Here is a 57,149-nt window from a genome sequence, read left to right on the forward strand (position 1 = left end):
GATGGCCAGCACCAGGCAGATCCCATGGCCATCATCGGGCAGATCTCGTGACCGTCACCGGGCAGGTCTCACGGCCGCCGCTGGGCAGTTCCTACTGGCCCTTGACAGTGCGTTGCTGGATGGGGGCAGTGGTGCAGGTGGTGATCGCTGCGAGAAGTACCTGGCGTCGCCGCGGCAGCACCCGGGTGCGGCTCGGGCCGATCACTCGGCCGTGATCTTTCCGACAAGTGCGCCACTGTCGTCGTACCCGCGCCCAGGTGCTGGTCAGGTCGATCTTCGTGGACCGCGCCCGGCCGGTAGCGGTGATCACGGGTGGATGGTCGACTGGCCGCGATGTGGCCGTGATCGAGGTAGCGCTCGCGGTGCGGGCTTGACCGATTCGGCAACTGGCTCCTTGTGCAGCGCCTGTCCCGATCCCACCGTTGATGAGAGGTGGGCACGCCGCCGACCGACCGATGATCACGGGTAAGGGGTGGATCAGGACGACCGCAAGGTGCGCACGCGCCCAGCGGTGACGGGCTCGTCCGGAACGGGCCTGGGCCCGCGCCGGGGACGGCCGCCCACCCAGCCCCGATACTCGCCCCGATACTCGGCAGTTGTGCCAACCCGGCCACCTCGCCGACGGGCGGGGATCGGGGAACCCGGCCGACTGCGCGGAAGGCCAGGGCGGGGTGTGGGGCATGGTCGCGAGCCGGGGACGGCCCGCCCACAGGAGATTTCATGACCATATAGACGTGAGGGGGGTTGGATCTTTCCTCAAGCCCCACCAGGTCTATCTGATCATGAGACGGGTGCGTTCAGCGGAACGCGACGGCCATGATCAGCAGAAGTGGTGTGAGGGCGACAGATTTGACGCCCTCACACCACTCCTGGCGATCATGACGGCGAGCCGGCGCGCGAGACGTACGTGAGTGCGGTCGCGAGGGCCATGGCGTGCGACTCGCACGGCGCCGCGCGTGGATCGAGCCGGATGACGTATCTGATCAACGCGCTGCCGGCCTCGCAGGGCGTCGAGCCGCCGGATGGTGCCGTGGATCGCGACCTCCGGAAGGTGCCGGTGCCGCTACCGTCCTCCTGTGGGCGCGGTGCGGGCTGTGATGATGCTGGCCCTGCTCCTGCTCGTCACCGCATGCACGATCACCGGCGACGAGCCCTCGCCCGCCGACCCGGCGGCCCCGGCACCCACCTCGGCGCTCGCGCCCCGGCCCCGGGACGTGCGGATCGACGGGGTCGACCCCTGCTCGTTGCTGACCGAGGCGCAGCGGGCGGAGCTGGGGTTGGATGCGCGGCCGCGGCTCGATGTCGGACCGTTGCCGCCCTATCCTGGCCGCGAGATCCCCTTATGCCTGTTCGGAGGCTTCACGCCCCGGGCGGTGTCGGTGGCAGTCAGCGTCGTCTCCACTGCCGGAGTGGAGATCTTCACCTCCGGCGAGCTCGTCGCCGAGCTGCAGTCGGTTCGAGTGGCTGGCTTCCCGGCTGCAGAGGCGAGGCCGACCCGGAACGGGGACTTCTGCACGGTGATCGTTGATGTCGCGCCTGGACAGACATTGGATATCAACTTCCGGAGCAGCGACCCGCAGCCAGCCGCTTCGCAGCAGCAACTCTGTGCTGCGGCGGGCCGAGCAGCTGAGGCCGCCATGTCGACGCTCCTCCAGCTTCACTGAGGCGGAGTAACTCCGTTAGCGAACGCACACGAAATCGTGCGATCGCCCGTGAACGTGCACACGACCTCGTAGCGTCGCTGGTGTCGCGAATCGAGGGGGCGCAGATGCCTGGTTCTCATCCGCCTGTCCAGTTGCGGCTCGAGCCGCACGCCCTCCCCGTGATGCGAACGGCGTTCGAGGAGGCGATCAGTGAGGTTCAAGCCCACGTCACCCGTCTCGGAAGGATCGGTTTCATCCCCGACGCCTGGCTCGGCGACCCCGTGAGCGCCACGGTGCAGGAGCACTACAACGCAGCTGTCATGGAGGCCGCCGACGGCCCCTACGCCGCCCTGGTGGCGTACGAAGCCGAGCTGGTGCGCATCCGCGACAGCCTCCAACTGATGGAGGACCACTACCGCCGCACCGAAGGTGACAACGCGGCCCGGTGGGGTCGGATGTGAGCGACGTGCGGTGGGAGGGATTCGCTCACCAGGAGATCTACGACGCCGTGCACCGCGGTCCTGGCCGGGGGGTCTCGGAGGCGGCCGAGATCGCGTGGGCGGAGACCGAGTCGTTGATCACGCGGACGGATCAGCGGATCGCGGCGGCCATGGCGGGGTCGTCGGCCGGGTGGGAGGGCGCTGCCGCCGATGCCACCCGGGGGGCGATGACTCCCCTGGGTCGTTGGGCCCTCGACGCGGCCAACGACGCGAAGATCACGGCCCAGGCGGTGACGGCGCAGGGGGAGCAGGCGAGGGAGCTGCGGGTCACGATGCCGGAGCCGGTGACGGCGCAGCGTGACGCCGAGATGGCCAAGGCGCAGACCGACCCCCTGTACCTCTTCCACGGGCTCGACGACCTGCACGCGGTCGAGCAGGACGCCGCCAACCGGTCGGCGCGGGCGGTCGAGCTGATGAACACCTACACCCAGAACTCCTACGAGAACCGTCGCAACATGGACTACTGGACCTTTCCGCCGCAGGTCACGGTGGTCACCGGGGTGGCGGCCGCGGCCGGTGCCACCGCGGGACCGGGTCTCCCGGGTGCCGCCGGTGAGGCCACCGGGCCCAGCGGACTCGTTCCTGCGCAGCAGGCTCCCGGTGCGCTCGATCCGGGTGCCGGTCCCGCTCCCGTGCCGGGCCCACCGCCCGCACCCGCGCCGCTTGCCGGAGCTGGTGGGAGCGTTCCCGTGGTGGCCCCGGGTGGCAGCCCGGCCGGTGGCCCCGCGGCGGGGCAGGGGGCGCCGGCCGGGGGTGTGGTGCCACCGGTGCCGGTGGGAGCGGCGCCGGGCACCGCTCCGACCCGCGGCGGGCCCCCGCCGGGCTCGCGTCCATCCGCACCACCACGGCCGGGTGGGGCAACACGGGGAAGCGAGCCCGGGCGTCCGGGTGCGAACCCCGCGCCGGGACACCCACGCCCGGGACAGCCACGCCCGGTGGTGCCTGCCCCTCCACCCCGTGCCACGCCGTCGCCGGGCTGGCGGGACCTCGTGCCCGGAGGTGCTCGGCCGGGGGAGCACGCCGGCCGGCCGGCCCTCTCCGGTGCTTCCTCCGAGCGCGCGCTGCTGCCGGGCGGCGGCCGTCCCGTGGCCGAGACCGGCCCGCCGCCCGGCGGTGCCAGGAGCGCGCCCGAGCCGCCCGCGCGCGGCGGGGCGGCGCCGTCCACGGCTGCCGCCGAGCAGGCGCCGCGTGGCCCCTCACCCCGCTCGTCGCCCACGGGCCACCCGGGCGGCCTCTACCCCCCGATGGCGCCGGGAATGGCCGGCGGGCAGGAACGCGAGCGCCGAAGGCCCGACTACCTGCTCGACGACTCCGATGCCTTCGCCGACGACCGCTGGTTCCCACCCGCGGTGATCACGCCCGCCGACGACGAGCCGCCGCTCCGGTCCTGAGCCCGCAGCGCTGCGACGGGTCCCAGCGCAAGGGCACCGGCGGCACCACCCCTGTGAGGACGAAAGCGCTAGCGTCGGCACCGTGCAGACCGAGATCAGCTTCCCCGCGGACGACGGGACGTCGTTGCCCGGCGTGCTGACCGTGCCGGATGCCGTGGAGATGCCGGGGCCCGCGCTGGTGATGATCTACGAGGCGTACGGGATGACCGACGAGATGCGCCGTGTCGCCCGCGACCTCGCCGCAGAGGGGTACACGGTGCTGATCCCCGACCTCTTCGCGCGCGGCCGGATCACCGCCCTGTGCGTCGCGCGCGCCGTGCGCACCGTGCGGCGGGGCGCCGGCCGCGAACTGGACGACATCGAGGCGGGCCGTCGCTGGCTGGCGCGGCGGTCCGAGGTCGCCGCCGACCGGATCGGCACGATCGGGTTCTGCATGGGCGGCGGCTTCGCGCTCCTGCTCGCGGGCACCGGCCGGTACAAGGTGAGCGCCCCGTTCTACAACCTCCCGATCGAGGTCGAGCGCGCCTGCCCGGTGGTGGCGAGCTACGGCGGGCGGGACGCGTCCACGCGCGGCTTCCCCGAGCGGCTCGTGGCCCGCTTGGACGAGCTCGGCGTGCCGCACGACGTCGCCACCTACCCCGAGGCGGGGCATTCGTTCGTCACCCGTCCGCCGGGGCTCATGGGCGCGATCGCGGCGCGCTCGCCGATCCACGCGGAGTACCACGCCCCGAGCGCCGCGGACGCACACCGCCGGATCGTGGCCTTCTTCCGCGCGCACCTCTGAGGAGCTCGCGCAGGCGAGGGGGCAGGATGGGGGCATGAGCGAGCAGGACCGGAGCTGGGGTTTCCGCACCCGTGCCGTGCACGCGGGCCACGTGCCCGACGCGGCCACCGGCGCCCGAGCGGTGCCGATCTACCAGTCCACGAGCTTCGTGTTCGAGGACACCACCGACGCGGCGAGCCTGTTCGCCCTGCAGAAGTACGGGCTGATCTACAGCCGGATCGCGAACCCCACGGTGGCCATCCTCGAGGAGCGGCTGGCGAGCCTCGAGGGTGGGCTGGGCGCCGTCGCGACCGCCACCGGGCAGGCCGCGGAGTTCCTCACCTTCGCCTCCCTGGCCGGTGCGGGCGACCACATCGTCGCGGCGGCGGGGCTGTACGGCGGCACGATCACCCAGCTCGACGTGACGTTGCGCCGTTTCGGCGTGGAGACGACGTTCGTGTCGGGCGGCGAGGCCGAGTCGTTCGCGGCGGCGATCACGCCCCGCACGAAGCTGCTGTTCACCGAGGTGGTGTCCAACCCGGGCGGGGAGGTCGCCGACATCGCCGCGCTCGCCGAGGTCGCCCACGACGCGGGCGTGCCGCTCGTCGTCGACGCCACGCTCGCCACGCCCTACCTGTGCCGCCCGCTCGAGCACGGCGCCGACATCGTGATCCACTCGGCCACCAAGTTCATCGGCGGGCACGGCACCACGCTCGGCGGGGTCGTGATCGAGTCGGGCCGCTTCCCGTGGGGCAACGGCAACTTCCCGCAGATGACCGAGCCCGTCGCGTCCTACGGCGGCCTGACGTGGTGGGGCAACTTCCAGGAGTTCGGCTTCCTCACCAAGCTGCGCGCGGAGCAGTTGCGCGACGTCGGGCCCTCGCTGTCGCCGCACAGCGCGTTCCTGCTGATACAGGGCGTGGAGACGCTGCCGCAGCGGATGGAGGCGCACGTGGCGAACGCGCGGGCGGTCGCGGAGTGGCTGGACGCCGACCCGCGCGTGTCGTACGTGCGGTGGGCGGGCCTGCCCGACCACCCGCACCACGACCGCGCCGCGCGCTACCTGCCGCTGGGGCCCGGCGCCGTCTTCGCGTTCGGGGTGCGGGGCGGGCGCGAGGCGGGGCAGCGGTTCATCGAGTCGGTGCGCCTGTGCAGCCACCTGGCCAACGTCGGCGACGCGCGCACGCTGGTGATCCACCCCGGTTCCACCACCCACCAGCAGCTCACCGACGAGCAGCTGCGTGACGCCAACCTGCCACCGGACCTGATCCGGATCAGCGTCGGCCTGGAGGACGTCGAGGACATCCTCTGGGACCTCGACCAGGCGCTGGCGGCCGCCGAGAAGGGAGCATCGGTATGACCTGGGAGAACCCGTCCGCCACGCGGCGCCAGCAGATCCTGCACGAGACCCGGACCGTCGCGGTGGTCGGCGCGTCGCCGAACCCGGCGCGGGCGAGCAACTTCGTGGCCACCTACCTGCTCGCCAGCACCGACTACGACGTCCACTTCGTCAATCCGAACGCCACCGAGATCCTCGGCCGGCCGGTGTACAAGAGCCTGGCCGACCTGCCGGTGGTGCCCGACCTCGTCGACGTGTTCCGCCGCCGCGAGGACCTTCCGGCCGTGCTCGACGACGTGCTGGCGCTCGAGGGGGTGCACGTCTTCTGGACGCAGTTCGGCCTGCTCGACGAGGAGGTGGCGCGCCGCGCGGAGGCCGCGGGGCTGGAGGTCGTGATGGACCGCTGCCTCAAGGTGGAGCACGCGCGGTTCCACGGCGGGCTGCACATCGCCGGGTTCGACACCGGTGTGATCAGCTCGCGGCGCCGCGCCCGCTGACCGACGTCTCGGCGAGGAAGCCGCGGATCGTGGACGTGAGCGCCGCGGGCTGGTCCTCGGGCACGAGCGTGTAGCTGTCGCTGATCGTCACGAGCCGGCCCTGCGGGTAGAGCGCCGCGAGGCGGCCCCCGTGTGCGCCGGGCATGACGCGGTCCTCCGCGGCCCACACCACCAGCACCGGCCCGGTGAAGGCACGGTTGCGCTCGGCCCACTCCAGCAGTACCTCGCGGGACGGGATGCTCAGCCCGTACGCGGCGAGGTCGCGCCGCACCGCGGGCTGCTCACGGGCGGACCGGAACCACTCGTCCATGATCTCGTCGGGAACCGGGCGCTTGCTCATCCAGCCCCATCCGCCGGGGGCGCGCCGGACCGCGCGCAGGCGCAGCAGGTGCGCCAGCGCCGCGAGCCCACCCGGCACGCGAGCGGTGAGCGTGAGCAGGCGCCCGGGCAGTCCCGGCGGGTAGTTGTCGAAGGCCTCGCACGGGGTGAGCACCATGCGGGCGACCCGTTCGGCGCCACCGTGGGCGACCAGGACCTGGGCGCCACCCCAGTCGTTCTGCACGAGGGTGACCTCGCGCAGGTCGAGCCGCTCCAGGAACTCGCCGATCAGCCCGGCCATCGCGGGCAATGACAGGTCCGCGTCGGGGCGCATGGGACGGCGGTGCGATCCGAGCGGCAGGTGGGGCAGGACGCAGCGGTACTCGTCGCTCAGCCCGGCGACGACGTGCCGCCACACCGACGGCGCCACGGTGACGCCGTGCAGGAAGACGAGGACGGGCCCGTCCCCGCCGGTGTCGGTGTACTCGACGGTGCCGGCCGACAGCTCGATCTCCGCCATGACGCCTCCTCTTGATAGATCGCTCTACTGAGAGGGTAGGGTCGGGGCCGGTCGACCGGCAAGGAGGAAACGGGTGGCGGACACGAAGGCGCGGATACTGGACGCCACGGGCGAGCTGTTCCGGCGGCAGGGCTACACGGGCACCGGGCTGAAGCAGATCGTCGCGGAGGCGGGGGCCCCGTTCGGGTCGATCTACCACTTCTTCCCGGGCGGGAAGCAGCAGCTCGCCGCGGAGGTGATCCGCTCCTCCGGGCGGGCCTACCAGGACCTGGTGATGGCGCTGCTCGACGCGGCCCCGGGCGCGGTGGCCGCGGTCGAGACGTCGTACGCGGGGGCTGCGGAACTGCTCGAGGCCACCGGCTACGCGGACGCGTGCCCGATCGCGACGGTCGCGCTGGAGGTCGCCAGCACGGACGAGACGTTGCGCGCGGCCACCGCCGCGGTGTTCGAGGAGTGGACGGTGGCGGGCACCGAGCGGTTCGTCCGCTGGGGCTTCGACGCGGCGGCGGCCCGGCGGCTCGCGATCGTGCTCATCACCAGCCTGGAAGGTGCGTTCGTCATCTGCCGGGCGGCGCGCAGCACCGAGGCGCTCGATGCCGCCGCGAGCGCGGTCGTCGCCGCCGTCCGGGCCGCAGAACGGCCCTAGCGCCGCCTCAGGCCGCCGGCATCGGCAGGACGACTCGCAGGAACCAGAACACCGGCGCCGCCACGACGACGAGCAGCCAGAACGGCCAGCCGCGGCGCCGAGCGACCGCCCAGACGGCCGCTGCGGCCAGCAGTGTGGGCACGCCCAGCGCCCCGACGAAGCGCCCCAGCGACTCTGCGCTCCCCGGCGCTCCGGAGACGGCCAGGACCAGGGCCAGGTTCACCGAAGCCCAGGTGACGGCCGCGCCCAGTGCGGCCCGGAACCTGGTGCGCGGCCGTGGCTGCCCGACGGGCGGCGCGCCCGGCTCGGGTGCCGCCGGGTAGGGCGGCGCGCCGGGCATCGGGGCGTGCGGCGGTAGGTCGTCGGAGTAGGAGGTGTAGCCGGGAGCGCCCGCCCAGGAGGGCGGGCGCTCGTCGTCGGGCCGCGGGTCCGGAGGCGATGCGGTCACCGGTCGACCGTAACCCGCGGGTCGGGGACGGGGGCGGCGATGTCAGGCGGGCTGGGCGGAGCGGCGGCTCGGTCCGTAGGTCAGGCGCCGCAGGAGCACCTCGGCCGGGCCCCGGTAGCCGGATCGCGCAGAAGCCGCGGCCACGAGCAGGATCACCGACCAGGTGCCGATGGCGTACAACGCCGTCTGCCAGAGGTGCGCACCGGAGCCCAGCCCGAACGTCCAGGCCGGCAGCAGTACCGCGAACGCGACGGATTGCGCGAGGTAGCTCGACAGCGACCGCTGCCCGCCCGCCTGGAGCGCTGAGGTGACGGGCCCGGTAGCGCCCGCGAGCCGGATCGCGAGCAGGCCGAACAGCGCCGCGTAGCCCAGGCCCCCGGCGTAGCCGCCGATCGCGTGGAGCGACCCGCCGAGCATCCGGACGACGACCGGCGCCGACGTCCACAGCTCTGCGCTCATCAGCGCCATCGGCAGCCCGAGCAGCACAGCCGCGGCGAGGCCGGCGCCGGCCGTGCGTGCCAGAAGCGGCCGGTGCTTCGCCGGTTCGTCGAGCAGGCCGCGCCGCGCCGCCCACGCGCCCAGCGCGACGGCCGCGAATACACCGATGGCCTGGGTGACGAGCCCGATGAAGACCCACTCGAACGCCCGCACCGGGAGTGCGGCGATGGGGCTCTCGATGGCCATGGACGGCAACAACGACTGCGTGCCGTCCGCCGTCGGCAGGGCGGAGAGGGCGTAGAGCAGCGCGGACAGCAGGGCGCCGACGGCGCCGGTGACCAGCAGCGTCCGGTCGCCGCCGCGCACCAGCAGCCCGGCCAGCGCGACGGCGATCAGGCCGTACGCGCCGACGATGTCACCCGACCACAGCAGCACCCCGTGCACGAGGCCGATGAGGATCATCCACCCGCCGCGGCGCCGGACCAGCCGCGTCACCGCCTCGACCGGCATCCCGACCGTGCCCCGCCGCCGGGCGAGCTGGACGATCCCGTAGCCGAACAGGAACCCGAAGAGCGGGTACGCGCGCCCGTCCACCAGCAGCATCTGCAGCAGGGCGACCGACTGGTCCACCGGATCCAGGTCCTGCGGGTAACCACGCGTGCCCAGGGCGTGCCCGTAGGACCAGAGGTGCACGTTCGCCAGCGCGATCAGCAGCAGCATGCCGCCGCGGGCGAGGTCGGGCGCGAGAGCGCGGGCAGCGGTCGGCGTGGCGCCCGGGTCGAGGGGCGGCGGCGCGGTCATACCCGACAAACTAGGCGTCCGCCGGCGTACGCGAGTCCACCCTTCGATCGATCTCTGCTCCTTCGCGGTGTGGTCCCCGTCGCGGCGCGAATCGGCGACGAGGGCTAGCCTGCCCGCGTGCCTGCGTCGACCTCGTCCCCCGTCACCGTCACCGTCACCGGAGCTGCCGGCCAGATCGGCTACGCGCTGCTGTTCCGGATCGCCTCCGGGCAGCTGCTCGGGCCGGACACCCCGGTCCGCCTGCGCCTGCTGGAGATCCCGCAGGCGGTGAAGGCAGCCGAAGGCACCGCGATGGAGCTCGACGACTGCGCGTTCCCGCTGCTGAGCGGCATCGACATCACCGACGACGCGAACGTTGCGTTCGACGGCACGAACATCGCGCTGCTCGTCGGCGCCCGCCCGCGCACCAAGGGCATGGAGCGCGGCGACCTGCTCGAGGCCAACGGCGGCATCTTCGCGCCGCAGGGCAAGGCCATCAACGACCACGCCGCCGACGACGTGCGCGTCCTCGTCGTGGGCAACCCGGCCAACACCAACTCCCTGATCGCCCAGGCCGCGGCCCCGGACGTGCCGGCGCAGCGGTTCACGGCGATGACCCGCCTCGACCACAACCGCGCGGTCGCCCAGCTGGCGAAGAAGCTGTCGGTGCCGGTCACCGAGATCAAGAAGCTCACGATCTGGGGCAACCACTCGGCCACCCAGTACCCCGACCTCTACCACGCCGAGGTCGGCGGCAAGATCGCTGCCGAGCAGGTCGACGACGCGTGGCTGCGCGACGAGTTCATCCCCACCGTCGCCAAGCGCGGTGCCGCCATCATCGAGGCCCGTGGCGCGTCGTCGGCGGCCTCGGCGGCCAACGCCGCCATCGACCACGTGTACGACTGGGTGAACGGCACCCCCGAGGGCGACTGGACCTCCGCCGCGATCCCGTCCGACGGCTCCTACGGCGTGGCCGAGGGCATCATCTCCTCCTTCCCGGTCACCTCGAAGAACGGCGAGTGGGAGATCGTGCAGGGCCTGGAGATCGACGAGTTCTCCCGCGGCAGGATCGACGCCTCGGTGAACGAGCTGGTCGAGGAGCGCGAGGCCGTGAAGGGTCTCGGCCTGCTCTGACCCCCCGCATTGCAGCAGAGCCACTTTCCCGCAGCCACGTTGCAGGAAGGTGGCTCTGCTGCGATCAGGGCTCAGGCGAGTAGCACCACCGCGAACGACTCCGGGCGGAGCGTGATCGCCGACTCCTCACCCTCCACCTGCTCCGACGCCAGCAGGATGCGCTCGACCGGGCCCTGCATGTGGAGGGTGGCGGGCTCGCTCCCGAGGTTGCAGGCCACCCGCAGCTCGCCGCGGTGCAGCACGACCGTGCGGGCCACGTCGTCGACCCCGACCTCGACCTCGTCCAGCCACGGGTCGGACAGCTGCGGCCACGCCCTGCGCAGCGCGATCAACTCGCGGTGCAGGCGCAGGAGGGTCGCGTGCGGTTCCTGGGCAGGCTCGTCCCAGTCGAGCTTCGAGTCGAGGAAGGTGCTCTCCGCGTTCGGGTCGGGGACCTCCGCGTCCCCCCAGCCGTGCTCGGCGAACTCGGCGGTCCGGCCCGTGCGCACGGCCTCGCGCAAGGCCTCGTCCGGGAAGTGGGAGAAGAACTGCCACGGGGTGCGCGCGCCCCACTCCTCACCCATGAACAGCATCGGGGTGAACGGTGAGCCGAGGACCAGCGCGGCGCCGCAGGCCAGCAGGCCGGGGGAGAGGCTCTGGGTGAGCCGGTCGCCGGTGGCGCGGTTGCCGATCTGGTCGTGGTTCTGCAGGTAGGCGAGGAAGCGGTGGCCGGGGACGCGGTGCGTGTCGACCGGCGCGCCGTGGCTGCGCTGCCGGAAGCTCGACCAGGTTCCCTCGTGCAGGAACGCGCGGGTGAACACGTGCGCGAGCCCGGTGAGGCCGGCGGCCGCGAAGTCGGCGTAGTAGCCCTGGGACTCCCCGGTGAGCACGGTGTGCAGCGTGTGGTGGATGTCGTCGGCCCACTGCGCGTGCAGCCCGTACCCGCCCGCCTCCCGCGCCGTGATCAGCCGGGGGTCGTTGAGGTCGGACTCGGCGATCAGCGAGAGCGGTCGCCCCACGTGCGTGGAGAGCGCCTCGACTTCGACGGCCATCTGCTCCAGCAGGTGCGTGGCGCGGCTGTCGCGCAGCGCGTGCACGGCGTCGAGCCGCAGGGCGTCGACGTGGAAGTCGCGCAGCCACATCAGCGCGTTGTCGATCGCGTAGCGGCGCACCTGGTCCGAGTGCGCGCCGTCCAGGTTCAGAGACGGCCCCCAGATGTTGCTGCCGGCGAAGTACGGGCCGAAGCGGTCCAGGTAGGCGCCCGAGGGCCCCAGGTGGTTGTGCACGACGTCGAGCGCCACGCCGATGCCGTGCGCGTGGCAGGCGTCGACGAACCGCTTGAACGCGTCCGGGCCGCCGTAGTTCTCGGTGACGGCGTACCAGCCGACCCCGTCGTAGCCCCAGTTGCGGGGCCCGTCGACCGCGTTGACCGGCAGCACCTCCACCATGTCGACGCCGAGGCCGGCGAGGTGGTCGAGGCGCGCGATCGCCGCGTCGAACGTGCCCTCGGGTGTGAACGTGCCGATGTGGAGCTCGTAGAGCACGCTGCCGGGCAGCTGCCGGCCGGTCCAGTGCTGGTCGGTCCAGAAGAACGCGGTGTCGTCGTAGACGCGCGAGGCGCCGTGCACGCCGGTGGGCTGCCACCGCGAACGCGGGTCGGGGAGGGGCTCTTCGTCCTCACCGAGGAGGAAGGCGTAGGCGGTGCCGGGCGCCGCGTCCGGGACGGCGGCGCGCCACCACCCCGCGGCACCCGCGGTCATCTCGTGGGGAGTGCCGTCCACGAGCACCCGGACGCGGTCGTGCTGCGGCGCCCACACGGCGAAATCGGTCACGCCCGACGATCCTGCCCGCCCCGGCTGCGACACGCCCGCCGCAATGGTGTGACGCCGCCCATCCCACGGACCTGCGGTCTTCGCCGGGCTACGACCGGCTACGCCGGGCGGACCAGCAGGGCTACCGGGTAGCGGTGCAGCAGCTGCCCCAGGCTCGGCGCCGCGCCGTCTAGCGGGGTGTCGGTGATGACGTCGTGCCAGTCGGTCGTGCCCTCGGGCAACGGGAGCACCGTGTCGGCCCAGCCGCCGCGCTCCGCGAGGCCCACCGGCAGGCGGGTGGCCACGGCCACCAGCGACGCCGAGCGCGCGAAGGCGACCGCATGGCTCGCGGCCGGGCCCTGGGCCGGCAGCGGCCGGTAGCCGGTGAACACCTCGGGCCGGTAGCGACGCAGCCGCAGCGCGCTGGCCGTGACCAGGAGCTTCGCGGCGCCCTCGGCATCGACGTCGGGCAGCCAGCCGTCGTCGAGGCGGGCGAGCAGCTCCCGACGGGCTGCCCAGTCGACCGGCCGGCGGTTGTCCGGGTCGACCAGCGAGTACTCGAACAGCTCGGTGCCCTGGTAGACGTCGGGCACGCCGGGGCCGGCGATCTGCAGCAGCTTCTGGCCCAGCGAGTTGGCCCGGCCCGGGCCCGCGATGCGGGTGACGAAATCCTCGATCTCCGCGACGAGCTCGGCGTCGGCCAGCACCTGTTCCGGCCACGCGGCGATGGCCTCGTCGACCTCGGGCACGGCCTCGACGTGGCTGGTGACGAGCTTGGCCTCCTTGGCCGCCTTCGTCAGGTAGCCCGACATCCGCTCCGCAGGGATCGGCCAGGCGCCCACGAGGTTCTGCCAGGCCAGCAGCTCCAGCGACCGGTCGGGGAGCGGGTGCGCGGCGGCCCAGCGGCGCATCCGGCCGGCCCACTCGTCCGGGATCTCGGCGAGGACGGCCAGGCGTGCGCGGACGTCCTCGGAGCGCTTGGTGTCGTGGGTGGACAGTGTGGTCATCGTGGCCGGCCAGGACGCCTCGCGCGCGGCGAGCCCGCGGTGGAACTCCGGCGGAGCCACCCCGAACCGGGACGGGTCGCCGCCGACCTCGTTGAGTGCGACGAACCGGTTCCAGCGGTAGAACGCGGTGTCCTCCACACCCTTGGCCATCACCATCCCCGACGTCTGCTGCACGCGGGTGGCCAGCAGGCCCGTGGGGTCGGCGAGCATGGCGGCCCGGATGGCCTCCAGCACGTCGGCGAGGTCGGGCCGGTGGGTGCGCGCGACGGTGACCGCCGTGTCCAGCGATTCCCGGCCCTCGGGCAGGTAGCTGCGGTAGACCGGGAAGCCGCAGAGCAGCTCCGCGACGGCAGTGCGGACGCGGTCGGCGGCCTCGCCCGGCTCCTCCTCGGTGCTCGGCGGGGCCTCCGGCACGGGTACCAGCGCGGCGATGCGACGCACCTCGGCGGCCAGGATCGTGTCGGCCACCTCCCGGCGTGCGGCGTGCTCCGCCGCGTGCGCCGACTCCTTGCGCCCGGTGTGCTCGGCCGCCAGCTGCGTGAGCACGCCGGCACCGTCGGGATCGACGAAGACGCCCTGGATCTCGCGCAGCGCCTCGTAGCCCGACGTGCCGTTCACCGGCCAGGAGGCCGGCAGGTCCTCACCGACTCCGAGGATCTTCTCCACGAGCAGCCAGCGCTGCGGCCCGAGGGCGGCACGCAGCATGCGGACGTACGCGCCGGGGTCGGACAGGCCGTCCGGGTGGTCCACGCGGATGCCGTCGACGTCACCCGCCTCGACCCAGCGCAGTACCTCGCGGTGGGTCTTCTCGAAGATCTCCGGCAGCTCCACGCGCACCGCGGCGAGCGTGGAGACGTCGAAGAAGCGGCGGTAGGTCAGCTCGGCCGCGCCGCGCTTCCAGGACACGAGCCGGTAGTGCTGGCGCTCGTGCACCTCCTGCGCCGTGCCGGTGTCGCCGGTGCCGGGCGCGACCGGGAACGCGCGCTCGTAGTAGCGCAGCTGCGTGCGGTCGTCGGAGACGCTGAGCTCCGAGAGCGCCTTCTCCTCGTCGGCGTCCAGGACGGGCAGCAGGACCGGGCCCGCGTCCCAGTCGATGTCGAACGTGCCCGCGTGCTCCGAGGAGCGGCCGTGCGCGAGCACGTCCCACCACCAGGGGTTCGCCTGCGGCACGTCGACGCCGACGTGGTTGGGCACGATGTCCAGAACGAAACCCAGCCCGCGCTCGCGCACCGCGGCCACCAGGGCGCGCCTGCCCTCCTCGCCGCCCCGCTCCTGCGACACCCGCGTGGGGTCGACCACGTCGTAGCCGTGGTTGGAGCCGGCGCCGGACTCCAGCAGCGGTGACGCGTAGAGCGCGCCGGCACCCAGCGCGTCGAGGTAGGGCAGCAGTGCGCGCGCATCGGTGAACGTCGTGTCCTGCGAGAACTGCAGACGGTAGGTGGAGCTCGGCGCGGGCCCGGGGTTCACGATCCCGCCGCCTCCACCCGTTGCAGGACCAGCACGGCCCGCGCCGGCACCGGGTGCACGGCGCCGCCGGCCACCGTGTGCGGCTCGGCCGCCGTGACGCCCGGCACGGAGGACAGCGTGGTGACCTCGCCGGCCGCGGTGTCGACCACGACGGCCCACTGCGCGCCGTACTCCGCGGCGGGCAGCGTGACGTCGATGTCCTCGTAGTGGGCGTTGAGGCAGATCAGGAACGAATCGTCGGTGACGCGTTCACCGCGGGTGTCGGCCTCGTCGATGCCCTGCCCGTTGAGGAATACGGTGACGCACTTGCTGAAGCCCGAATCCCAGTCCTGCTCGGTCATCTCCTGCCCCGAGGGCTGGAACCAGGCGATGTCGGCGAGCGCTCCCGGCTTCCGCCTGCCCAGCGGCCGGCCCGCGAAGAACTTGCGCCTGCGGAACACCGGGTGGGAGTGGCGCAGCGCGGTGACGCCGGCGGTGAAATGCACCAGCGACGTGTTCTTCGTGGCCAGCGACCAGTCGACCCAGGACGTCTCGTTGTCCTGGCAGTAGACGTTGTTGTTGCCGCCCTGGGTGCGGCCCAGCTCGTCGCCGTGCAGCAGCATCGGCACGCCCTGCGACAGCATCAGCGTGGTGAGGAAGTTGCGCTGCTGGCGGGCCCGCAGCGCGAGCACCGGCGCGTCGTCGGTGGGGCCCTCGACGCCGCAGTTCCACGAGCGGTTGTGGCTCTCGCCGTCGTCGCCGCCCTCCTGGTTGGCCTCGTTGTGCTTGTCGTTGTACGAGACGAGGTCGGCGAGGGTGAACCCGTCGTGCGCCGTGACGAAGTTGATCGACGCGTACGGGCGGCGGCCGTCGTCCTTGTAGAGGTCGGAGCTGCCGGTGAGGCGCGAGGCGAACTCGCCGATCGTGCCCGGCTCGCCGCGCCAGAAGTCGCGGACGGTGTCGCGGTACTTGCCGTTCCACTCGGTCCACAGCGGCGGGAAGTTGCCGACCTGGTAGCCGCCGGGCCCGACGTCCCACGGCTCGGCGATCAGCTTGGCCTGGCTGATGACCGGGTCCTGCTGCACGAGGTCGAAGAACACCGACAGCCGGTCGACGTCGTAGAACTCGCGGGCCAGAGTGGAGGCGAGGTCGAAGCGGAAGCCGTCGACGTGCATCTCGGTGACCCAGTACCGCAGCGAATCCATGATCAGCTGCAGCGTGTGCGGGTTGCGCACGTTCAGCGAGTTGCCGGTGCCGGTGTAGTCCATGTAGTACCGCGGGTCGTCCTCGACGAGGCGGTAGTAGGCGGAGTTGTCGATGCCGCGCAGCGAGAGCGTGGGGCCCATGTGGTTGCCCTCGGCGGTGTGGTTGTAGACCACGTCGAGGATCACCTCGATGCCCGCGTCGTGCAGGTCGCGGACCATCGCCTTGAACTCCTGCACCTGGTTGCCCGCGCGCCCGGAATCGCGCGCGTAGGCGTGGTGCGGGGCCAGGTACGCGATGGTGTTGTAGCCCCAGTAGTTGGAGAGGCCCTTCTCCTGCAGGTGGTGGTCGTTGAGGAACTCGTGCACCGGCATGAGCTCGACCGCGGTGACGCCGAGCGTCTTGAGGTGCTCGATCATCACCGGGTGCGCGAGCCCGGTGTAGGTGCCGCGCAGCTCCCGCGGAATCTCCGGGTGGGCGATGGTGAGGCCCCGCACGTGCGCCTCGTAGATCACCGACTCGTGGTACGGGGTGCGCGGGGCGCGGTCGGTTCCCCAGTCGAAGAACGGGTTGACCACCACCGACTTCGGTACGTACGGCGCGGAGTCGACGTCGTTGCGCGCCTCCGCCTGACCGAACGGGTAGCCGAACACGGCCTCGTCCCAGCGCACCGGGCCGTCGACGGCCTTCGCATACGGGTCGATGAGCAGCTTCTGCGGGTTGCACCGCAGACCCTGCGCGGGGTCGTAGGGCCCGTGGACCCGGTAGCCGTAGCGCTGGCCGGGCTCGACGCTCGGGAGGTAGCCGTGGTGGACGAACCCGTCGACCTCGCTGAGCGGGACGCGCGTCTCCTTGCCCCGGGCGCTGAACAGGCAGAGCTCGACCTTCTCGGCGACCTCGGAGAAGAGTGCGAAGTTGGTGCCAGATCCGTCGTAGGTGGCGCCCAGGGGGTAGGCGTGGCCCGGCCACGGCCGCATGGTTCCTCCGCGTCTCGTGAGTGACTGCCCGGCCGCGGCCGTTCGTACTCGTTGTCTTCCCGGCGAGGAACCGGTGGCTCCGGATCCTCCTGACGCGCAGAGGTTACCGGGGTCCCCCGACGGGGCGCCGGGTCGCGGGCACCGCTCAGCCGAGCCGAGCGGGGAAACCCCCTGTGGCCACCGGGCTCCACCGGGTGGGCGTGATGCGGATCAGCGCCTTGCCCTGGTCGTGCATCGCACGGCGGTACTCGTCCCAGTCCGGGTGCTCGCCGGAGATGCAGCGGAAGTACTCGACCAGCGGCTCGACCGACTCGGGCAGGGTGAGCAACTCCGCATCACCGTCGACCTGCACCCACGCCCCGCCGAAGTCGTCGGAGAGCACGATCACCGACGCCTTCCCGTGGCGGGCGACGTTGGCCGCCTTCGCCCGCTCCGGGTAGGTGGAGACGACGATCCGGCCCTCGGGGTCGACGCCCGCCGTGACCGGGGAGCCCTGCCAACCGCCGTCCGCGCGCGGAGTGAGCAGGACCATCTTGTGCCGGCAGCGGATGAACTCGAGGAGGCCGTCGCGGTCGACGGAGGTGTTCGTGGCGAGGGTCCGGGCCATGGTCGCCGAGCCTAGTGCGGGCCGGGCTAGGCTTCGTGGTGATGAGCACCCTGTTCACCCGGATCATCGATGGCGAGCTGCCCGGACGCTTCGTCTGGAGCGACGAGCGCGCCGTCGGCTTCCTCTCGATCAACCCGCTCGGTCCCGGGCACACCCTGGTGGTGCCCCGCGCCGAGGTCGACCACTGGGTCGACGCCGAGCCCGAGCTGCTCGCGCACCTCACCACGGTCTCCCATGCCGTGGGCGCGGCCGTGCGCGAGGTGTGGCAGCCGCCGCGCGTCGGGCTGCTCGTCGCCGGGTTCGAGGTGCCGCACCTGCACGTGCACGTGTTCCCGGCCTGGGACATGGCCGCCTTCGACTTCGCGAACGCCGCCCCGTCGGTGGAGGCGCAGGAGCAGGAGGGGCACGCGGAGAAGCTGCGCGCGGCGCTGCGGGCGGCGGGCCACGGGAACTTCGTCCCGGACTGACGCCTGCCTACTGCGTCCATCCGGCGTTGATCATGTGGCGGCGCGGTGAGCCGTACACGAGGGTCCTCGCGACCGCGCTCACGAAGGGGGGCGCGGGCGGGGCGGTCGCGGCTGGCTCGTGGTCCGGAACCGCATCGTGGCACTGCGGGCCGCCGGTTGGCGGCGCGCTGCCCCCACTCGCTGACCGTCCTGCGGGCATCCACACCGAGGAACGCGCCGGTGGCGACACCGACCCACAGGGTACTGCGCCGGCCCGCCCTGCGGCCGCGCGCTGACCTGTTGCGCGGCTTGCCGCTCTTGCGGCCGGGCACGGTGAGTTGCCGCATACGAGATCGACGTGATGGGTCTGGATCCGGCGCGTGACACTCACCACGTCGATCTCGCGCGTGCCAGCCTGTGGATGGAGCCTTTCAGTGGAGGTATGACAGTGCAGCTCGTCCTCGTCCGGCACGCGCTGCCGGAGCGCATCCACCCGTCCGACGCGGCCGTTGCGGACCGCCCCGGGGGTCCGGCCGACCCGTCGCTCACCCCGCTCGGCGAGCGGCAGGCGCAGCGGCTCGTCGACGCCCTGGCGCGGGACGAGATCGCCGGGATCTACACCAGCCCGCTGGCCAGGGCGCGGGAGACGGCGGCGCCCCTCGCGGCCGCGCTCGGGGTGGAGCCGGTGGTCGTCGACGAGCTGCGGGAGTACGACGCCGACTCCTCCCACTACGTGCCCGTCCACGAGATGCCGCGGCTGGACCCGGCCGCGTGGCAGCGGATGCTCGCCGGACTGCTGCCCGAGAGCGTCGACCTGCCGGCGTTCACGCGGCGGATCGCCGGCGGGTTCGAGCGCGTCGTCGCCGCGCACCCGGGCCGGGAGACCGCCGTTGTCGTGGCCCACGCCGGTGTCGTGAACACCTGGCTCGCGCACCTGCTCGGGCTGGACCGGCCGCTGGTGTTCCCGCTCGACTACACGGGCGTCACGCGCGTGCTCGCGGGGCGCGACGGGCGCCGCGTCGTCCGGACGGTCAACGAGACCGCCCACGTGGCTGACCTGCTCACGATGACGGCTGACGCGGCGTAGGGCAGGATCGACGGGATGCTGGTGGGCGTCCCGCGCGAGGTCAAGAACCACGAGTACCGCGTGGCGATCACGCCGGCGGGGGTGCGGGAGCTGACCGGTCGCGGCCACCAGGTGCTGCTCGAGCGCGACGCCGGTGCCGGTGCCGGGCTGCCCGACGACGAGTTCGTCGCGGCCGGACGGCTGGTCCAGCCCGAGGTCGCGGCGGCCCACGGCCTACCCGTCGTTGCGCTGCGTGACGTCGTCGACGATCTGCCCGCCCCTCGGTGAGCAAGCGGGTGATCGAACATCTCGTTTGTTGCAGAGGAGAGGCAGCACCGGGCAGCATCTCCCGCGTGCTGACGCGCTGCGCATGATCATTTACGCTCGGTGCATCGAGCGGCGCAGCCGGCTGAGGCCGAGGGGGGAACGACCGGATGGCGGGTAGCGGGCTCGGCGCGGTCTTCCGCGTGCCCGAGTTCCGGATCATCTGGGGTGCGGAGCTGTTCTCGATCGCGGGGGACCAGCTCGCGCGCGTCGCCCTCGCGGTCCTCGTCTACGGCCGCACCGGCTCCGCCCTGTGGGCCACCGTGGCCTACGCCCTCACGTTCCTGCCCGCCCTGCTCGGCGGGGTGCTGCTGTCCGGCTTCGCCGACCGGTACCGGCGCCGCGAGGTCATGATCGCGTCGGATGTGGCGCGGGCGGTGCTCGTGGCGGCGATGGCGATCCCGGGCCTCCCGCTGTGGGCGCTCTGCGGGCTCCTGGTCGTCGTCGTCCTGCTCGGATCCCCGCACACCGCCGCCCAGGGCGCGCTCTACCCGGAGATCCTGCGCGGCGAGCTCTACGAGCGCGGCCTCGCCGTCCGGCAGATCACCAGCCAGACGGCACAGCTGGTGGGTTTCGCGAGCGGTGGCCTCCTCGTCGCGGCCGTCAGCCCGGCCGTCGCGCTGCTGGGCAACGCCGTGTCGTTCGCCCTGTCGGCGGTCGTCGTCCGGGTCGGAGTGGCTGACCGGCCCCGACCCGGCAGCGCCGACGACGCCCCTGCGCCAGGATCGGTCGGCGGGCTGCGCGGGGTGCTCGCCGGCCTCGTCGAGATCGCGACCGATCCGCGGCGGCGCGCGCTCGTCGTCCTCGCCTGGCTCGTCGGCTGGTACGTCGTGCCGGAGGCGCTCGCCGCCCCGTACGCCGACCAGCTGGGTGCCGGGCCTGCCGTGGTCGGCCTGCTCATGGCCGCCGATCCGCTCGGCAGCGTGCTCGGCGCCTGGTTGTTCGTGCGCTTCGTCCCCGCCGCGACGAGGCCGCGGCTGATCGGGGTGATGGCGGTGGCGGCCGGGATCCCGCTGGTCCTGTGCGCGCTGCGCCCCGGCCTGCCGCTCACCCTGGTGCTGTGGGGCGTGTCGGGGATGCTCTCGACCGCCTACCTGCTGCAGACCCAGGCGAGCTTCGTGCGAGCGACCCCGGACGCCGGCCGTGGTCGGGCGATCGGCGTGGCGGCGTCCGGGATCATCGCTGCGCAGGGTGGTGCGGTCCTCATCGGCGGGTTGTTCGCCGACGCGTGGGATCCGGCCACCGCGGTGGCCGTGGCCGGGGTGATCGGGGCGGTGTTGTCGCTGGGCGGCGCCATCGCCTGGCACTGCGCCAACGCCACCACCTTGCCGGCGACGCAACGTCCGACCCCCGCTCGGTAGCGCTGACCGGAGGGAACGTCGTCGACGGGGTTCGCGAGCGGCTCGCTCGCAGGTGGGTCACCAGCTGCGGTTGCGCACGGGGGGTTCCTTTCGTGGTGGGTGGTCGGGTGGTGGGTGGGTCACCAGCTGCGGTTGCGCACGGGGGGTTCCTTTCGTGGTGGGTGGTCGGGTGGTGGGTGGGTCACCAGCTGCGGTTGCGCACGGGGCGTTCCCTTCCTGGTAGATGGCCGGGCGACGGGCGCGCCCTCCGGTTCCGGATGGAAGGGCCTCTCGCCCGAGAGCCGCAGGTGGGAGCGCCGCACCGGAGACTCGGCAGGGGCGGCAGAGCCACCTCCTTCGTCAGCGAGGGCCGCTCGTGTTCGTGGCCTAGGTCACGGCCATCCCCCCTTGGGGTGCGTGGCCCGTGACAGCCCTGGGCAGGCCCAGTAGCCTTACTTCCCTCGATAGGGGAGATGGCTGAGAGTATGAATGTCTAGGGGTGCGCGCCAGGACGCTGCCTCGGCCGCCCCGGTGCCAGACACCGAGGTCAGCTCCATATGGCGACCTTCGTCATGGGCCATCTGGTCCATGCCGCGTCGGCTGCTCGGCCCAATCCTCGTCGTTGAGCTCACGGCGGCTCTGCTCACGGTCCTGAGCATCTCGCCAGGTGATTTCGACCACCAATCGATCATGATGAGCCTTCTGGTGTGCGGGCTCGGCGTCGTGCACTCCGAGATCGCGTTGCGCGTCGAGCGCATTCGTCGCCGGATCATCGATACGCTGCACGTGGACCTGAGTTCCGTGTGGACGTTCGCAGCCGCCCTTCTGGTACCGCCTGCTCTCGCCGTGACGGTGGCGATTGTCGTTTTCACTCACCTCTGGTGGCGCTCCTGGCGCCCGCGGGTGGCGGTTTATCGACACGTCTTCAGCACGGCGACGATCGTTCTCTCCTGCCTCGCCGCGGCAGGGGTGGCGGGCGTGCATCGCGACGGCGGGAGCGGGCTGGGCGGCGAAGCCACCGGAGTGCTCCTGCTCGCCGGAGCGATCCTGACCTACACCACTGTGAACACGGCATTGGTCGCCGGCGCGGTTGCGATGAGCAATCCGCAACCCGACATCAGCAAGGCGCTCGGGCGCTGGGACGACATTCTTCTCGAGTTCGCCACGCTGTCACTCGGAGCGATCACCGCAGTCGCTTTGTCGATCAATCCGATGCTCGTCGTCCTCGTGCTGCCGCCGCTTCTGGTGTTGCACCGCGCGGTCCTGGTCAAGCACCTCGAGGAAGCCGCGAACACCGACGGCAAGACCGGGTTGCTCAACGCCGCGGCGTGGCACGTGCAGGCCGAGCGCGTCCTGCAGCGTCGACGGCGGGGCGACGGCATGCGCGGCGTGCTGGTGCTCGACCTGGACCACTTCAAGGCGGTCAACGACACCCATGGCCACCTCGCAGGGGACCACGTGCTCGCTGCGGTGGCCGGGGTTCTGCGCTCGGAGGTCAGGGAACGCGATCTCGTCGGCCGCTTCGGCGGCGAGGAGTTCGTCGTGATGCTGGCAGGGCTGGAGGGCAGTGGGTCGACGGAGCTGGAGGCGGTCGCCGATCGGATCCGGCGGCGCGTGGCCGATCTGAGCGTCGAGATCCCGACCCCGGACGGGCCGCTGAGCGTGATGGGCCTGTCCGTGTCCATCGGCTGCGCGCTCTCCCCGGACACCGACGTGGACCTGCGCGATCTGTTGCAGGTGGCGGACAAGGCGCTGTACGTGGCGAAGGGCGCAGGGCGCAACACCGTGCGAATGGGCAGCGTGCTGGTCGGACGGGCCCCCTTGCGGTCGATGACCAAGAGCGCGGGCACCACGAGCGTCGGCCCGGATCTCGGCGTGTGAGCGTGCCGCACCGAGAGCGCAGAGGGCTGTCGTGAGGCCGTCGGTGCGTCGTTCGAATCGATCGTTGTCGGGGGTCTCGCGGTCGCTCTGATTCCATGGTCATCGCGCCGCTTGCTGCACTACTCTGCAACGGCCGACTCGATCGAGGACACGGACAGGACCGGTGGAGCGCGTGCCGTGAGCGTGGAGGCTTGCGAACCGCAGCGGCCCGGCGTGCGCGGCTGGGCGGTCTGGGCGCTCCCGCGCCGTGTGCTCGTCACGGTCCTGCTCGTGGAGGTCGTCGCGGCGGTGCTCGTGATCGGCGACCTCGCTCGCCGTCCGCCGCCGCCGCCGGAGGAGCTCGCGGCGGCGGGTGCGCTCGTGCTGCTGGGCGTCACGTACACCGAGCTGTCGGTCGGTGTGGAGCGGATGCGCCGGCGGCTCGTCGACGCCAATCACGTCGATCTCAACTCGGTGTGGACGTTCGCGAGCGTCGTCGTCCTCGCCGGTCCGCACGCCGCGGTCGTCGCGGTGATCATGTTGACGCACCTGTGGTGGCGGGCGTGGCGCCCGTCGGTTCCGCTGTACCGCCACCTGTTCAGCGTCGCCACCGTGGTGCTGGCCTGCCTCGTCACCGGGGCCTTCCTCGAGCAGGTCGGCCCGCCGGAGCACCGGTTGTGGGTGCTCCTCGTCGCCATGGGCCTTTACGCGGCGATCAACACCGGTCTCATCGCAGCGGTCGTCCGGGTGAGCACGCCGCGCGCCGCCCCGTCCGCGCTCTTCGGACCGTGGGACGAGAACGTCCTCGAGATCGGCATGCTCTGCATGGGCGCGTTGACCGCGATCGCGCTCGCGCTGAACCCGTGGCTCGTCCTGTTCGTGCTGACGCCACTGTTCGCCGTGCTCCGGGCCGTGCTGGTGCGCCCGCTGGAGGTCGCGGCCAGCACGGACGGCAAGACCGGCCTTCTCAACGCAGCCGCCTGGCTGGCCGAGGCGGAGCGTGTCCTGGTCCGTCCGGGCGCCGCGGAGCGCTGCGGTGGCGTGCTGGTGCTCGACCTCGATCACTTCAAGTCGGTCAACGACACGCACGGCCACATGGTCGGAGACCGTGTCCTGGCGGCCGTGGCGGATGCGCTGCGCCGGGTCGTCCGGGCGCACGACCTCGTGGGCCGCCTCGGCGGCGAGGAGTTCGTCGTGATGCCACGGCGTGTGGCCTACGGTGCCCGGTCGGTGGAGCTCGAGTCCGTGGAGCTCGAGGTGGTTGCGGAGCGGATCCGGGCACGGATCGCCCACCTGCGCCTTCCCCTTCCGTCGGCGGACGGTGCGCGGACGGTGGAGGGCCTGAGCGTCTCGATCGGCGGCGCGGTGCTCCCGGCGAACGGCGGCGATCTCGCTTCGCTCCTGCAGACGGCCGACACCGCGCTCTACGCGGCCAAGCGAGCCGGCCGCAACACCGTGCGCATCGAGGTCGCGCCGGTGCGGCGCTGATCGCCGGGCGTGGTGAGAGGGCGGCAGATCCTCGCAGATCCGGCGCCCTGTCGTCACCACTTCCGGCGATCAGCAGCGGGACGAATGATCATTGGAATCCCTTGATCAGTTCCAGTCCTTGTTGCGCATCTGATCCCTCCTCCCCGACTCGATCTTTTCGGCACTCCGAGGCGCAGCGGGAGCTGTTCCGACCGCGCCAGCGGCGGACGTGCATTCGGTCGTCACCCGACGTCGATTCGGTGTAACCATGTGTTCTGCGCAGTCGGCCCATCTCACTGTGTCACGACCCTCCCTCTCGTGCGGGGCGTTCAAATGACGCCGCGAGTGAAGTGCACTATCCTCATCGGGCCGCCGAAGCGATCGAGAGCGCAGATGTCCACACATCACGAGGGAGTTCGCGCCGCGGCTCGCCCGGTCCACGTGTGGAGGGTCCGCGGCTGGCCCCTGTGGGAGATGCCGCATCGGCTCGCGACCTCGGTGCTCGCCGTCGAGGCCACGGCGCTCGGGCTCGTCGTCGTTGTCGCAACCCGCACGCCGTTCCCGGACGGGCCGCAGATCCTGCACACCGTGCTGCTCGCCGGACTGGGCGTCGTGCACACCGAGACCGCGATCGGCGTCGAGCGGATCCGTCGCCGGGTCACGGCGGGCGGCAACCACGCGAACCTCAGCTCTGTCTGGACGTTCGCCGGGGCGCTCGTGCTGCCGCCCGCGTGCGCCGTGGCCGTCGCCGTCGTGGTGCACCTGCACGTGTGGGCGCGCACCGGGCGACCTCGCGTGCCGTTGTACCGCGGCGTCTACAGCACCGCCACGATCGTGCTGGCCTGCCTCGCCGCGTCCGCGGTGGTCACGCTCGTCGGGCGCGGGCCGGCAGCGCTTCCCGCTGACGGGGTGCCGGGGATCGTGCTCGCGCTGCTCGCCTACACCACGGTCAACAACGGCCTCGTCGCCGGCGCCGTCGCCATGAGCGCGCCGCAGCCGGACCTCGTGCGCGTCCTGGGCCACTGGGACGACAACCTGCTCGAGACAGCCACCCTCTCGCTCGGGGCGCTCACCGCGGTCGCGCTGATCGTCAACCCGTGGCTGGTGCTCCTCGCGCTGCCGCCGCTGCTGGTCCTGCACCGCGCTGTGCTGGTCAGGCACCTGGAGGAGGCCGCAAGCATCGACGGCAAGACCGGGCTGCTCAACGCCGCGGCGTGGCACGCGCAGGCCGAGAAGGTGCTGCGCCGGGGTGGCCGCGGACAGGGGCCGGGTGCGGTGCTCGTGCTGGATCTCGACCACTTCAAGAACGTCAACGACACGCACGGCCACCTCGTGGGCGACCGGGTGCTCGCCGCCGTGGCCGGCGCTCTGCGCGCCGAGGTCCGCGACCGGGATCTCGTGGGCCGCTTCGGAGGGGAGGAGTTCGTCGTGATGCTCGCAGGGGGCGACGGCGGGTCCGCCGAGGCCGAGGCGGTGGCGGAGCGGATCCGCAGGCGGGTGGCCGACCTGCGGGTCGAGATGCCCACGCCGGACGGCCCGCTCACCGTCTGTGGGCTCACCGTCTCCATCGGTGGAGCCCTGTCTCCGGACGAGGGGGCCGACCTGCGCACGCTGCTGCAGATCGCCGACACGGCGTTGTACGCAGGCAAGCGCGCGGGTCGCAACATCGTGCGCATGGGCGTGCCGGTGTCCGCCCGGCCCCCGGTGGCGCCGCTGCGTCACAGCAGCGAACTGCCTCCCGGTCCTGCCTCAATTGATGACTCTGCGTGACTGCACGGTCGCGCAGTCCACCCCGATGAGCGATCGTCGTCCTCCTGACACACGCCTCGGCCCTCACTAATCTCGCCGACAGGCGCAAGCCGGTCGCGGGGGAGGAGGAGGCGGACGTGGATGAGCCGTCACCGCCCGCCGGCTGGGACCCGGCGAGCTGGGAGCTCTGGCGACTGCCCGCGAGGGCCGTCGGGCTGGTGCTCGGGGTCGAGGTCGCGGCCGTGGGGCTCGTCGTCGCCCACCTCGCCCCGCCCACCGAGGCGGCCGTCGCGCTCGCCGCGTTCCTGACCCTGCTGAGCGTCGTTCACACGGAGCTCGCCACGGGGATCGAGCGGATCCGCAGGCGGGCGGCGCAGACCTCCTACTTCGACCTGAGCTCGGTCTGGACGTTCGCGGCCGCGCTGCTGCTGCCGCCCGCGCTCGCCGCCGCCGTCATCGTCGCGGTGTACCTGCACCTGTGGCAGCGGGTGTGGCGGCCGGCGAGGGTGCCGGTGCACCGGCACCTCTACACCACGGCCACCGTGATCCTCGCCGCCGGCGCCGCCCACGGCATGGTCGTCGCCGCGGGCGGGCTGCCCGGCGGACCGGACGACGTCGTGGGCGTCGCCGGCATCGCGGCGGCCGTGCTGGTCTACGTGGTGGTCAACACGCTCCTCGTCGCCGGCGCGATCGCCCTGACCCACGACTGGCCGGGGGTGCGCGAGCTCGTCGGGCGCTGGGACGACAACGCGCTCGAGGTCGCCACGCTCTGCATGGGTGGCCTCGCGGCGGTCACCATCGGATCGACGCCGTGGTTGGTGGCGCTGGTCCTGCCGCCGATCCTCGTGCTGCACCGCGCCGTGCTGGTGCGCCACCTCGAGGAGGTGGCGAGCACCGACGCCAAGACGGGGCTGCTGAACTCGGCGGGCTGGCAGGAAGAGGCGGCGCGGACGCTGCGCCGCGGCCAGCGTGCCCGCGCCGTCGCGGCCGTGCTCATCCTGGACCTCGACCACTTCAAGCTCGTCAACGACGCCCACGGCCACCTCGCAGGCGACGACGTGCTGGCCGCGGTCGCGGCGGAACTGCGGGGCGGGGTGCGTGAGCAGGACCTCGTGGGCCGCTTCGGCGGCGAGGAGTTCGTCGTGCTGCTGCGCGAGTTGCCGCCCGGCCCGTTGGGGCAGGCCGAGATGCGGGCGGTGGCGGAGCGGCTGCGGCGGCTGGTCGCCGAGCTCGCCGTGCCCGTCTGCACGCCCGACGGCAACCTGACGATCACCGGGCTGAGCGTGTCGATCGGCGGTGCCGCCATCCCGGTCGACGGGGCCACCCTCGAGCAGGCGTTGAAGGCTGCCGACGCGTCGCTGTACGCCGCCAAGCGCAGCGGGCGCAACCTGGTGCGGATCGCGGGTCCCGTGCAGATCCCGGCCCCACGTACCGCGGGCTGATCGAGCACGCCGGGTGGCCGCATTCCCGGGCTTCCGTAAGCTGGCCCGGTGACCGTGTTGCGATCCGTCCGTGGCCCGGCCGATCTGAAACGGCTCGAGGCGCACGAGCTGCCTGTGCTGGCCGCTGAGATCCGCCGTGAGCTGGTGGCGTCGGTCTCGCGCACCGGTGGGCACCTCGGGCCCAACCTCGGTGTCGTGGAGCTGACCATCGCGCTGCACCGCGTGTTCGACTCACCCCACGACACCCTGATCTGGGACACCGGCCACCAGGCCTACGTGCACAAGATGCTCACCGGCCGGCAGGACGGCTGGGAGGCGCTGAAGAAGACCGGCGGGCTGTCGGGCTACCCGAGCCGCGCCGAGAGCGAGCACGACCACGTCGAGAACAGCCACGCGTCCACCTCGCTGTCCTGGGCCGACGGGGTGGCGCGGGCGTACGCGCTCACCGAGCAGCAGCGCCACGTCGTCGCGGTGATCGGGGACGGCGCGCTCACCGGCGGGATGGCGTGGGAAGCGCTGAACAACATCGCCTCCGGCAAGGACCGCAACGTCGTCATCGTGGTCAACGACAACGGCCGCTCCTACTCGCCCACGATCGGCGGGCTCGCCGACCGGCTCGCCTCGCTGCGGCTGCAGCCCGGCTACGAGCGCGTGCTGGAGGCCGGCAAGCAGGCCCTGGCCCGCACGCCCCTCGTCGGCGGGCCGCTCTACTCGGGCCTGCACGCGCTGAAGGCGGGTCTGAAGGACGCGCTGAGCCCGCAGGAGCTGTTCTCCGACCTCGGCCTGAAGTACTTCGGCCCGGTGGACGGGCACGACGTCGTGGCGATGGAGTCCGCGCTGCGCCGGGCCCGGCACTTCGGCGGCCCGGTGATCGTCCACGCCGTCACGCGCAAGGGCAACGGCTACTCGCCCGCGGAGAACGACGAGGCCGAGCAGATGCACAGCCCGTCGGCGTTCGACCCGGAGACCGGCCGGCCCACCGCACCGCCGTCCGTGGGCTGGACCAGCGTGTTCTCCGACGAGCTGCTGGCCATCGGGGCGCGTCGGCCCGACGTCGTGGCGATCACCGCGGCGATGCTCGGGCCCACCGGGCTCGCGCCGTTCGCGCGGGCGTTCCCGGAGCGCTGCATCGACGTCGGGATCGCCGAGCAGCACGCGCTCACCTCGGCCGCCGGGCTCGCCGCGGGTGGGTTGCACCCGGTCGTGGCGCTCTACTCGACGTTCCTCAACCGGGCCTTCGACCAGCTCCTGATGGATGTGGCCCTGCACGACAAGGGCGTCACGCTCGTGCTGGACCGGGCCGGCGTCACCGGCAACGACGGGCCCTCGCACAACGGCATGTGGGACCTGTCATTGCTGGGCATCGTGCCCGGCATGCGGGTCGCGGCGCCCCGTGACGCCGCCACGCTGCGCGAGGAGCTCGGCGAGGCCGTCGCGGTCGACGACGGGCCCACCGCGATCCGGTTCCCCAAGGGGTCGGTGATCGAGTCGGTGCCCGCGGTGCGCCGCGCCGGCGGGCCCGCGGGCGTCGACGTGCTGCACGAGTCGGGCGCGCCCGAGGTGCTGCTGGCGTGCGCCGGTGCCTTCGGCGAGCTGGGCGTGGCCGCGGCGCAGCGGCTGGAGCGCCAGGGCGTGGCCGTCACGGTCGTCGACCCGCGGTGGGTGCTGCCGGTGCCGGAAGCGCTCGTCGGCCTCGCGCGGGCCCACCGGCTCGTCGTCACGGTCACCGACTGCGGGCGTCACGGCGGGTTCGGCTCGGCGCTGGCGCAGGTGCTGCGCGACGCGGAGTGCGACGTCCCGCTGCGCGACCTCGCCATCCCGCAACGCTTCCTCGACCACGGCAGCCGCGCCGACGTGCTGGCCGAGGCCGGGCTCACCGCGCAGGACGTGGCGCGCCGCGTCACCGAGTGGGCGGCCGCGCTGCCCCCCGAGCCCGGCGTGGTGGAGCAGGCCCCGTCACAGGAGGAGGCCCGCTGATGCGGGTGCTGATCGTCGAGGACGAGCGGCCGCTGGCCGACGCCGTGGCCCGCGGCCTGCGGCGCGAGGGGATGGCCGTCGACGTCGCCTACGACGGCGACACCGGCCACGAGAAGGCCGTTGTCACCCGCTACGACGTGGTGGTGCTCGACCGCGACCTGCCCGGCATGTCCGGCGACCGGCTGTGCGCGGAGATCGTCGCCACCGCGTCCACCACGCGGGTGATCATGTTGACGGCCAGCGGCACCCTGGCCGACAAGGTCGACGGCCTGTCCCGCGGCGCCGACGACTACCTCGCCAAGCCGTTCGACTTCCCCGAGCTCGTCGCGCGCTGCCGGGCGCTGGGGCGCCGCGCCACCCCGGCGGTGCCCCCGATGCTGGAGGCGGGCGACGTCGCGCTCGACCCGGCACGACGCACGGTGCACCGCAGCGAGCGCCCCGTCGAGCTCACCCGCAAGGAGTTCGGGGTGCTCGAGGTGCTGCTGGCCGCGGGCGGCGCCGTGGTGAGCAGCGAGGAGCTGCTCGAGCGGGTCTGGGACGAGAACGCCGACCCGTTCACCACCACCGTGCGCGTCACGGTGATGACGCTGCGCAAGAAGCTGGGCGAGCCAGGGGTGATCGAGACCGTGGTGGGCGCCGGGTACCGGGTGCCTTCCGCCGGCTGAGCCGAGGGGGCCCCGTGGCCGAGCCTGCGCCATCAACGGTCCGCGACGCGGGCCGGCAACAGGAATGGGCCCCGGCGCCGCCACCGGAGCCCGCGCGGGTCCGTCGCGGATCGCGGGGAGTCGGGCTGCGCCCCCGGCTCACCCTGGTCTGCACGGTGGTGGTCGCGCTCGTCAGCGCGCTGCTGCTCTGGCTGGGGTGGCTGCTCGTGGGGGGCGTGGCGCGCAGCGTTCCGTCGCTCCCGGCGGGCACAACCGTCCGCGTGGGCGGCGTCGCGATCCCGGCGGAGCGGCTCAACGAGGCCATCGGTGCCGCCGCCCGCGCCGACGTGCTGCGGGCGGGACTGATCGCGTTCCCACTCGTCGTCGCCGCGGCCGCGGTCGTGTCGTGGGTGCTCGTCGGGCGGGTGCTCGGCCCGTTGCACGCGGTCACGGCCACCGCGCGCCGGCTCACCGTCGAGTCGCTGGACACCCGCACCGGGCTGAAGGACGCCCGCGGCGAGGTCGCCGAGCTGGCGGCGGGCTTCGACGCGATGCTGGACCGCCTGCAAGCGGCGTTCGACGCGCAGCGCCGGTTCGTCGCCAACGCGAGCCACGAGCTGCGCACGCCGCTGTCGGTACTGCGCACGGAGGTGGACGTCACGCTCGCCGACCCCACCGCCGACGTCGAGGAGCTGCGGCGCATGGCGTCCGTGGTGCGCGACGCCACCCGCCGCGCCGACGACCTCATCTCCGGGCTCCTGCTGCTCGCCCACACGGAGGGGGCCGAGCTCGCCGATGTGCGTGCGGTCGACCTGGCCGACGTCGTGGTGCCCGCGCTGGCCGCCGTCCGGGCCGAGGCGGGCAGGCGCGGGCTGCGCACGCAGCTGCGGGCCGAGCCGGCCCCGACGCGGGGCGATCCGGTCCTGCTCGAGCGGGTGGCCGGCAACCTGGTGGAGAACGCCGTGCGGCACAACGTGGCCGGCGGGTGGCTGGAGGTGAGCACGGGCACCACCGAGGACGGGGTGCGCCTGCAGGTCGGCTCCAGTGGCCCGGAGATCCCGGGGGACCGGGTGGCGGAGCTGTTCGAGCCGTTCCGCCGCGGGCCCGTGGCGCGCACGGCCAACACCCCCGGCTCGGGGCTGGGCCTGTCGATCGTCCGGGCCGTCGTGCAGGCCCACCACGGCACCGTGCGGGCCGATCCGGTGCCGGGCGGCGGCCTCATGGTGACGGTGCAGCTCCCGGCCGGCTGACGGGCGGGATCAGGAGGCGGCGCGGGTGGTCAGTGCCTTCTCCAGATCGGGGGCGAGCAGGTCGATCTGCCACTGGCGCGCGCCACCGGTGTGCATCGCCGCCCGCACGTCGCCGTCCGACGGTGGGTTCCAGCACAGCCGCCGCAACAGGTCGGGCAGCAGCAGGTTCTCCACCGGGACCTTCCACTGCTCGCTGATCACGGCCACGGCGGCGCGGGCGGCCGTCAGGCGGGCGGCCGCGTCGGGGTCGCGGTCGGCCCAGCGCGACACCGGAGGCGGACCGTCGACGGACGGGGACGCGCGGGGGTACTCGGCGGGGTCGAGCGCCGCCGCCTTGGCCAGCGCGGCGAACCAGTAGGAGGTGAGCCGGCGTTGGGCGCGGCCCCGGAACGTCGGCATGGCGGCCAGCGCCTGCGGTGACTCGGGCGGCGCGGAGGCGGCTGCGACGATCGCGGCGTCGGGGAGCACGCGGCCCGGCGCGATGTCGCGTTCGGCGGCGAGCCGGTCGCGTGCCTCCCACAGGGCCCGGGCAGCGGCGAGCAGCTTCGGCTTGCGCAGCTTGTGGACCCCGGACAGGCGCCGCCACGGCTCCGCACGCGGTGCGGGCGGCGGCGCGGTGCGTACGGCCTCGAACTCTTGCACGGCCCAGTCGAGCTTGCCCTGCTCGGCGAGCAGCCCGGCGAGCACGTCCCGCAGCTCGACGAGCACCTCCACGTCGAGTGCGGCGTAGACGAGCCAGTCCTCGGGCAGCGGGCGGCGCGACCAGTCCGCGGCCCCGTGCCCCTTCTCCAGCGTGAGCCCCAGCAGCTGCTCCACGAGCGGACCGAGGCCGACGCGGGGGAGCCCCGCCAGCCGGCCGGCGAGCTCGGTGTCGAACAGGGCCGAGGGGGTCAGACCCACCTCGGCCAGGCAGGCGAGGTCCTGGTTCGCCGCGTGCAGCACCCACTCCGGCCCGGTGAGAGCGGGAGCGAGCGCGGACAGGTCGCTGCCCAGCGGGATGGGGTCGATCAGCGCTGAACCCGCCCCGGCCCGGCGCAACTGGACCAGGTAGGCCCGCTGCGAATAGCGGAATCCGGAGGCGCGTTCGGCGTCGACGGCGATGGGCCCGCTGCCGGCCGCCACCGCCTCCGCGGTGCGCGACAGCGCCGCGACATCCGCGACGACGGGCGGCAGCCCGTCGGCGGGCCGCAGCAGCGGCACCGCCGGCGGTCCCTGATGGTCTTCTTCGAGTGGTTCTCCTGTCAGCGGATGACTCCGGCTCGCATCGCCAGCGCGACCATCTGCGCGCGGTCACCCGTGCCGAGCTTGCGCCCGATGCGCGACAGGTGGCTCTTCACCGTGAGCGCGGAGAGGCTCAGCGCCTCACCGATCTCCTTGTTCGACTGCCCGTCCGCCACGAGCTGCAGCACCTCGACCTCGCGCGCCGAGAGCTCGCGCGGGGTGTTGTCGGTGCCGGGTACCCGGGTGCCGGTGGCGAGCAGCGGTGCGACCGTCGGGTCGGCGTAGACGCCGCCGTCCAGCACACGCTTCACGCCGTCGGTGACGATCGCCGCCGACGCCGACTTGAGCAGGTACGCCTGCGCTCCCGCCTGGAACGCCGAGCGCACCGCGTACGGGTCGTCGGAGGAGGCGAGCACGACGAGGCGGTTCCAGCCCAGCGACCGGAGTTCGGTCACCAGGTCCAGTCCGCTGCCGTCGGGCAGACCGAGGTCGAGGATCGCGAGGTCGCACGGCCCGTTGGCATGGGCACGTGCCCGCGCCTCGGCCACCGATGCGGCCTCGTAGACCGTACCGGCGCCCATGGAGCGCAACCGCGCGGCTATCGCCTCACGTAGGAGCGGGTGGTCGTCGACCACCAGCACCGAGAACAGCTCTTCCCGCGGGTGCGGGACCATCGCGGGCGACAGCACAGCATGGGCGGGTGAATGACCCGCAGTGCCGCGCACTGGTGCGCCCTGGCCCACAACGGCCACGTCGTTACCTCCTGGAGTCGGTCGTTGCCCCCCGACCGGCACCAGATCCCCGGTCGGATGGAACTACTCGCCCGACCGCCCGAGGAGGTGTCGTGGAGGAAGCGTAGCCCCCCAAGCGGTCTAACGTCGTGTATCGGATCGAACTTCTCCGGGTGAAAGTTACAGCGTTGTCGAGGACCGACCACTCGTCCGAGTGATGTTGGTGATCACTGCGGGCATCGAACATGCTGGTGAACCCCCCGATCGGGCTCCTGCGAGCGATCTCGCGTCAGACCGTCCGATGGGCGAGCGGGAGGACTCCGACGGGTGGAAGACCGGCCGCCGATGCGATCAGGTTGCAGAACGCCTCGGCGTGTCGGGACAGATCCGTGCCCAGGGGGGTCCAGGACGCCCGCAGCTCGACGTCGTCGTCGCGGCGGGGACCGGCGATGTCGCCGAAGCGCACGGACGAGGTCTGCGTGACGGTGCCTCCCAGCGCGACGTGCTCGGCGTCGGCGTTCTCGAGGGCCTCGGTCAGCCAGGACCAGCCCACGACCGGCAACATCTCGTCGCCGAGCTGTTCGGGCTCGAGGCGGGCCTGTACGAAACAGACGAGCCGGAACGTGCCCTCCCATGCGTCCTGGCCTGCCGGGTCGTGCAGCAGGATCAGGCGCCCGGAGGTGTCCGGCTCGTCCGACTCGTCGCCGTGCTCGCGGGCAGGATCTGCCTCCACGCTGAACGCCCACGTCCACGGCGCGAGCCGGGGCGGCGCCTGCAAGGGCGCGAGGGCGAGTTCGGGGCGCGGCCGCACTGTGCGCATCGAGGTGACGGCCTGCTGGAAATCCAGTGGTGGGGCGGGCGCGTCGGACACGAGCGAGGACTCTAGGTCGCTCTGGGTGATCCGCAGGCGAGGCGCGCCGCGCACGAGGCAACCCGTCCGAGGGACATCGGGCGCCCGGCGGTGACCGCCTGGTGGCGCGTGGGAGGATGGGGGAGCCATGACGCTCTCGCCCGCCTCCGCCGTCCACCCCCGCCGCCGGCTGCCCGACGCGCCGCTCCTCGTGGCCGCGCGCGGGGAACGCCCGTCGCGGGTGCCGGTGTGGTTCATGCGCCAGGCCGGGCGCTCGCTGCCGGAGTACCGGGCCCTGCGCGCCGGCACCGGGATGATCCAGGCCTGCCTCACGCCCGACCTCACGTGCGAGATCACGCTGCAGCCGGTGCGCCGCCACGGCGTCGACGCCGCGATCCTGTTCAGCGACATCGTCGTGCCCCTCTACGTGGCGGGCGTCGGCGTCGACATCGTGGCCGGCACCGGGCCGGTGGTCGCCCACCCCGTGCGCACCATGGCCGACGTCGAGCGGATCCCGGCGCTGCACGTCGAGCAGGTCGCACCGGTCACCGACGCGATCGGTCTGCTCCTGCCCGAGCTGGGCGACACCCCGCTCATCGGCTTCGCGGGCGCCCCCTTCACCCTCGCCTCCTACCTCGTCGAGGGCGGGCCGAGCCGCAACCACGAGCGCACCAAGGCCTTGATGCGCTCGGCGCCGCAGGTCTGGCACGCGCTGATGGAGCGTCTCGCAGCCGTCACGAGCACGTTCCTGCACGCCCAGGTGGCCGCCGGGGTAGACGCGGTGCAGCTGTTCGACTCCTGGGCGGGCGCACTCTCGGAGCGCGACTACCGCGAGTACGTCCTGCCGCACTCCACCCGCGTCCTCGCCGGTCTCGCCGACGCGGGCGTGCCCCGCATCCACTTCGGGGTCGGCACCGGTGAGCTGCTCGGCGCGATGACCGAGGCCGGCGCCGACGTCGTGGGCGCCGACTGGCGGGTGCCGTTGGACGAGGCCGCGCGTCGCACCGGCGGCGGCGTCGCGATCCAGGGCAACCTCGACCCGGCCGTGCTGTTCGCCGACACCGGATCGATCGCGGCCGAGGCGCGGCGCATCGTCGACGAGGGCCGCCACGCACCCGGCCACGTGTTCAACCTCGGCCACGGCGTGCTGCCCGACACCGACCCGGACGCCCTCACCCGGCTCGTCGAGCTGGTGCACACGCTGCGCCCGTGAGCGCCCGTCGCGTCGCCGTCGTGGGCGGCGGGGTCTCCGGGCTCGCCGCGGCGCACCGGCTGCGCACCCTGCTCGGGCCGTCGGCCGCGATCACCGTGCTCGAGCAGCGCGACCGCATCGGCGGCGTGCTGCACACCGTCGACCTGGCCGGCACGGCGTTCGACGTCGGGGCGGAGGCGTTCCTGGCCCGCCGCCCGGAGGTCCCGGCCCTGCTCGCCGAGCTCGGCCTCACCGCCGAGTTGGTGCACCCGACGCGCGCGACGGCGTCGGTGCGGGCGGGTGGGCGCACGGGGCCGCTCCCGGGCGGCACGCTGCTCGGTGTCCCGACGAGCGCGGCGCAGCTGGACGGGCTGCTGTCCGAGGCCGGGCTCGCCGCCGTCGCCGCGGAGCGGCACCGCCCCCTGACGTGGCGGGCGGGTGACGACGTCGCGCTGGGCGGGCTGCTGCGCTCCCGCTTCGGCGACGAGGTCGCCGACCGGCTCGCCGACCCGCTGCTGGGCGGGGTCTACGCGGGCCGTGTCGACGCCCTCGGCCTGCGCGCCACCGTGCCCGCCCTGGCCGCGGCCCTCGACACCGGCGCCCCGAACCTGACGGCCGCCGCCGACACCGCCACCAGCCCTCGCGACACACGCGCACCCAGGCCCCGACTCGCGGGGGGTGGGCCACCCACCCCCCGCGAGTCGGGCTCTGAGAGCGCGCGAGTCGGGGGCTCGGAGCATGTGAGTCGCGACGTGGGGGGCCAGGCGCCGCAGCCGGGCGCGCCGGTGTTCGGCGCCGTGCGGGGCGGCTACCGGCGGCTGCTGGACGCGCTCGTCGCCGCGGCAGGCGCGGACGTGCGGCTGCGGACCACCGTGCGGGAGCTGCAGCGCCGCGAGCAGGGCTGGCGGCTCGTGCTCGGGCCCACCACGGCGCCCGAGGCCCTCGACGTCGACGCGGTCGTGCTCGCCGTGCCCGCGCCGGCGGTGGCCCGGCTGCTCGCCGACGCCGCACCGGACGCGGCGCGGGCGGCGGGGGAGATCGAGCTGGCGTCCTCCGCGGTCGTGGCGCTGGCCTACCGGGCCGCGGACGCCGCGACGCTGCCACCGACGTCGGGCGTGCTCGTGGCCGCGGACGAGCCGCTCCCCGTCAAGGCGATGACCCACTCCTCGAACAAGTGGGCGCACCTGGGCGCGGACGGCCTCGTGCGGCTGCGGGCCTCGCTCGGCCGCTTCGGGGAGGCCGCAACGTTGCAGGTGGACGACGCGGAGCTGGTGGCCCGCGCCCGGGACGGGCTGTCCGCGCTCGCCGGGATCACGGCGCCGCCCGTGGCCGTGCACGTCCAGCGGTGGGGCGGCGGGCTCCCGCAGTACGCGGTCGGGCACCTGGACCGGGTCCGCACGATCGAGCAGGGTCTTCCGCCGGGCGTGGCGGTGGCGGGGTCGGCGCTGCACGGTGTCGGCGTGCCGGCGTGCGTGGCGACGGGCCGGCAGGCCGCCGAGCGGGTCGCGCCCGCAACGAACGGCACTCCCGTCGGCTAGGTGACGACGGAAGTGCCGTTCGTCGGCCTCGTGGCGCTACTGCGTGGCGCTACTGCACGTCCGCGTCCGGCGGGGGGAGCTGCACCGTTCGCTGCGGTTCCACGGACGCCACTCCCGTCACCGCGCCGAGGGCCTGCACGCGTTGCGTGTCCTCGACCGAGCCGGTGATCACGCCGAGCGGGCGCAGCACCTGCTCGACGTTCAGGCCGCCGGCTTCGAGGGCGGCGACGACCTCGTCGATCCGGTCGAGCGCGTCGTCGGCGACGGAGATCGTGATCTTCTCGGGCACGGTGGCGCCTCCTCAGGCTCCGGGCGCGCGGACCAGGCCGGCTCCGACGTCGGTGGCGGGCAGCGGCAGCCGCTGCGCCGCCTGCACGAGCTGGGTCCACAGCTGCTGCCCCGTTGCCCCCGTGCGCTGGGACCACAGCGCGGCGATGCCGGCGACGTGCGGCGTGGCCATGCTCGTGCCGGAGATCGTGTTCGTGTTCTGGGGCGCGGGCCACGACGAGTAGACGTCGACGCCGGGCGCGGCGATGTCGACCTGCCCGCCGTCCACCGACGAGCTCGCGGCGGAGAAGTCGGCGATCGCCAGCGCGACGTCCACCGCGCCGACCGCCATGATCGACGGGCTGTTGGCGGGGACCCCCACGAAGCCGGGGTTGCCCGCACCGCGTTCGGCGTTGTTGCCCGCCGCGGCCACGACGAGGGTGCCTGCCTCGAGCGCGCGGCGCCCGGCGGTCTCGTAGGCCGTGGAGACCTCCTGCAGGTCTGCACCCAGCGACATCGAGATCACCCGGGCGCCCGCGGAGATCGCCCAGCTCATGCCGGCCAGGATGTCGGCGTCGGTGCCCGACCCGTCGTCCCCGAGGACCTTGCCCACGAGGATGCGCGCCTCGTGCGCGACCCCGTAGCGGCGCCCCGTACCCGGCGTCAGCGCGCCGCACGCCGTGCCGGTGGTGTGCGTGCCGTGCCCCTGCACGTCCTGGGGCTCCTGGCCCTCGACGAACGATCGGGCCTCGATGTTGCGGCCGGCGAAGTCGGGGTGGGCGAGGTCGAGCCCGGTGTCGAGCACGGCGATCGCCACGCCCGCGCCGGTCTCCGGGGCCTCGGCGACGCCCGTGGCCTGCAGGCCCCACGTCAGCTCGTCGGTATCACCGAACTGGGCGGGCGCCACGGCCGCGGTGCCCGCCCCGGCCGCCGTGGCGTGCAGGAACTGCGCGGCATCGCGGAAGCCGCGCAGGTACTCCTCGGACAGGGAGCCGCCGGGCGCCGCGCCGAAACGGGGCACGCCGATCGCCCGCTGCACCCGCTCCGGCTCCACCCCGAGCAACCGCCGGTCGGCCCGGGCGGTGCTCAGCTGCTGTGCGGTGAGGTCCGCGACGGCCACCCCCAGCTCGGCGAAGAAGGTCGGGTGCGTGCGGGGCGCGGCGCCGCGCTCGGCGTCGCGGGTGTTCGTGACCTCCTCCGCGCCGCTCAGCTCCCGTATCGCCGTGCAGGAGGCGTCGTCGTCGCCCCGCAGGTCCTCGCCCAGCACCAACAGGTAGCGGCCCGTGTACCGCTGCCCCGCCCCGACGCCTTCGGATCCCACCACATCGCCTCCCCGATCTTCGTCACTCGTCCGGGGCACATCGTGCCGGGGCGCGGCGGGCGCGTCATGTCGGAGCGGGGTGACACGCCGTCAGCCGGCGGCGACCGACAGCGACGCGTGCCGCACGCTCTCGTCGCCCACGGCGTCCAGGACGGCCGCGGCGAGGTCGGCGCGGGCGAGCCGGTAGGACCCGCGCACGTTCGCGTCCACCCGGCGACGCATCGCCCCGGTGCGGGGGCCGTCGGTGAGCTGCGGCGGGAGCACGATCGTCCAGTCCAACCCGCTCGCGCGCACGACCTGCTCCATCGCGCGCATGTCCGTGAAGGCGTGCCGCAGGACGTAGCCGAGCACGGGCTTCACCACGAACCGGACGAACGCGGTGTCGCCGGTGGTGTGGGCGCCCGCCGCGCTCACCGTCACGAGCCGGTGCACCCCGGCGTCGCGCATCGCCGCGACGATCACCCGGGCGGCGTCGGTGCGGACCGTCGTGGGTCCGCTGCCGCCGGGGCCGAGGGCGTCGACGACCGCGTCCGCCCCGGCGACCGCCGCCTCGACCGCGGCCCGGTCGTCGAGCTGCGCGACGACGACGTCCAGGCGCTCGGCGGCGGGTCGGCCCAGCCGGGCGGGGTCGCGCACGACGGCGGTGACGTGGTGCCCGGTGTCGAGCGCCTGCTCGACGACGTGCCGGCCGGTTCCACCGGTCGCGCCGAACACGGTGATGCGCATGGAGTTTCCTCCTGGGTGAGTGAACACTTACCAGTAGGGTGGGTGAGTACTTACTCACCTGTCAAGCGGTGCTGAGATCCTGCTGAGGAGGACGCATGGGGACGCGGGAGGACATCGTCGGGGCCGCGGCGCAGATCATGCGCACCGAGGGCTTCGCGCGGGCGACGACCAAGGAGATCGCGCGCGCGGCCGGGTACTCCGAGGCCACGCTCTACAAGCACTTCCGGGACAAGACCGAGATCTTCCTGCACGTGCTCGACGGCCGGCTGCCCGGTCTCGGCGCCCTGCTCGCCGAGCTCGAGCAGTACCCCGGCCGGGGCGAGGTACGGGCGAACCTCGAGGAGCTGGTCATCACCGCACTGCGGTTCTACGCCGACGCGTTCCCGCTCGCGGTCTCGCTGTTCTCGTCGCGGCAGCTGCTCGACGCCCACCGCGCCCGCATCGACGAGCTGGGCGGCGGCGGGCCGCATTATCCGCTCGTGGCGCTGGCCCGTTACCTCGCCGAGGAGCAGCGACGCGGCCGGATCGGCGCAGGCGCCGACCCCGAGGCGATGGCCGGGCTGCTGCTGGGTGCGTGCTTCCAGCACGCGTTCCTGGTCACGTTCTCCGGGGAGGAGGCGTCGTCCGCGCAGCTGTCCGCGCTCGCACGCCGGCTGGTGGCCACCGTGCTGGAGCCCACGGTGTCGGACGGCGGTGGCTGACACCGTGCGTGGCAGGATGGGGACGTGGCACGCCTGGACTACGCCGAGCTGAACAGCGCCATCCGCTACACCATGTGGTCGGTGTTCCGGGTCGAACCGGGCCGGCTCGGCGACGACCGCGTGGGCGCCGCGAGCGAGTTCACCGAGTTCCTCGACGCCCTGCGCGGCAAGGGCGTCAGCGTGCGCGGGGTCTACGACGTGGCGGGCCTGCGTGCCGACGCCGACTTCATGGTGTGGTGGCACGCCGACAACGTCGAGGCGCTGCAGGCGGCGTACTCCGGTCTGCGCCGCAGCACCGCACTCGGCCAGGCGAGCAGCCCGGTGTGGAGCCAGGTGGCCCTGCACCGGCCCGCGGAGTTCAACAAGAGCCACCTGCCGGCGTTCGTCGCGGGGGAGGCCCCGCGCGGTTACATCTGCGTGTACCCGTTCGTCCGCTCCTACGAGTGGTACCTGCTGCCCGACGAGGAGCGGCGGTGGATGCTCGCCGAGCACGGCAAGGAGGCTCGCGACTACCCGGACGTGCGCGCGAACACCGTGCCCGCGTTCGCGCTGGGCGACTACGAGTGGATCCTCGCGTTCGAGGCCGACGAGCTGCACCGGATCGTCGACCTCATGCGCCACCTGCGCGGTACCGACGCGCGACGCCACGTCCGCGAGGAGACGCCGTTCTTCACCGGCCCCCGGGTCGAGCCCGGGGACCTCGTGGCGACGCTGCCCTAGGTGATCAGCTCGCCTCCGGCTCCAGCCGCAGCGAGACCGAGTTGATGCAGTAGCGCAGGTCGGTGGGCGTGTCGTAGCCCTCGCCCTCGAACACGTGGCCCAGGTGGCTGTGGCAGTTGGCGCACAGCACCTCGACCCGGCGCATGCCGAGGCTCGTGTCGACGTGCTCGATCACGGCGCCGCCGGCGAGCGGGGTGAAGAACGACGGCCAGCCGCAGTGCGACTCGAACTTCGTGTCGGAGCGGAACAGCTCGGCGCCGCACGCGCGGCAGGAGTAGACGCCCTGGGTCTTCGTGTCGGTGTACTCACCGGTGAACGGCCGCTCGGTGCCGGCCTGGCGCAGGACCTGGTACTCGGCGGGGGTGAGCTGGGCGCGCCACTCGGCGTCGGACTTGACGACCTTCGGTGCGGGCTCGGTGGCGGGATCCATGCGCTCCACACTATGTCCGTCGCGCGCCGCGTGCATCGGGCCGGTGAGCCGGCGCTACACCAGCGTGGTGAACACGAACACCAGCGCGTTCCACACCACGTAGATCACGCCGATGAGCAGCAGGACGACCACCAGCACGGCGGCCCACCGCCGGCCGCCCTCGGCGCGGTTGGCGGAGTCGGCGAAGTCGCGGACCCCGTCCAGGTACCCCTCCACCGTGAACGCGGGGGACTGGCGCTGCATGCGCTCCAGGTGCGCGGCGAATGCCTGCGCCTCCGGGTCGTCGGGGTCGAGCCCGAGCAGCTCGTCGTCGAACTGCCGGGACCATCCCGGACCGTCCGGTTCGTGGAGATCGGGCACCCCGTGAAGGGTAGCGGTAGCGTCCGGTTCCGTGGCGAGCAAGAGCGCGGCGGAGTTGCTGAGCGTCCCCGGCCCCGACGGCGACCGTGAGGTGCGGCTGACGAGCGCGGACAAGGTGTACTTCCCGGAGCGGGGGATCACCAAGGGCGAGCTCGTCCGGTACTACCGGGCGGTGGCCGAGCCGCTGCTGCGCGCGCTGCACGAGCGGCCCACCAACCTCAAGCGCTACCCGGACGGCGTGGAGGGCGAGGCCTTCTTCGCCAAGCGGCTGCCCAAGGGGGCCCCGCCGTACGTCGAGACGGCGCGGGTGACGTTCCCCAGCGGCCGCACCGCCGACTCGCTGTGCCCCACCGAGCAGGCCGTGCTGGTCTGGGCGGCCAACATGGGCACGTTCGACTTCCACCCGTGGCCGGTCCGCCGCGCCGACACCGACCGCCCCGACGAGCTGCGCATCGACCTGGACCCGCAGCCCGGCACCGACTTCGCCGACGCCGTCGCCGTGGCGGGCGTGCTGCGCGAGGTACTCGACGAGGCCGGCCTCGTCGGCTGGCCCAAGACCTCCGGCGGCCGCGGCGTCCACGTGTTCTGCCGGATCCGCCCCGAGTGGGACTTCATCGCGGTCCGGCACGCCGTGATCGCGATCGCGCGCCGCGTGGCCGACCGGCTGCCCGAGAAGGCCACCGTCGCGTGGTGGAAGGAGGAACGCGGCGAGCGCGTGTTCCTCGACTACAACCAGGCCGCCCGCGACCGCACGGTGGCGTCGGCCTGGTCGGTGCGCGGACGGCCGCGCGCCACCGTGTCGATGCCCGTGACCTGGGAGGCGCTGCCCGACGTCGAGCCCGAGGATTTCGACGTGCGCACCGTGCCCGGCCTGCTCGCCGAGCACGGCGACGCGCACGCCGGCATGGACGACGCGGCGGGTGGCCTGGAGACGGTGCTGGACTGGTACACCGCCGACGAACGCGACCGCGGCCTGGGCGACCTGCCCTACCCGCCCGAGTACCCGAAAATGCCGGGCGAGCCGATGCGGGTGCAGCCGAGCCGCGCCAAGGCGCCGGCCGAGGGCTCCTGAGCCGGAGTGGGGTGGAAGGGCCCTACCAGCGGTCGCGCTCGATGATGGAGACGAGCGCGAGCAGGAGCACCACCGTGACGACGAAGCCGAGGGTGCTGAACGTCCAGTAGTCCATGGCCGAACCACCTTGCGCAGGTGTTGGTGGTCCCATCCTCGCGCCCGACCGGCCGAGCGTTACTCCATTGGCCCTAACGGGCCAGATCCGATCGGCCTACGACGACGCCGAGCCGGGCTCGGCGCCCCCATGCCGTCCGGCTACCCCGGCCCGGTTTCCGCCAACCGGGGGCGGGAAGGCCTGGGGAACCGACCGGCCCCGAGGAGGCACCATGCGAGCGGTCACCTGGCACGGCAAGCGCGACGTGCGTGTCGACACCGTGCCCGACCCGACCATCCAGGCTCCGACCGACGTCGTCGTGCGCATCACGTCCACCGGCGTGTGCGGCTCGGACCTGCACCTGTACGAGGTGCTCGGCCCGTTCCTGTCCGAGGGCGACATCCTCGGGCACGAGCCGATGGGCGTCGTGCAGGAGGTGGGCCCGGAGGTCACGGCCGTCGAGCCCGGTGACCGCGTCGTCGTCCCGTTCAACGTCTCCTGCGGCACCTGCTGGATGTGCTCACAGGGGCTGCACTCGCAGTGCGAGACCACGCAGGTGCGGGCGCAGGGCAAGGGCGGGTCGCTCTTCGGCTACACGAAGCTCTACGGGCAGGTGCCCGGCGGGCAGGCGGAGTACCTGCGGGTGCCGTTCGGGAACACGCTGCCGATCAGGGTGCCGGACGGCCCGCCGGACGACCGGTTCGTCTACCTCTCCGACGTGTTGCCGACCTCCTGGCAGGCCGTGCAGTACGCCGCCGTTCCCGACGGCGGTTCGCTCGCCGTACTCGGGCTCGGGCCGATCGGCGACATGTCCACGCGGGTCGCGCAGCACCGCGGCGTCGAGAACGTCATCGGCATCGACCTCGTGCCGGAGCGGCTGGAACGGGCCCGCGCGCACGGTGTGACGGTGCTCGACCTGTCCGAGCACGGGCGCGACCTCGCCGACCACGTCCGGGAGCTCACCGGCGGCCGCGGCCCGGACGCCGTGATCGACGCCGTCGGGATGGAGGCGCACGGCTCGCCCGTCGGCAAGCTCGGGCACCAGCTCGCGGGCCTGCTGCCCGACGCCGTGGCGGCGAAGTTCATGGAGACCGCAGGCACGGACCGGCTCAACGCCCTCTACTCGGCGGTCGAGCTGGTGCGTCGCGGCGGCACGATCTCGCTCAGCGGCGTGTACGGGGGCATGGCCGACCCGCTGCCGATGCTGACGATGTTCGACAAGCAGATCCAGCTGCGCATGGGCCAGGCCAACGTGCACCGCTGGGTGCCCGACATCCTCCCGCTGCTCACCGACGACGACCCGCTGGGCGTCGACTCCTTCGCCACGCACCGGCTCCCGCTCGAGGCGGCGCCCGGGGCCTACGCCACGTTCCAGGCCAAGGAGGACGGGATGGTGAAGACCCTGCTGCAGCCGGCGTAGGGGTCAGCCGATGCGGGCGGCGAGGGTGTCGCGGCCGGGCCCGGTGAGCTCGTCGACGACACCTCGCCGACCGGCCATCGCCATCAGCAGCGCCTCGCCCGGGCCGCGTACCTCGGGGCCGCGGCCCGATGCCCAGTCGAGGTCGGTGGCGACCGGTCGCAGACCGCGGATCCGCCAGAACGCCCGGATCGGGGGCGCGAAGCGCGCGAAGTCCAGGGCCGGGCGGAGCCGTTCGGCGGGGATGGTGCGCGGCAGGCCGAGGGGTCTGCGGATGTCCTGGTGGTGGATCAGACCGTCGAGCAGCGCGACGAGGCCGCCGAAGCCGGCCGTCAGCCCCATCGGCTCGAGGTGTTCGCGCAACCGCGCGAGCAGCTCCGCCGGGTCCTCGTCGCGGCGTTCGAGGACGCCGAGGGTGTTGAGGCGGCTCGGCCGGAACCCGGCCCGGAGAGCTCGCCGGGCGACATCACGGCGGCGCAGCTTCTCGTAACTGATCATGTGTGTGACCACGTCGCGCACCCGCCACTGCGCGCACAGCGTGGGGGCGTCCCACTGCTGCGGGGTCAGCTCGGCGAGCAGCGTCGCGAGGTCGGCGCGCTCGTCGCGGGCCAGCTGCATGCAGCTCATGGCCCGAGTCTCGACCAGAGGATCAGCGGGAGGCAACGCCCTCGTCGCCGCGCGGCCCGCGCCGATCCCGGCGAGGATGGTCGGGTGCCCGCGCCACCCGCCTTCCACGACCTCGTCGACCGGCTGGACCACGCCGTCCTCGTCGTCACCGCCGGGGCCGGCGGCGAGCGCAGCGGCTGCCTCGTCGGCTTCCACACCGAGTGCAGCATGGACCCGCCGCGCTACCTGGTCTGCATCTCGCAGGAGAACCACACGTTCGTCGTGGCCGCGCGCAGCACCCACCTCGCCGTGCACGTCCTCGACCGTGCCGACGCCTTCCTCGCCCGGCTGTTCGGCGGGCGCACCGGCGACGACGTCGACAAGTTCGCCGCCTGCGACTGGCGCGACCACCACGGCGTCCCGGTCCTCGACGGCGCCGCGGGCTGGTTCGTCGGCCGGGTGCACGAGCGCATCGCGCTCGGCGACCACGTCGGCCACCTGCTCGAGCCGGTCGATGCGGAGGTCGCCGGCGCCGTGGAGCCGTTGGCCTACGGGCAGGTGAAGGCGATGCCCCCGGGGCACCCGGCCTAGTCGAGCCCGGCCCGGTCGCGCTCGACCTCGGCCCGGTACGCCGCCACCTCCCGCGCCTGCCGGTCGGCGTCCCATCCGAGCAGCGGGGCGAGCAGTGCGGCGACGGCGGGCGCGGCGGGCAGGCCGGCGTCGGTGCGCTCGATCGCGAGGTGGGTGCGCCGGTGCAGCACGTCGACGAGCGTGAGCGCGCCCTCGTGGGTGACGGCCCGCCGGAACTCCACCGGCAGGTAGCCGTCGGCCCCGGGCAGGGGACGGCCGAGGGCGACGTCGTCGCGGACGGGCGCGAGGACGTCCGCGAGCTCGTCGCCGTAGCGGTGCAGCATCCGGCGCACGTGCCCCTGGCCGACGCCGTGCTCGGCGGCCAGGCGTGCCACCCGGTTCCCGGTCGCCCGCCAGCCGGCGGCGCCGACGAGCGGGAGCTCCGCGGTCGGGGTCGGGGGCAGGTCGGCGCGCAACACGCGGCCGGCGGCGTCGACGGCGTCGCGGGCCATCCGCCGGTAGGTCGTGTACTTGCCGCCGACGACGGTGACCATGCCGGCCGGCTCCTCGATGACGGCGTGGTCGCGGGAGAGCGCCGACGTCGTCTGCGCGTCGCGGGTCACCGGGGCGAGCAGCGGGCGCAGCCCGGCGAACGTGCCCAGCACGTCGGCGCGCGAGAGCGGCCGGGCGAGGTAGCGGTTGACGTTGCGCAGCAGGTAGTCGACGTCCTCGCGGGCCACGGTGGGGGCGCGCCGGTCGCCGGTCCACGCGGTGTCGGTGGTGCCGAGCAGCCAGTGCCCGAACCACTTGCGCAAGATGATCACCGAGTCCTCGGCGCGGGCGAGGATGCCGGTGCGGGAGTCGAACGCGGCCCGCTCCACCAGCAGGTGCACGCCCTTGGCCGGGCGCACGGCGAAGGTCGCAGAGCCGGCCATCGCCTGGACGTCGGCGGCCCACACCCCGGCCGCGTTGACCACGACGGATGCGGTGACGTCGAAGCGGTCGCCCGTCATCGCGTCCTGCGCCGTGACGCCGCTGAGCCGCGGCCCGTCGCGGAGCACCTCCACGACCGGTGTGTGGCTGAGCACGAGCGCACCGTGCGCGGCGGCCGTACGGGCGACGGCGAGGGTGTGGCGGGCGTCGTCCATGCGGCCGTCGTAGTACTGCAGCGCACCGGTGACGACCCGGCCGTCGAGCCCGGGCGCCTCGCGCAGCACGCCGCGCCTGCTCAGGTGCCGGTGGTGCGGCACGCCGCCGCGCCCGCCGGTGCGCCCCGCGGCCGCCATGAGGTCGTAGAGCAGCACGCCCGCACCGATGTAGGGGCGCTCCCAGCGCCGGGTGAGCGGGAACAGGAACGGCTCGGGCGTCACGAGGTGTGGCGCGAGCGTGCGGACCATCAGGTCGCGCTCGTGCAGCGCCTCCGCGACGAGCCCGAAGTTGAGCTGCTCCAGGTAGCGCAGCCCGCCGTGCACGGTCTTGCCCGACCGCGACGAGGTGCCGGAGGCGAGGTCACCCGCCTCGAGCAGCACCACCGACAGCCCGCGCGCGGCCGCGTCGAGGGCGACACCGGCCCCGGTGACGCCCCCGCCGACCACCGCGATGTCGAACCGGCCGGCCCGGGCCGCGTCGAGCGCCCGCGCCCGGCCCGCGGGGGAGAGGTCCGCGACGGTCACGCCGGCACCGCCGCCGACGCCTGCCGGGTGGCCCAGAACGGCTGCGCGGCGCGCACGTGCTCGAGGTAGCGCGCGTAGCCCTCGGCGTAGCGCTCGCGCACCGAGGGATCCGGCTCGACGACGTCCTCGGCGGCGGTCCAGGTCGCGACGTCCAGCGCCTCGCCCCGCGCGGCGGCCGCCGCGAGCACGGCCCCGCGCGCCCCGACCTCGGGCGTGCGGGCCAGTTCGAGGGGCACGCCGAGCACGTCGGCGAACACCTGCAGCCATGGCCGCGACCGGGTGCCCCCGCCCGCGGCGACGAGCCGCTCCAGGCCACCTGCCGCATCGAAGCAGTGCCTCGCGGCGAAGGCGAGGCCCTCGCAGACCGCGCGCAGCAGGTCGTCGCGGCTGGTGGTCAGCCGCACCCCGGTGACCTGCCCGCACGCCTGCGGGTCGACGAACGGGGCCCGCTCGCCGGACGTCGCGAAGTAGGGCAGCACCTCGACCCCGCCCGCACCGGGCGGGCTGGCCGCGAGGGCGGCGTCGATCGCGCTGACCGGGAGGCCGAGCGTGCGCAGCATCCAGTCCACCGAGGCGGTGCCGACCATGGCCGGCATCGCCTGCAGCCACCGGCCCGCCTCGCCGGTGGCGACGGAGAAGCCTGCCGGGTCGCCGGCGGTGGCGAGCCGGTCGACGTGCACCATGCAGCCCAGCGTGGTGCCGACGATCAGCAGCGCGTCGCCCACCTCGCGGACGCCGCCCCCGCGGGCGCAGGCCGGGAAGTCGAAGGGGCCGGAGCTGACCGGCGTGCCCACCGGGAGCCCGAGCACCGCGGAGCCCGCCGGGGACAGCGGCGCCTGCGGCACCGGCACGGTGATCGGCGCGAGCAGGTCGCGGCGGTGGGCCAACCCCATGGCGTCGAGCACGGTGTCGCTGTACCCGGTGCCCGAGCCGTCGCCGAAGGGCATCGAGCTGTCGCTCGGGTCGGTGGCGCGCTCGCCGGTGAGGCGCGTGAACACGGCGTCCTTGCAGCTGCCGGCCGTGACCGCTCGGTCGAGCGCGTCCGGCTCGTGGGCGTCGAGCCACGCGAGCAGGGGGCCGGGAGCGCCGGGGAAGAGGGTGGAGCCGTTGGCGCGGAACACCCGCTCGGTGACGCCGTCGGCGGTCCAGCGCCCGAGCAGCGCGCCGGCCCGCCCGTCCAGCCAGGACAGCGCCGGCCGCACCGGGGCGCCGCCGGCGTCGGTGAGCCAGCAGCCGTCGCCCTGCCCGGTGAGCGCCACGACGTGCGGCACCTGCCCCGCGCACACCTCGCGCGTGACCTCGCCGACCGCCGCCACGACCGCGTCGAGGTCCTGCTCGACGGCGCCTCCCGCGCCGTGCCGCAGCTCGAGCGGGCGGCCCGCGACCGCGAGCGCCTGCCCGTCGTCGTCGAACAGGGCGGCCTTCACGACGGACGTCCCGGCGTCGATGCCGAGCCAGGTGCGCGTCATGACCGGGCCGGTACCGTCTGCCCGTAGCTGTTCAGCTTCTCCGCGACGCGGTCGATCTCGTCGGCGGGGAGGATGTTCGGCTCCCCGAGCAGCCGGGCCTGGTAGTACATCCGGCACACCCACTCGAGGTAGATGCTGCGGGTGTAGGCCTTCGCGAGGGTCTCGCCGTAGGTCGTGGCGCCGTGGTTCGCCAGGATCGCCCCGAAGCGGCCCTCCATCGCCGTGATGCTGTTGTCGGCCAGCTCGGGGCTGCCGAACGTGGCGTAGGGCGCCACCCGGACCGGGCCGCCGAGCAGCGCCAGCATGTAGTGCACCGCCGGGAGCTCGTCGACCACGGCCGAGAGCGTGCTCGCGTAGAGCGGGTGGGTGTGCACCACCGCGCGCGCGTCGGTGCTGCGGTAGACCGACGTGTGCATCGGCACCTCGGAGGACGGGTCGAGCCCGTCCTCGACGCGGTTGCCGTCGAGGTCGATCACGCAGATCGACTCCGGGGTGAGGTCCTCGTAGGCCGCGCCGCTGGGGGTGATCGCGATGTGGTCCCCCGAGCGGACCGAGAGGTTGCCCGAGGTGCCGACGGTGAGCTCGTCGGCCTGCATCCGGCGGCAGTACTCCACCAGCTGGACGCGTTCGTCGTGCAGGAGCATGGGCGGTCCTTCCGATCTGCGGCTTCGGGTCAGTCGGTGCGGCCCGCGACCTCCACGAGCACGTCGTTCTCCCGCAGTGCGGCGAGGTCGCGGGCGGGGACGCCCGGGTCGACGACGACCGAGGCGAACCGGTGCAGGGGCAGCAGCCGGTGCAGGGCGCTGCGCGTGAGCTTGGTGTGGTCGATGAGCAGGTGGCTGCGCGCGGCGACGTCCACCATCGCCCGCTTCACGGCGACGATCTTGTCTTCCTGGTGGAACGCGTAGCCCTCGCCGACGGCGGACGTGCTGACGAACGCGGCGTCGAACCGCATGGCGAGCACGGCGTCCACGCAGGCGGAGCCGAGGAACGAGTCGTGCTGCACGTCGTACCCCCCGCCGAGGGCCACCACGTGCACGTCGCGCAGCTTGGCCAGCTCGACCAGCGCGGCGAGGTAGTTGGTGGCCACCGTGAGCGGCGCCAGCGCGGCGAGGTGCGGGAGCATCTGCATCGCGGTGGTGGAGTCGTCCAGCAGCACCGACATCCCGGGCTCGACGTGGCGGCAGGCGTGCTGCGCGATGAGCCGCTTGGCCTCGATGTTGGCCTTGGCCCGGTACCCGACGTTGGATTCGAACGTGCCGCTGGGCTGTGCCGTCGCGATCCCGCGGGACTTGCGCAGCACGCCCTGGCGCTGCAGCTCGTCGAGGTCGCGGTGGATGGTCATCACCGAGACGGCGAACTCCTCCGCGAGCTCCTGTGCCGACGCCGAGCCGGAGCCGAGCACGCGGTCGGCGATCCGGGACCGGCGGCCCTCGGGCCCGAGCGTCGGGGTCGCGTCCGCCTCCCGCTCCGTCACGGCTCGCCTCCTCCGTCGGTCTGCTGCGAGTGGCATCACAGCGTGCCGGCCGGGATTCGTCAAGCTCGGATGTGAACAACTCTGCTTTCGATGTGAAGTTCCGGGGCACCTGCGGCGGGAGCCCGGGCAACTTCACGGATCTCGGTGTGACAACAACGTGTTGACCTGAGATGTCGGTCGCCATACTGTGTCGCCGCGCACAGCAGCGTCGATGCTGCGCGCAGCGGCCGAGGAGGGAGCACCGGTGCCCGGATCTGCGGACGACCCGCTGTGGCTGGGGGTCGACCTCGGCACGCAGGGCGTGCGTGCCGTGCTCGTGGACGGCTCGGGCGACGTGGTCGGCACCGGCTCGGCTCCCCTGCAGCGCGACGTGCGCGAGGGCGAGCGGCACGAGCAGGACCCGGCGGAGTGGTGGAGCGCCACCTGCGCCGCCACCCGCGCAGCGCTCGCCGGCCGTGGTGGGCGCCCCGTCGGCGGCGTGAGCATCGACGCGACGTCCGGCACGCTCGTCGTGCAGGACGCGCAGGGCCGCGCCGCCGGGCCCGCCCTCATGTACGACGACCGGCGCGCCGCGGCGGAGGCGGCGCTCGCGCAGGACGCGGGCGCCGCGCTCTGGGACGCGCTGGGGTACCGGATGCAGGCGAGCTGGGCGCTGCCGAAGGTCGTGTGGCTGTCCGCCCGGGATGCCGTGCCGGCCGGGCACCGCCTCGCCCACCAGGCCGACCACGTCGGTGCACGGCTCGCCGGCCATCCCGTGCCCACCGACTGGAGCCACGCGCTCAAGACCGGGTACGACCTGCTGGGCGACGTGTGGCCCGACGCCGTGCTGGAGCGGCTCGGGGTGGATCCCGCGGTGCTGCCCCCGGTGGTGGCCCCCGGTACGCGCGTGGCGGTGGTGTCGCCGTCCGCCGCGCAGGAGTCGGGCATCCCCGCGGGCACGCCGATCGTCGCCGGGATGACCGACGGATGTGCCGCGCAGGTGGCCACGGCCGCGCTGGCGCCGGGGCAGTGGTGCTCGGCGCTGGGCACGACGCTAGTGCTCAAGGGCTCCACGCCCGAACTGCTGCACGACCCGACCGGCGCCGTGTACTGCCACCGCAACCCCGACGGCGGGTGGCTGCCCGGCGGGGCATCGAGCACGGGGGCAGGCGTCCTCGCCACCGACCTGCCCGGCGCGGACCTGGCCGCCTTGACGTCGCGCGCGCGGGAGCGCGGGGTTCCCGCGGGCGCGACCTACCCCCTCGCCGGACGCGGGGAGCGGTTCCCGTTCGTCGCCGACGACGCCGAGGGCTTCGACCTCGGTGGCCCCGCGGACGGTGACGCGGCGGACCGGCTGCAGCGGGTCGCCCACGGCGTCGCCTACGTCGAGCGGCTGGCGTTCGACGTGCTCGCGGGCCTGGACGCCGACGTCTCGGGTCCGGTGGTCGCCACCGGCGGGGCCACCCGCAACGACTGGTGGACCCAGCTGCGGGCCGACGTGCTGCAACGGCCGGTCGAGGTGCCCGAGGAGTCCGGTTCGGCCCTCGGGTCGGCCGTGCTCGCCGCGGCCCCGCCCGGGCGGCTCGCGGAGACGGCGCGGGCGATGGTGCGCATCCGCCGCCGGTTCGACCCGGACCCGACCCGAGCGGACGAGCTGACAGAGGGCTACGGGCGCCTGGTCAGCGCTCTGGGCGAGCGAGGATGGCTCGAAAAGGCTCCCGACAAGTTCAGGAAAGCCACTTTCATGAACGTGCAGGGCAGGAATGTGGCTTTCCTGAACTCCTCGGGCGAGGGCGGGGCGCCTCGTGAGTGACACCTTGCTGACGCTCGTCCGCCACGGGCGCACGATCTGGCACGCCGAGAACCGCTACGCGGGCGTCAGCGACGTCCCGCTCGACGACACCGGCCACGCCCAGGCCGCCGCTCTCGCGGAGTGGGCGTGCCACCAGGGCTTCGACGTGCTCGTCTGCTCCCCGGTGTCGCGAGCCCGCACCACCGCCAAACCGGTGGCCGCGGCGTTGGGATTGGAACCGGAGGTCGTGCCCGGCCTGCGCGAGACCGGCTTCGGCATCGCCGAGGGGCGCACCCTCGCCGAGCTGCGGGAAAGTCACCCCGAGATCGCGGCGGCGTTCGTCGCGGATCCGGCGGCCCACCCGTGGCCCGGCGCCGAGCAGCCGGCCGCTGCTGCCGCGCGGGCCGTGGACGCACTGCGTGCCGTCGCCGAGCGCCACCGCGGCCGGTCCGTGCTGGTGATCGCGCACAACAACCTGCTGCGCCTGGCGCTCTGCGCGTGGCTGGGCATCCCGCTCGGCCGTTACCGCGACGTGCTGCCCCGCCTGGAGAACGCCGCCGCCACCCGGCTGCGGGTGCCCGCGGACCCCGGCCGGCCGCCCGCGCTGCTGGCCCTCAACGTCCCCACCTCACCGGCCGTCACCGCCGACGCGCCGGATCCGACCGCAGGGAGGACCGCATGACCCGCCGCGAGCTCTGGAACCCCACCCGACGTGACGTGTTGCGCATGCTCGGCGCCGGTGGCGCCGCCGTCGGTGCCACGTCCCTCCTGTCCGCGTGCGGGATCGGCACGGGCGGAGGCCCCGTTGCCGAGAACGGCGCCGCCGAGGTCACCGGCGGGTTCGACTGGCGCAAGGCCGAGGGCACCGAGATCTCGGTGCTGCAGACCCCGCACCCCTACCAGGTGGCGTTCCAGCCGCTGCTGGCCGAGTTCACCGAGCTCACCGGCATCACCGTGCGCGCCGACCTGGTGGCCGAGGCCGACTACTTCACCCGCCTCAACACGGAGCTCGCCAGCGGCGCCGGCAACTACGACGCGTTCATGACCGGCGCCTACTTCATCTGGACCTACGGGCCGCCCGGGTGGATGGAGGACCTGAAGCCGTGGCTGGCCAACACCTCGGCCACGAACCCGGAGTACGACTTCGAGGACATCTACGAGGGACTGCGCCGCTCCACGTCGTGGGACTTCCAGGTGGGCAGCCCGCTGGGCACCGGCGGGCAGTGGGCCATCCCGTGGGGCTTCGAGACCAACGTCATCTGCTACAACAAGACCGAGTTCGACCGGCGCGGCATCCGGCCCGCGGAGACCTTCGACGAGCTCATCCAGCTCTCGACCGATCTCACCGACCGGGCGAACAACACCTACGGCATCGCGTTCCGCGGCTCGCGTTCCTGGGCCACCATCCACCCGGGCTTCATGACGCAGTTCACCCGCGAGGGCTGCAAGGACTACGAACTGCAGGGCGACCAGCTCACGGCCACGATGAACTCCCCGCAGGCCGTCGACTTCACGCGCAAATGGGTCGAGCTCGCCCGCGCGGCCGGCCCGACGTCCTGGACCACCTACGACTACCCGGACTGCACGGCCGACCTCGGCGCCGGCACGGCGATGATGGTCTACGACGCCGACTCCGCGACCTACCCGCAGAACATCTCGGGCAACAGCGCGCAGGCCGGGAACCTGGCCTGGCACCCCGGGCCCGCCGGCGCGGACGGCAACTACGACACGAACCTGTGGACGTGGTCGCTGGCGATGAACTCCGCGTCGCAGAAGAAGCTCGCGGCGTGGCTGTTCATCCAGTGGGCCACCGGCAAGGAGGCGCAGGCCAAGGCCGTCCAGACCGGCCAGCTCGGCTTCGCCGACCCCACCCGCGAGTCCGTGTTCGAAGGCACCTTCAAGGGCACGCTCGGCGAGTTCCCCGGCTACCAGGAGACGTTCGAGCGCGTCATCGACTCCACCGACATCAAGTTCACCCCGCAGACCCAGTTCTTCGAGACCACCGAGGAGTGGGCGGTGGCCCTGCAGGACATCTACGCGGGCCAGGACGCGCAAACGAGGCTGGACGCCCTGGCGGAGGCGAACACCGCGGCGGTGAACCGTGCGAGCTGACCGGCGAGGGCGACCGTGACCACCACCGCCGCACCCCCGACGAAGGGAACGGACGCCGGTCGCGCGCCGCGCGCGGTCCCGGCGTGGCGACGGGGGCTGCGGCCCTACCTGCTGTCGATCCCCGCCGTACTGATCATCGTCGGGATCCTCTACCCGTTCGTGCTCGGCGCCTACTACGCGTTCCTCAACTACGCCGCCGTGGTGCCGCGCCCGTCGTTCGTCGGGTTCGAGAACTTCACCGAGATCCTCTCCGATCCGACGTTCTGGACGAGCGTGCGCGTCACGCTGCTCTACGCCGTGGCTGCCACCGTGGTCGAGACGGTGCTGGGCATCGCGATCGCGCTGCTGCTCAACCGCTCCAGCCTGATCGGGCGGATCTTCGAGCGGGTGCTGATCCTGCCGCTGATGATCGCGCCGGTGATCGCGGGCGTGATCTGGGGGCTGATGTTCAACCCCCAGTTCGGGGTGTTGAACCACGTCCTGGGCCTCGGCTCGACGTTCGACTGGCTCGGGGAGAGCACCGCGATCTGGTCCGTCGTCCTCGTCGACATCTGGATCTTCACGCCGTTCGTGGCGATCCTGGTGCTGGCCGGGATCCGGTCGCTGCCCAAGGAGCCGTTCGAGGCCTCCGCGGTGGACGGGGCCGGCTGGTTCTACATGTTCCGCCGGCTGATGCTGCCGATGATGTGGCCCTACATCCTCGTCGCGGTGATCTTCCGGTTCATGGACTCGTTGAAGATCTTCGACCACGTGTACGTGCTCACCGCGGGTGGTCCGGGCGACGCCACGCGCACGCTGCAGATCGGCGCGTACCAGAACTCGATCGTCAACCTGAACTACAGCCAGGGCAGCACGTACATGTTCCTGCTCTGGGTGATCGTCTTCCTGACCGCCCGCTACCTGGTGAGCGTGCTGGGCAAGGCCCAGCGCCGCGCCGCCGGATCGGAGGAGTAGTGGCTTCGAGGGAGCTGGGGCCGGGGGAGCGGCGGTTCTCGCCGGCCTCGGTCGGTGCCGACGCCGCGCTGCTGGTGTGGTTCGTCTTCTCGCTGTTCCCGCTGGTCTGGATGGTGCTGCTGGCGCTGAAGACCGACGCCGAGCAGATCAGCACGTACTTCGCGTTCACCCCGACGCTGGAGAACTTCGCCACCGTGCTGTCGGACGAAGGCACGCGGCTGACGAGCGTCGACTTCACGCAGGCCATCCTCACCAGCGTGCTCCAGTGCGTCGGCGCGGTGGTGGTGTCGCTGGTGATCGGTCTCCCGGCCGCGTACGCCGCCGGGCGCTGGCAGTACCGCGGCAGCAACGACGTGATGTTCACGATCCTGTCGTTCCGGTTCGCGCCGGAGCTGATGGTGATCGTCCCGCTGTTCGTGATCTACAACCAGCTCGGGCTGTTCGACACGAACGTCGGCATGATCTGGGTGCTGCAGCTGGTGACGATGCCGCTGATCGTCTGGATCCTGCGCTCCTACTTCCAGGACATGCCCGCCGAGCTGGAGCAGGCTGCGCTGCTCGACGGCTACACCCGCCGCCGCGCGTTCGTCATGGTGGCGCTGCCGCTGGTGCGCCCCGGGATCGCGGCCGCGGCGCTGCTGGCGTTCATCTTCGCCTGGAACAACTACGTGTTCCCGCTGATCCTCACCGGTAGCCAGCACACGCCGGTGACGGTGGCCGTCACCCGGTTCCTCGGCGGCGGGGGGCAGGCCTACTACAACCTCACGGCCGCGGCCGCGCTGATCGCCGCGCTGCCGCCGCTGCTGGTGGCGCTGTCGATCCAGCGCTACCTGGTGCGCGGGCTCTCCTTCGGGGCGGTGAAGGCGTAGTGGGCTCCCTCTCGATCCAGGGGCTGACCGCCCGCTACGGCAGGACCGTCGCGCTGCACGGCATCGATCTGGAGCTCGCCGACGCGGAGTTCTTCGTCGTCCTCGGGCCGTCGGGGGCCGGCAAGACGACCACGCTGAAGAGCGTGGCCGGGCTCGTCGACGGTGCGCGGGGTGAGATCCGCATCGCCGGGCGCGACATGACCGGCGTCGAGCCCTACGAACGCGGCGTCGCGATGGCGTTCGAGAGCTACGCGCTCTACCCGCAGAAGACGGTGGAGCAGAACCTCGCCTCGCCGCTGCGCTCGGGCCGCAACGGCACCTGGACCCCCGCCGAGGCGGCCGAGCGGATCAAGGCGGTCACCACCACCCTCGGCATCGACCACCTGCTGGCCCGCTTCCCCCGCGAGCTGTCCAACGGCCAGCGCCAGCGCACCGCGCTCGGCCGGGTGCTGGTGCGGCCCGCCGAGGTCTACCTGCTCGACGAGCCGCTCTCGCACCTGGACGCCAAGCTGCGCGCGGCCATGCGGGCCGAGCTGAAGCAGCTCGGCGAGCTGTCGGGCACCACGACGCTCTACGTCACGCACGACTACCAGGAGGCGCTCGCCCTCGGCGACCGCATCGGGGTGCTGCGGGAGGGCCGGCTGGTGCAGGTCGGCACGCCTGCGCAGGTCTGGGCGGAGCCGGTGGACACCTTCGTCGCCCGCGCGCTGGGCCAGCCGGAGATGAACCTGCTGGACGCCGAGGTGGACGGCGGCGTGGCGCGCGTCGGGAAGGGCTTCACCGTCGGGACGCCCGCGGCCGGGGGCGGCCGGGTCAGGGTCGGGATCCGGCCGCGGGACCTCGAGGTCGTGGAGGGCCCGCCTCCCGCCGACCGGCTGGTGCTGCGCGGCCGGGTCGTGCTCTCCGAGCGGCTCGGCCGGTCGGTCGAGCTGTCCGTGGACGTGGCCGGGGTGCCGGTCATCGCGGTCACCGCCGACCACCGCGTCCACGAGGGCGACGAGATCACCCTCGCCGTCGACTGGGGGAGGGTCCACGTCTTCGGCGCCGACGACCCCGGCGCGCGGCTCGGCGCGGCCCACCGGCCGGAGGGCGCGCTCACAGGAGGGGCCCGATGACCACCGCCACCACTGCGCAGAGCCTGCGGCTGGAGTCGCTGCACAAGACCTACACCGCCCGGGGACGGGAACCGTTCGAGGCCGTCAAGGGCATCGACCTGGACATCGAACCGGGCGAGCTGGTGGCCCTGCTCGGGCCGTCCGGGTGCGGGAAGACCACGACCCTGCGGATGATCGCCGGGCTGGAGACCGTCACCGCCGGGAAGATCCTGATCGGCGACCGGTCGGTCGGTGACCTGCCGCCGGGGAAGCGCAACGTCGGCGTCGGGTTCGAGAGCTACGCGCTCTACCCGCCGCTGACCGTGCGGGAGAACCTCGCGTACGGGCTCAAGGCGCGCCGCGCGAAGGACGCGACGGCCCGGGTGGACGCGATCGCCGAGCGGCTGGAGATGACCGACCTGCTCGACCTGCGCCCGGCGAACCTGTCGAGCGGGCAGAAGCAGCGCGTCGCGCTGGCCCGCGCGCTGGTGCGCAACCCCCCGGTGCTCCTGCTCGACGAGCCCCTGTCGCACCTCGACGCCGGGCAGCGCCAGCGGGTGCGCCGGGAGCTGAAGGTGCTGCAGCGCGAGTTCGGCTACACCACGATCGTCGTCACCCACGACCAGCTGGAGGCGCTCAGCCTCGCCGACCGGATGGCCGTGATGAACGCCGGGGTGATCACGCAGTTCGGCACGCCGGACGAGGTCTTCGACGCGCCCGCCGACCGGTTCGTCGCCGACTTCGTGGGGGAGCCGTCGATCACCTTGTTGCCCGGCACCGGCACGGGGGACGGTGTCCGCATCGGCGGCGCAGGCGGGTTGCGGACGGCGGCCGCTGTGGCCGACGGCCGCGACGTGCTGGTGGGGTTGCGGCCGCAGGACTGCCACCCGGTCGACGAGGGG

53 protein-coding genes (1 of these 53 running past the window's edge) are annotated in these 57,149 nt (G+C 73.3%); 33 read left to right on the forward strand and 20 right to left on the reverse strand.

Annotated features, from left to right (window positions below):
• Positions 1-1,076: 1,076 nt before the first annotated feature.
• From CFP66_RS21020 to CFP66_RS21045, 6 genes are all read left to right on the forward strand, one after another.
• Positions 1,077-1,664: a DUF3558 family protein gene (locus CFP66_RS21020; protein WP_158228163.1), complete on the forward strand. Its 588-nt coding sequence runs from the start codon at positions 1,077-1,079 to the stop codon at positions 1,662-1,664.
• A 161-nt stretch (positions 1,665-1,825) separates the two neighbouring features.
• Positions 1,826-2,104, forward strand: a complete 279-nt coding sequence (locus tag CFP66_RS21025; RefSeq protein WP_143517329.1) for a hypothetical protein — start codon at positions 1,826-1,828, stop codon at positions 2,102-2,104.
• Positions 2,101-3,534 (forward strand): PPE domain-containing protein, encoded by a 1,434-nt coding sequence (locus CFP66_RS21030; RefSeq protein WP_094926852.1) that lies wholly within the window; start codon positions 2,101-2,103, stop codon positions 3,532-3,534. The genes CFP66_RS21025 and CFP66_RS21030 overlap by 4 nt, the downstream gene beginning before the upstream one ends.
• Positions 3,535-3,616: 82 nt before the next feature.
• Positions 3,617-4,318 (forward strand): dienelactone hydrolase family protein, encoded by a 702-nt coding sequence (locus tag CFP66_RS21035; protein ID WP_094926853.1) that lies wholly within the window; start codon positions 3,617-3,619, stop codon positions 4,316-4,318.
• Between the two features lie 34 nt (positions 4,319-4,352).
• Positions 4,353-5,657 (forward strand): O-acetylhomoserine aminocarboxypropyltransferase/cysteine synthase family protein, encoded by a 1,305-nt coding sequence (locus CFP66_RS21040; protein ID WP_094926854.1) that lies wholly within the window; start codon positions 4,353-4,355, stop codon positions 5,655-5,657.
• The gene (locus tag CFP66_RS21045; protein WP_094926855.1) at positions 5,654-6,133 is read left to right on the forward strand and encodes a CoA-binding protein; all 480 of its coding nucleotides are present in this window, start codon (positions 5,654-5,656) and stop codon (positions 6,131-6,133) included. Before CFP66_RS21040 ends, CFP66_RS21045 begins: the two co-directional genes overlap by 4 nt.
• On the opposite strand, the gene CFP66_RS21050 is transcribed toward CFP66_RS21045, so the two are convergent.
• Positions 6,108-6,971 carry an alpha/beta fold hydrolase gene (locus tag CFP66_RS21050; protein ID WP_094926856.1) on the reverse strand — a complete coding sequence of 288 codons (864 nt, stop codon included), beginning with the start codon at positions 6,969-6,971 and terminating at the stop codon, positions 6,108-6,110. The genes CFP66_RS21045 and CFP66_RS21050 overlap by 26 nt on opposite strands.
• A 73-nt stretch (positions 6,972-7,044) precedes the next feature.
• Here CFP66_RS21050 and CFP66_RS21055 point away from each other — a divergent pair, with 73 nt between their 5' ends.
• Positions 7,045-7,617 (forward strand): TetR/AcrR family transcriptional regulator, encoded by a 573-nt coding sequence (locus CFP66_RS21055; protein ID WP_094926857.1) that lies wholly within the window; start codon positions 7,045-7,047, stop codon positions 7,615-7,617.
• 7 nt (positions 7,618-7,624) lie between these two features.
• Here CFP66_RS21055 and CFP66_RS21060 read toward each other — a convergent pair whose 3' ends face one another.
• Both CFP66_RS21060 and CFP66_RS21065 read right to left on the reverse strand, forming a co-directional pair.
• Positions 7,625-8,065, reverse strand: coding sequence for a hypothetical protein (locus CFP66_RS21060; RefSeq protein WP_094926858.1), 441 nt, complete (start codon positions 8,063-8,065; stop codon positions 7,625-7,627).
• Between the two features lie 42 nt (positions 8,066-8,107).
• Positions 8,108-9,304 (reverse strand): DUF418 domain-containing protein, encoded by a 1,197-nt coding sequence (locus CFP66_RS21065; protein WP_094926859.1) that lies wholly within the window; start codon positions 9,302-9,304, stop codon positions 8,108-8,110.
• Between the two features lie 117 nt (positions 9,305-9,421).
• Here CFP66_RS21065 and CFP66_RS21070 point away from each other — a divergent pair, with 117 nt between their 5' ends.
• Positions 9,422-10,417, forward strand: a complete 996-nt coding sequence (locus tag CFP66_RS21070; protein ID WP_094926860.1) for a malate dehydrogenase — start codon at positions 9,422-9,424, stop codon at positions 10,415-10,417.
• A 71-nt stretch (positions 10,418-10,488) separates the two neighbouring features.
• Here the strand turns inward: CFP66_RS21070 and treZ are convergent, their stop codons facing one another.
• From treZ to CFP66_RS21090, 4 genes are all read right to left on the reverse strand, one after another.
• Positions 10,489-12,228, reverse strand: a complete 1,740-nt coding sequence (gene treZ / locus CFP66_RS21075; RefSeq protein ID WP_094926861.1) for a malto-oligosyltrehalose trehalohydrolase — start codon at positions 12,226-12,228, stop codon at positions 10,489-10,491.
• A gap of 98 nt (positions 12,229-12,326) precedes the next feature.
• Positions 12,327-14,681: a malto-oligosyltrehalose synthase gene (treY, locus tag CFP66_RS21080; RefSeq protein ID WP_094926862.1), complete on the reverse strand. Its 2,355-nt coding sequence runs from the start codon at positions 14,679-14,681 to the stop codon at positions 12,327-12,329.
• Entirely contained in the window at positions 14,678-16,840 is a 2,163-nt protein-coding gene (gene glgX / locus CFP66_RS21085) for a glycogen debranching protein GlgX (protein WP_094926863.1), read from the reverse strand. The genes treY and glgX overlap by 4 nt, the downstream gene beginning before the upstream one ends.
• A 145-nt stretch (positions 16,841-16,985) precedes the next feature.
• On the reverse strand, positions 16,986-17,447 hold the full coding sequence (locus CFP66_RS21090) for a PPOX class F420-dependent oxidoreductase (RefSeq protein WP_094926864.1): 462 nt from the start codon (positions 17,445-17,447) through the stop codon (positions 16,986-16,988).
• Between the two features lie 41 nt (positions 17,448-17,488).
• On the opposite strand from CFP66_RS21090, the gene CFP66_RS21095 reads away from it, so the two are divergent.
• The 11 genes from CFP66_RS21095 (at position 17,489) to CFP66_RS21145 (ending at position 31,012) form a co-directional block, all read left to right on the forward strand.
• Positions 17,489-17,914, forward strand: coding sequence for an HIT family protein (locus CFP66_RS21095; RefSeq protein WP_094927093.1), 426 nt, complete (start codon positions 17,489-17,491; stop codon positions 17,912-17,914).
• Positions 17,915-18,335: 421 nt separating this feature from the next.
• Complete coding sequence (locus tag CFP66_RS21100; RefSeq protein ID WP_233159590.1) at positions 18,336-18,980, forward strand: histidine phosphatase family protein; 645 nt, start codon at positions 18,336-18,338, stop codon at positions 18,978-18,980.
• 15 nt (positions 18,981-18,995) lie between these two features.
• On the forward strand, positions 18,996-19,247 hold the full coding sequence (locus CFP66_RS49975; protein WP_094926865.1) for a hypothetical protein: 252 nt from the start codon (positions 18,996-18,998) through the stop codon (positions 19,245-19,247).
• A 146-nt stretch (positions 19,248-19,393) separates the two neighbouring features.
• Complete coding sequence (locus CFP66_RS21110) at positions 19,394-20,644, forward strand: MFS transporter (RefSeq protein WP_094926866.1); 1,251 nt, start codon at positions 19,394-19,396, stop codon at positions 20,642-20,644.
• A gap of 567 nt (positions 20,645-21,211) precedes the next feature.
• Positions 21,212-22,504 carry a diguanylate cyclase gene (locus CFP66_RS21115; protein ID WP_233159591.1) on the forward strand — a complete coding sequence of 431 codons (1,293 nt, stop codon included), beginning with the start codon at positions 21,212-21,214 and terminating at the stop codon, positions 22,502-22,504.
• A 177-nt stretch (positions 22,505-22,681) separates the two neighbouring features.
• Positions 22,682-23,971: a diguanylate cyclase gene (locus CFP66_RS21120; RefSeq protein ID WP_094926867.1), complete on the forward strand. Its 1,290-nt coding sequence runs from the start codon at positions 22,682-22,684 to the stop codon at positions 23,969-23,971.
• A 453-nt stretch (positions 23,972-24,424) separates the two neighbouring features.
• On the forward strand, positions 24,425-25,720 hold the full coding sequence (locus tag CFP66_RS21125; RefSeq protein ID WP_094926868.1) for a GGDEF domain-containing protein: 1,296 nt from the start codon (positions 24,425-24,427) through the stop codon (positions 25,718-25,720).
• Positions 25,721-25,836: 116 nt separating this feature from the next.
• Entirely contained in the window at positions 25,837-27,141 is a 1,305-nt protein-coding gene (locus CFP66_RS21130) for a GGDEF domain-containing protein (protein ID WP_094926869.1), read from the forward strand.
• 48 nt (positions 27,142-27,189) lie between these two features.
• Entirely contained in the window at positions 27,190-29,118 is a 1,929-nt protein-coding gene (gene dxs / locus CFP66_RS21135) for a 1-deoxy-D-xylulose-5-phosphate synthase (RefSeq protein ID WP_094926870.1), read from the forward strand.
• Positions 29,118-29,783: a response regulator transcription factor gene (locus CFP66_RS21140; RefSeq protein ID WP_094926871.1), complete on the forward strand. Its 666-nt coding sequence runs from the start codon at positions 29,118-29,120 to the stop codon at positions 29,781-29,783. Before dxs ends, CFP66_RS21140 begins: the two co-directional genes overlap by 1 nt.
• Positions 29,784-29,908: 125 nt before the next feature.
• Entirely contained in the window at positions 29,909-31,012 is a 1,104-nt protein-coding gene (locus CFP66_RS21145; protein ID WP_094927096.1) for a cell wall metabolism sensor histidine kinase WalK, read from the forward strand.
• 9 nt (positions 31,013-31,021) lie between these two features.
• Here the strand turns inward: CFP66_RS21145 and CFP66_RS21150 are convergent, their stop codons facing one another.
• The 3 genes from CFP66_RS21150 to CFP66_RS21160 all read right to left on the reverse strand — a co-directional run bounded on the left by CFP66_RS21150 (position 31,022) and on the right by CFP66_RS21160 (position 33,835).
• Positions 31,022-32,212 (reverse strand): HRDC domain-containing protein, encoded by a 1,191-nt coding sequence (locus CFP66_RS21150; protein WP_094926872.1) that lies wholly within the window; start codon positions 32,210-32,212, stop codon positions 31,022-31,024.
• A gap of 41 nt (positions 32,213-32,253) precedes the next feature.
• The gene (locus CFP66_RS21155; RefSeq protein ID WP_075949948.1) at positions 32,254-32,907 is read right to left on the reverse strand and encodes a response regulator transcription factor; all 654 of its coding nucleotides are present in this window, start codon (positions 32,905-32,907) and stop codon (positions 32,254-32,256) included.
• A gap of 346 nt (positions 32,908-33,253) precedes the next feature.
• Positions 33,254-33,835: a DUF3000 domain-containing protein gene (locus tag CFP66_RS21160; RefSeq protein WP_094926873.1), complete on the reverse strand. Its 582-nt coding sequence runs from the start codon at positions 33,833-33,835 to the stop codon at positions 33,254-33,256.
• Between the two features lie 127 nt (positions 33,836-33,962).
• On the opposite strand from CFP66_RS21160, the gene hemE reads away from it, so the two are divergent.
• Together hemE and hemG are read left to right on the forward strand one after the other, a co-directional pair.
• Entirely contained in the window at positions 33,963-35,027 is a 1,065-nt protein-coding gene (hemE, locus tag CFP66_RS21165; RefSeq protein WP_094926874.1) for a uroporphyrinogen decarboxylase, read from the forward strand.
• Positions 35,024-36,544, forward strand: a complete 1,521-nt coding sequence (hemG, locus tag CFP66_RS21170; RefSeq protein ID WP_094926875.1) for a protoporphyrinogen oxidase — start codon at positions 35,024-35,026, stop codon at positions 36,542-36,544. The genes hemE and hemG overlap by 4 nt, the downstream gene beginning before the upstream one ends.
• A 49-nt stretch (positions 36,545-36,593) precedes the next feature.
• Here hemG and CFP66_RS21175 read toward each other — a convergent pair whose 3' ends face one another.
• From CFP66_RS21175 to CFP66_RS21185, 3 genes are all read right to left on the reverse strand, one after another.
• Complete coding sequence (locus CFP66_RS21175; protein ID WP_094926876.1) at positions 36,594-36,833, reverse strand: hypothetical protein; 240 nt, start codon at positions 36,831-36,833, stop codon at positions 36,594-36,596.
• Positions 36,834-36,845: 12 nt separating this feature from the next.
• Positions 36,846-38,132 carry a S8 family serine peptidase gene (locus CFP66_RS21180; RefSeq protein WP_233159592.1) on the reverse strand — a complete coding sequence of 429 codons (1,287 nt, stop codon included), beginning with the start codon at positions 38,130-38,132 and terminating at the stop codon, positions 36,846-36,848.
• Between the two features lie 90 nt (positions 38,133-38,222).
• Positions 38,223-38,858, reverse strand: coding sequence for an NAD(P)-dependent oxidoreductase (locus CFP66_RS21185; RefSeq protein WP_094926877.1), 636 nt, complete (start codon positions 38,856-38,858; stop codon positions 38,223-38,225).
• Positions 38,859-38,953: 95 nt separating this feature from the next.
• Between CFP66_RS21185 and CFP66_RS21190 the strand changes: the two genes are divergently transcribed.
• Both CFP66_RS21190 and hemQ read left to right on the forward strand, forming a co-directional pair.
• Positions 38,954-39,559, forward strand: a complete 606-nt coding sequence (locus tag CFP66_RS21190; protein WP_094926878.1) for a TetR/AcrR family transcriptional regulator — start codon at positions 38,954-38,956, stop codon at positions 39,557-39,559.
• Between the two features lie 24 nt (positions 39,560-39,583).
• Entirely contained in the window at positions 39,584-40,279 is a 696-nt protein-coding gene (gene hemQ, locus CFP66_RS21195) for a hydrogen peroxide-dependent heme synthase (RefSeq protein WP_094926879.1), read from the forward strand.
• Positions 40,280-40,283: 4 nt separating this feature from the next.
• Here hemQ and msrB read toward each other — a convergent pair whose 3' ends face one another.
• Positions 40,284-40,709, reverse strand: coding sequence for a peptide-methionine (R)-S-oxide reductase MsrB (msrB, locus tag CFP66_RS21200; protein ID WP_094926880.1), 426 nt, complete (start codon positions 40,707-40,709; stop codon positions 40,284-40,286).
• A 54-nt stretch (positions 40,710-40,763) separates the two neighbouring features.
• Positions 40,764-41,069 carry a hypothetical protein gene (locus tag CFP66_RS21205; RefSeq protein WP_094926881.1) on the reverse strand — a complete coding sequence of 102 codons (306 nt, stop codon included), beginning with the start codon at positions 41,067-41,069 and terminating at the stop codon, positions 40,764-40,766.
• 31 nt (positions 41,070-41,100) lie between these two features.
• Here CFP66_RS21205 and ligD point away from each other — a divergent pair, with 31 nt between their 5' ends.
• Positions 41,101-42,141 (forward strand): non-homologous end-joining DNA ligase, encoded by a 1,041-nt coding sequence (ligD, locus tag CFP66_RS21210; protein ID WP_094926882.1) that lies wholly within the window; start codon positions 41,101-41,103, stop codon positions 42,139-42,141.
• Positions 42,142-42,467: 326 nt separating this feature from the next.
• Positions 42,468-43,655, forward strand: a complete 1,188-nt coding sequence (locus tag CFP66_RS21215) for a zinc-dependent alcohol dehydrogenase (protein WP_094926883.1) — start codon at positions 42,468-42,470, stop codon at positions 43,653-43,655.
• Between the two features lie 3 nt (positions 43,656-43,658).
• Here the strand turns inward: CFP66_RS21215 and CFP66_RS21220 are convergent, their stop codons facing one another.
• A complete protein-coding gene (locus tag CFP66_RS21220; protein WP_094927098.1) occupies positions 43,659-44,279 on the reverse strand; it encodes a maleylpyruvate isomerase family mycothiol-dependent enzyme in 621 nt (206 codons plus the stop codon).
• An 84-nt stretch (positions 44,280-44,363) separates the two neighbouring features.
• Between CFP66_RS21220 and CFP66_RS21225 the strand changes: the two genes are divergently transcribed.
• Positions 44,364-44,849 carry a flavin reductase family protein gene (locus CFP66_RS21225; RefSeq protein ID WP_094926884.1) on the forward strand — a complete coding sequence of 162 codons (486 nt, stop codon included), beginning with the start codon at positions 44,364-44,366 and terminating at the stop codon, positions 44,847-44,849.
• Here CFP66_RS21225 and CFP66_RS21230 read toward each other — a convergent pair.
• The 4 genes from CFP66_RS21230 to CFP66_RS21245 are packed head-to-tail and all read right to left on the reverse strand — an operon-like array spanning position 44,846 to position 49,447.
• Positions 44,846-46,501 carry a glycerol-3-phosphate dehydrogenase/oxidase gene (locus tag CFP66_RS21230; protein WP_094926885.1) on the reverse strand — a complete coding sequence of 552 codons (1,656 nt, stop codon included), beginning with the start codon at positions 46,499-46,501 and terminating at the stop codon, positions 44,846-44,848. The two genes, CFP66_RS21225 and CFP66_RS21230, sit on opposite strands and share 4 nt — an antisense overlap.
• Complete coding sequence (locus CFP66_RS21235) at positions 46,498-47,970, reverse strand: FGGY-family carbohydrate kinase (protein ID WP_094926886.1); 1,473 nt, start codon at positions 47,968-47,970, stop codon at positions 46,498-46,500. Before CFP66_RS21235 ends, CFP66_RS21230 begins: the two co-directional genes overlap by 4 nt.
• Complete coding sequence (locus CFP66_RS21240; RefSeq protein WP_094926887.1) at positions 47,967-48,614, reverse strand: class II aldolase/adducin family protein; 648 nt, start codon at positions 48,612-48,614, stop codon at positions 47,967-47,969. Before CFP66_RS21240 ends, CFP66_RS21235 begins: the two co-directional genes overlap by 4 nt.
• A 29-nt stretch (positions 48,615-48,643) precedes the next feature.
• Entirely contained in the window at positions 48,644-49,447 is an 804-nt protein-coding gene (locus tag CFP66_RS21245; protein WP_233159593.1) for a DeoR/GlpR family DNA-binding transcription regulator, read from the reverse strand.
• 244 nt (positions 49,448-49,691) lie between these two features.
• On the opposite strand from CFP66_RS21245, the gene CFP66_RS21250 reads away from it, so the two are divergent.
• The 7 genes in view from CFP66_RS21250 to CFP66_RS21280 are tightly spaced (at most 15 nt apart) and all read left to right on the forward strand, a layout consistent with a single transcriptional unit that may run on beyond the window.
• Complete coding sequence (locus CFP66_RS21250; protein ID WP_233159595.1) at positions 49,692-51,239, forward strand: FGGY-family carbohydrate kinase; 1,548 nt, start codon at positions 49,692-49,694, stop codon at positions 51,237-51,239.
• Positions 51,232-51,900: a histidine phosphatase family protein gene (locus CFP66_RS21255; protein ID WP_094926888.1), complete on the forward strand. Its 669-nt coding sequence runs from the start codon at positions 51,232-51,234 to the stop codon at positions 51,898-51,900. Before CFP66_RS21250 ends, CFP66_RS21255 begins: the two co-directional genes overlap by 8 nt.
• The gene (locus tag CFP66_RS21260; RefSeq protein ID WP_094926889.1) at positions 51,897-53,330 is read left to right on the forward strand and encodes an extracellular solute-binding protein; all 1,434 of its coding nucleotides are present in this window, start codon (positions 51,897-51,899) and stop codon (positions 53,328-53,330) included. The genes CFP66_RS21255 and CFP66_RS21260 overlap by 4 nt, the downstream gene beginning before the upstream one ends.
• Before the next feature lie 15 nt (positions 53,331-53,345).
• Positions 53,346-54,284 (forward strand): carbohydrate ABC transporter permease, encoded by a 939-nt coding sequence (locus tag CFP66_RS21265; RefSeq protein WP_094926890.1) that lies wholly within the window; start codon positions 53,346-53,348, stop codon positions 54,282-54,284.
• Positions 54,284-55,153 (forward strand): carbohydrate ABC transporter permease, encoded by an 870-nt coding sequence (locus CFP66_RS21270; RefSeq protein ID WP_094926891.1) that lies wholly within the window; start codon positions 54,284-54,286, stop codon positions 55,151-55,153. Before CFP66_RS21265 ends, CFP66_RS21270 begins: the two co-directional genes overlap by 1 nt.
• Positions 55,153-56,268: an ABC transporter ATP-binding protein gene (locus CFP66_RS21275; protein ID WP_094926892.1), complete on the forward strand. Its 1,116-nt coding sequence runs from the start codon at positions 55,153-55,155 to the stop codon at positions 56,266-56,268. The genes CFP66_RS21270 and CFP66_RS21275 overlap by 1 nt, the downstream gene beginning before the upstream one ends.
• Positions 56,265-57,149, forward strand: partial view of an ABC transporter ATP-binding protein gene (locus CFP66_RS21280; RefSeq protein WP_094926893.1) — the 5' portion only. It continues 204 nt past the right edge of the window; the window shows 885 of its 1,089 coding nt (coding positions 1-885); its start codon is at positions 56,265-56,267; the stop codon falls past the right edge of the window. Before CFP66_RS21275 ends, CFP66_RS21280 begins: the two co-directional genes overlap by 4 nt.

Origin of the sequence: Pseudonocardia sp. MH-G8 (assembly GCF_002262885.1) — a bacterium.
GTDB lineage: Bacteria > Actinomycetota > Actinomycetes > Mycobacteriales > Pseudonocardiaceae > Pseudonocardia.

What these genes read in the sequence shown, in the direction of transcription:
- CFP66_RS21025 (WP_143517329.1), top strand. Translation starts at nt 1,826, where the DNA reads ATGCGAACGGCGTTCGAGGAGGCGATCAGTGAGGTTCAAGCCCACGTC.
- CFP66_RS21040 (WP_094926854.1), top strand. Translation starts at nt 4,353, where the DNA reads ATGAGCGAGCAGGACCGGAGCTGGGGTTTCCGCACCCGTGCCGTGCAC.
- CFP66_RS21045 (WP_094926855.1), top strand. Translation starts at nt 5,654, where the DNA reads ATGACCTGGGAGAACCCGTCCGCCACGCGGCGCCAGCAGATCCTGCAC.
- CFP66_RS21050 (WP_094926856.1), bottom strand. Translation starts at nt 6,971, where the DNA reads ATGGCGGAGATCGAGCTGTCGGCCGGCACCGTCGAGTACACCGACACC.
- CFP66_RS21065 (WP_094926859.1), bottom strand. Translation starts at nt 9,304, where the DNA reads ATGACCGCGCCGCCGCCCCTCGACCCGGGCGCCACGCCGACCGCTGCC.
- glgX (WP_094926863.1), bottom strand. Translation starts at nt 16,840, where the DNA reads ATGCGGCCGTGGCCGGGCCACGCCTACCCCCTGGGCGCCACCTACGAC.
- CFP66_RS21090 (WP_094926864.1), bottom strand. Translation starts at nt 17,447, where the DNA reads ATGGCCCGGACCCTCGCCACGAACACCTCCGTCGACCGCGACGGCCTC.
- CFP66_RS21095 (WP_094927093.1), top strand. Translation starts at nt 17,489, where the DNA reads ATGAGCACCCTGTTCACCCGGATCATCGATGGCGAGCTGCCCGGACGC.
- CFP66_RS21100 (WP_233159590.1), top strand. Translation starts at nt 18,336, where the DNA reads ATGACAGTGCAGCTCGTCCTCGTCCGGCACGCGCTGCCGGAGCGCATC.
- CFP66_RS49975 (WP_094926865.1), top strand. Translation starts at nt 18,996, where the DNA reads ATGCTGGTGGGCGTCCCGCGCGAGGTCAAGAACCACGAGTACCGCGTG.
- CFP66_RS21110 (WP_094926866.1), top strand. Translation starts at nt 19,394, where the DNA reads ATGGCGGGTAGCGGGCTCGGCGCGGTCTTCCGCGTGCCCGAGTTCCGG.
- CFP66_RS21115 (WP_233159591.1), top strand. Translation starts at nt 21,212, where the DNA reads ATGCCGCGTCGGCTGCTCGGCCCAATCCTCGTCGTTGAGCTCACGGCG.
- CFP66_RS21125 (WP_094926868.1), top strand. Translation starts at nt 24,425, where the DNA reads ATGCCGCATCGGCTCGCGACCTCGGTGCTCGCCGTCGAGGCCACGGCG.
- CFP66_RS21140 (WP_094926871.1), top strand. Translation starts at nt 29,118, where the DNA reads ATGCGGGTGCTGATCGTCGAGGACGAGCGGCCGCTGGCCGACGCCGTG.
- CFP66_RS21155 (WP_075949948.1), bottom strand. Translation starts at nt 32,907, where the DNA reads ATGGTCCCGCACCCGCGGGAAGAGCTGTTCTCGGTGCTGGTGGTCGAC.
- hemE (WP_094926874.1), top strand. Translation starts at nt 33,963, where the DNA reads ATGACGCTCTCGCCCGCCTCCGCCGTCCACCCCCGCCGCCGGCTGCCC.
- CFP66_RS21185 (WP_094926877.1), bottom strand. Translation starts at nt 38,858, where the DNA reads ATGCGCATCACCGTGTTCGGCGCGACCGGTGGAACCGGCCGGCACGTC.
- CFP66_RS21190 (WP_094926878.1), top strand. Translation starts at nt 38,954, where the DNA reads ATGGGGACGCGGGAGGACATCGTCGGGGCCGCGGCGCAGATCATGCGC.
- msrB (WP_094926880.1), bottom strand. Translation starts at nt 40,709, where the DNA reads ATGGATCCCGCCACCGAGCCCGCACCGAAGGTCGTCAAGTCCGACGCC.
- CFP66_RS21215 (WP_094926883.1), top strand. Translation starts at nt 42,468, where the DNA reads ATGCGAGCGGTCACCTGGCACGGCAAGCGCGACGTGCGTGTCGACACC.
- CFP66_RS21220 (WP_094927098.1), bottom strand. Translation starts at nt 44,279, where the DNA reads ATGAGCTGCATGCAGCTGGCCCGCGACGAGCGCGCCGACCTCGCGACG.
- CFP66_RS21235 (WP_094926886.1), bottom strand. Translation starts at nt 47,970, where the DNA reads ATGACGCGCACCTGGCTCGGCATCGACGCCGGGACGTCCGTCGTGAAG.
- CFP66_RS21240 (WP_094926887.1), bottom strand. Translation starts at nt 48,614, where the DNA reads ATGCTCCTGCACGACGAACGCGTCCAGCTGGTGGAGTACTGCCGCCGG.
- CFP66_RS21260 (WP_094926889.1), top strand. Translation starts at nt 51,897, where the DNA reads ATGACCCGCCGCGAGCTCTGGAACCCCACCCGACGTGACGTGTTGCGC.